We start from the raw sequence: 50,875 nt of genomic DNA on the forward strand, positions 1-50,875 counted from the left end.
AGATGTGTATAAGAGACAGCCCCAGGCTCGCCCGGCCCGCCAGCGCGAGCCGCCGCAGCAGCCGTCGGGCCTGCTCGCCCTGGTCCGTGTAGCGCAGCCACAGGGCCCGCTCCACCGGGTCCACGGGCCCGTACGCCCCCAAGTCCTCCGCCAGCGTGTGCCGACTGCGCGCCCCCAGCGCGGAACCGGCCACCCGCAGCGCCAGCGGCAGCCCGCCGCACAGCTCCACGACGGCGTCCGTGGACGGGTAGTCGTAGGGCCCGGACTCCTCTTCCCCGGCGACCTCGCGCAGCAGCTCCTCCGCGCCCGCCGCGTCCAGCGGGCCGACCGGCAGCTGGTGCACCCAGGCCGGCAGGTCCTCGGGCAGCTCCAGCGGCTCCCGGGCGGTGACGATCACCAGACTGTCCGAGCGCTCCGGCACCAGGGTGCGGACCTGCCCGGCGTCCGTGGCGTCGTCGAGGACGATCGTGACCGGCGTCCCCGTGAGGTGCTGGTGGTACAGCTCGCCGAGCCGCCGCACCTGCTGTTCGGCCGAAGCGCCTTCCCGGAACAGCAACTGCTCGCGCGGCGCGCCCAGCCGGTTCAGCAGGTGCAGCAGGGCGTCCCGGGTCGGCAGCGGGCTCTCCCCGGCCACCTGGCCGCGCAGATCGACCACGCACGCGCCCCGGAACTGGTCCTTGAGCGCATGGGCGGCCCGCACCGCGAGCGCCGTACGCCCCGCCCCCGGCTCACCGTGCAGCACGACGACCGTCGGCCGGGTCTGCGTGGAGGCGCGGGCCGCGTGCACCCACTGGGCGATCCGCGCCAGCTCGGCCCGCCGCCCGGTGAACGGCCCCTCCGCCTTCGGGAGATGCCCGAAGGACTGCTCCAGCACCATCCGGGTGCGGGCCGCCGCGCTGCGGTCCCCGCCACGCAACTGGCGCCCCACCGGGGCGGTCTGCTTCTTCGGGGTGCGCGTGGCGGGCGTCAGCATGCGCTGCTGGTCCAGGTACGGGCGGATGCCCCGTACCTCCAGGGCGGTCAGCCACTGGAGCCGCAACTGCTCGGCCCCGCCCGGCTGTCCGGCCGCTCCGGCGCGGCGGTGGGCGGCGGGCCAGTGGGAGGCGGTCGCCTTCGCCACGGTCGTCGCCGTGCCGGCCACCGCGACGGCCACACCCGCACCGAGCGCCAGGCCGGTGTTCGCGCCCAGCGCCAGATCCGCGCCGAACGCGGCGGCCGCGCCAACCCCCGTAACGAGCAGCGGAGTTCCGAGCGTCGCTCTGCTGAAGCGCTCCGAGAGCGGGCGCTCTCCCGCCGCCACCGCGTCCAGTGCCTGCGTGTACGCGGCGTACTCCTCGACCGCGCCGGCGGCCATGGTGTCGAGCGCGGCCCGCGCCCGCGACATCAGCGCACCGGCATCGGTCCGCCCGCCGGTGCGCCGCGTCTCCTCCTCCACGGCGCGCACCAACAGCCTCTCGGCTTCCGCCCGATGGCTGTCCCGCATATGGGTCCCCCTCCGAGTGCTGCTTCCCGAGCATCCGTCGCCGGGCGTCCGCGGCCCGGCTTCAGGATCAAGTGTCCTGCGTGCGGCGCTCCGGCGCGAGGGCCACCGGGCAAGGGGACGGTCAAGGAAGGGCGGGTGGCGACCGGCCCACGGTGTTCCGGCGCCGGTCCGGCGGCGTCGGGTCGCTCGCCCGCCGTATACGGTCACCCGTGCGCAGGGGCCCGGGCCGCGACGGCCGGGATCCTCGAGACGGGGCTCGGCATCGGCTGGTCCCGCTGGGTAGAGCGCCGACGGTGGTGTGCCCCGACACTCCGGAGTACGCACCGCTCGCAGGGCCGCCGTCCGGGCGGAGGGCAACTTTCAGCCACACAACGAAAGCTGAGTGCCCATCAGCTCCAGGGGCTGAGTCCGCCGGTCCTCGCGCTGCGGACGACGGCCGCACGGGGTGATCGCGCCGGCGCCGGCCTCGCTCCGTGCCTGTTCATCAGCGGGACGGCAGTGAACAAGCGCAGCGGCATGCCCCATCACCTGTCCTAGTAAATTACCCGTCGCGCGACATATCCCTCCGCAGGTAATTCGTTCACTACGCATACTGTGCGCCCTGATAGGCGCCCCTTGGTGAAATCGTCCGAAAATCGCGGCCACGCATCATGCGTCCCAACGACTGGGACGCATCATTGCGTCCGAACCGTTTGGCAGCGACGGCCGAACTGTCCCGAGTTAATCCATTGCTGACGAGCTGGCAACCCAATGGAGGTGGTGCCGACTGACTTGATCTGACACGATCGAAAATGGCCATCCGTTACGGTGGAGAGGTGTCGACGGATGGCAAGTCCGCTTCAGTTCCCTGCGTATTGCCGAGATTTATCGGCAGGAAAAGCGCAGAGGTGCTCTGAGGTGGTCAAACGGTCGGCGGGCGCCGGATTTTCGACTGTGAGCGGAGTCACAGCGTGATACGGGGGAAGATCGACATGAGTTTGACAGGCAGACGGGCCGAACGGTCGGATTCATACGTGATCACGGGGGAGTGCGACGAAGGCACCGCCGTCCGGCGACTGATCCGCAGGAGCCGACGCTCCCTGACCGTCACCCTCACCGGGCCCGGCCGGTTCACCGAAGCCGTTCTCCAGCACCTCGCTCTCACCCCGCACCCCGTCGCCGTCCAGATCCTGTCCGTCGCCGGCTTCGCCGACGACCTGGCCAAACGCTTCGGCGAGATCCCCGCCCCCTACCGCGATGTCCGCGTTTCCGACAGCGACCTGCGCGGCGTCCTGGTGGCCGACGGCGTCACCGCACTCGTCCCGGCGCCCACGGGTGCGGCGGCTTTGATCACGCCGGTGAACATCTCGCCGTCCCGGTAGGCCTTGGTGGCAGGGTCGAGGACGTGGGTGTAGACGATCGGGACACCCGTCGCGGCCTGCTCGATCCGCCAGTGGAAGGAGATGCCGGACGTGGCGTACAGGTCCCCGCCCCGTGGCGCGCGGGTGTCGCGGAGGCCGGTGCGCGAGGATTGGGCCCATGGCCAACCGACTTGCGCAGACCACCTCCCCGTACCTCCTCCAGCACGCCGACAATCCCGTCGACTGGTGGCCCTGGTCGCCCGAGGCGTTCGAGGAGGCGAGGAAGCGGGATGTGCCGGTGCTGCTCAGCGTCGGGTACTCCTCGTGCCACTGGTGTCATGTGATGGCCCACGAGTCGTTCGAGGACGAGACCGTCGCCGCCTACCTCAACGCGCACTTCGTGTCGGTGAAGGTCGACCGGGAGGAGCGGCCCGACGTCGACGCCGTGTACATGGAGGCCGTCCAGGCGGCCACCGGGCACGGCGGGTGGCCGATGACCGTCTTCCTCACGGCGGACGCCGAACCCTTCTACTTCGGGACCTACTTCCCGCCCGAGGCCCGGCACGGCTCGCCCTCCTTCCAGCAGGTTCTGGAAGGCGTGACGGCCGCGTGGACCGGTCGGCGCGAGGAGGTCGCCGAGGTCGCCGGGCGGATCGTCGCGGATCTTGCGGGGCGTTCGCTGGTGCACGGTGGCGACGGGGTGCCGGGGGAGCAGGAGACCGCGCAGGCGCTGCTCGGGCTGACCCGGGAGTACGACGAGCAGCACGGGGGATTCGGGGGCGCGCCCAAGTTCCCGCCGTCCATGGCGGTGGAGTTCCTGCTGCGTCATCACGCCCGTACGGGGTCGGAGGGGGCCCTCCAGATGGCCGCCGACACCTGTTCGGCCATGGCCCGGGGCGGGATCTACGACCAGCTCGGCGGGGGCTTCGCGCGGTACTCCGTGGACCGGGAGTGGGTGGTGCCGCACTTCGAGAAGATGCTCTACGACAACGCCCTGCTCTGCCGTGTGTACGCCCATCTGTGGCGTGCCACCGGGTCGGACGAGGCCCGTCGGATCGCTCTGGAGACCGCCGACTTCATGGTGCGGGAGCTGCGGACCGCCGAGGGCGGCTTCGCCTCCGCGCTGGACGCGGACAGCGAGGACGCCGACGGCAAGCACGTCGAGGGCGCCTTCTACGTGTGGACGCCCGGCCGGCTGCGTGAGGTGCTGGGCGAGGACGACGCCGTCTTCGCCGCCGCGTACTTCGGGGTGACGGAGGACGGGACGTTCGAGGAGGGGGCCTCCGTGCTCCGGCTGCCGGGGGACACGGGGCCCGTGGACGCCACCCGGGTCGCGGACGTACGAGCCCGGCTGCTGGCGGCCCGCGCGGAGCGGCCCCGCCCGGGGCGGGACGACAAGGTGGTCGCCGCCTGGAACGGGCTCGCCGTCGCCGCGCTCGCCGAGACCGGCGCGTACTTCGACCGGCCGGACCTGGTGGAGCGGGCCACCGAGGCCGCCGATCTGCTGGTCCGGGTGCATCTGGGCGAGGTGGCCCGGCTGACCCGTACCTCCAAGGACGGGCGCGCGGGCGACAACGCAGGGGTGCTGGAGGACTACGGCGACGTCGCCGAGGGCTTCCTCGCGCTGGCGGCGGTGACGGGGGAGGGGGCCTGGCTGGAGTTCGCCGGGTTCCTGCTGGACATCGTGCTGGAGCAGTTCACCGGCGAGGGCGGGCAGCTGTACGACACCGCTCATGACGCCGAGCAGCTGATCCGCCGGCCCCAGGATCCGACGGACAGCGCCACCCCGTCCGGCTGGACCGCCGCGGCCGGCGCGCTGCTCTCGTACGCCGCGTACACCGGGTCCGAGGCCCACCGGACCGCCGCCGAAGGGGCGCTCGGTGTGGTGAAGGCGCTGGGGCCGCGCGTGCCCCGGTTCGTCGGCTGGGGCCTCGCGGTGGCCGAGGCGCTGCTGGACGGGCCCCGTGAGGTCGCCGTCGCCGGGCCGGTCGGCGGGGAGCTGCACCGTACGGCGCTGCTGGGACGGGCCCCGGGCGCGGTGGTCGCGGCCGGGGAGGGCCCGGGGGCGGGGGCCGAGTTCCCGCTGCTGGTGGACCGGCCGCTGGTGGGCGGGGAGCCGACCGCGTACGTCTGCCGCCACTTCGTGTGCGACGCGCCGACGACCGACGCCGCCGAGCTGGCGGTGAAGCTCGGGGGCTGAGCGTCGTCGTGGAGAGCGGTGAGGGGCCGGTCGCTCGTGCGGCCGGCCCCTCCGTCGTACGCGTACCGACTATCCGTGCTGGTACGCCACCAGCGAGATGCCCACGTAGTGCGCGATGAACGCGGCCAGCGTCAGCGAGTGGAAGACCTCGTGGAAGCCGAACCAGCGCGGCGACGGGTTCGGCTTCTTGATCCCGTAGATCACACCGCCCGCGCTGTACAGCAGACCGCCGACCACGACGAGGACCAGGACCGCGATGCCGCCGGTCCGCATGAAGTCGGGCAGGAAGAAGACCGCCGCCCAGCCCATCGCGATGTAGCACGGGGTGTAGAGCCAGCGCGGCGCGCCGACCCAGAACACCCGGAAGGCGATGCCCGCCGCCGCGGCCGCCCAGACCGCCCACAGCAGGGGCCGGGCGGTGGACTCGGGGAGCAGGAGCAGCGTCAGCGGGGTGTAGGTGCCCGCGATGATCAGGAAGATGTTCGCGTGGTCCAGGCGGCGGAGCACCGCCTCGCCGCGCGGCCCCCAGGTGCCGCGGTGGTAGACCGCGCTGACACCGAACAGCAGACAGGCGCTGAGGATGTAGACGCCGCAGGCGATCCGGCCCATCGTGCTGTCGGTCAGGGCGATCAGGGTGATCCCGGCGATCACCACCGCCGGGAACATCCCGGCGTGCAGCCAGCCGCGCATCCGTGGTTTGACGGGGACGGGGTCGAGTACGACGGGGCCCGGGGGTGTGGAGCTAGCGGCGTCGTCAGTCATATCCGCATGCTACCTACGCCACCGTAAGTAGTGGATTTGGGGCGCAAATGAGTGGCGATGCTCACGTGTGAGCCCCCCTGGACATATGGGCGGAAGGGCCGGATGATCAAATGAGTGCAGTCGGCACCGGATGAGCGCCAGGGGAATTCGAAGGGTACGAAGCATCCGGGTCGCAGCCCCCACGGGGCCTTCAGACAACTGACACCCTCAACTAGGAGCGATCGTGGCGCGCGACATCGCGGCTCCCCTCACCGTCCCCACCCACCACCAGGAGCTGGTCTCCTGGGTCGACGAGATCGCAGCGATCACCCAGCCGGACCGGGTGGTCTGGTGCGACGGCTCCGAGGCCGAGTACGAGCGCCTGTGCGGGGAGCTCGTGGCCAGGGGCACGTTCACCAAGCTGGACGAGACCAAGCGGCCGAACTCGTACTACGCCGCGTCCGACCCGAGCGATGTCGCCCGCGTCGAGGACCGTACGTTCATCTGCTCCAAGGAGGAGAAGGACGCGGGTCCCACGAACCACTGGAAGGACCCCGCCGAGATGCGGGCCGTCTTCACCGGTGCCGATGGTGTCTTCCGCGGGTCCATGCGTGGACGCACCATGTACGTCGTGCCCTTCTGCATGGGGCCCGTCGGCTCGCCGCTCTCCGCGATCGGCGTCGAGATCACCGACTCCGCGTACGTCGCCGTTTCCATGCGCACCATGACCCGCATGGGCCAGGCCGTCCTGGACGAGCTGGGCACCGACGGGTTCTTCGTGAAGGCCGTCCACACGCTGGGAGCGCCGCTGGCCGAGGGCGAGCAGGACGTTCCGTGGCCCTGCAACACCACCAAGTACATCTCGCACTTCCCCGAGGACCGCGAGATCTGGTCGTACGGCTCCGGCTACGGCGGCAACGCCCTGCTCGGCAAGAAGTGCTACGCCCTGCGCATCGCGTCCGTCATGGCCCGCGACGAGGGCTGGCTCGCCGAGCACATGCTCATCCTGAAGCTCACGCCGCCGCGCGGGGAGAGCGAGGCCCCCAAGTACATTGCGGCCGCGTTCCCCTCGGCCTGCGGCAAGACCAACCTCGCCATGCTGGAGCCGACCATCCCCGGCTGGACCGTGGAGACCATCGGCGACGACATCGCCTGGATGCGGTTCGGCGAGGACGGCCGCCTCTACGCGATCAACCCCGAGGCCGGCTTCTTCGGTGTCGCGCCCGGCACCGGCGAGCACACCAACGCCAACGCCATGAAGACCATGTGGGGCAACTCCGTCTTCACCAACGTGGCGCTGACGGACGACGGCGACGTCTGGTGGGAGGGCATGACCGAGGAGGCGCCCGCGCACCTGACGGACTGGAAGGGCAACGACTGGACCCCCGAGTCCGGCACGCCCGCCGCCCACCCCAACGCCCGCTTCACCGTCCCCGCCGGACAGTGCCCGATCATCGCGCCCGAGTGGGAGGACCCCAAGGGCGTGCCGATCTCCGCGATCCTCTTCGGCGGCCGCCGCGCCTCCGCCGTCCCGCTGGTGACCGAGTCCTTCGACTGGCAGCACGGCGTCTTCCTCGGAGCCAACGTCGCCTCCGAGAAGACCGCCGCCGCCGAGGGCAAGGTCGGTGAGCTGCGCCGCGACCCGTTCGCCATGCTGCCGTTCTGCGGCTACAACATGGGCGACTACATGAACCACTGGGTCAAGGTGGGCGCCGACAAGGCCGACCAGTCGAAGCTCCCGAAGATCTACTACGTGAACTGGTTCCGCAAGAACGAGGCGGGCAAGTTCGTCTGGCCCGGCTTCGGCGAGAACAGCCGGGTCCTGAAGTGGATCGTGGAGCGCCTGGAGGGCAAGGGCGAGGGCGTCGAGACCCCGATCGGCATCCTGCCGGCCAAGGGCGCGCTCGACACCGAGGGCCTGGACCTCTCCGAGTCCGACCTCGACTTCCTCCTCACGGTCGACAAGGAGGTCTGGCGCGAGGAGGCCGCCCTGGTCCCCGAGCACCTCAACACCTTCGGTGACCACACGCCCAAGGAGCTGTGGGACGAGTACCACGCGCTGGTGAAGCGCCTGGGCTGAGCCCTGCGCTCCCGCTGAACCCCGCGGCCGGGTCCGTCGGACATCCGCCCTGACCTGTGGGGCCGAACGACCCGCCGCGGTACGGGGCCTGTCCTCGCCGACAGCCCCGGAGGGCCTGTCCCCGACCAAGGACACCCTCCCGGCCCCCGGAACCCCCTCACGGTTCCGGGGGCCGCTCCTTTTCCCCGGGAGCCGTGCGCCGCAGGGCGCCCCCGGCCCCGCCCCGGTCCTCCAGGTACTTCGTGTGGGACCGCTGGCGCAGCTCCTGCGCCTCCCGCAGACCGTCCACCAGCTCCTGCGCCTCCCCGTGCAGCAGCGCCACCTGCCGCTCCAGCTCCTCCTCCGGAGCCCGTGCGCCCGGCGCGAGCCGCGTCCACCACCGGGTCCGCAGATACGCGTCGACGGACTCCGGAACGTCCCGGCGCACCGCCCGCGCCACCACGTGCACGCCCTCCGGATTGTCCGCCAGCGCCTCGGAGACCCAGCCGGGGGCCAGCAGCCCGTCCAGCAGGCCGGTCAGCGCGGCGAGCCGTTCCGTCGCGGCGGCCGGCAGGTCCACCCGGTCCAGATACGCCCGCAGGGTCACGAGGTCGGCCCGCAGTTCGTCCAGCCGGGACGACGGGTCCTCGAACGCCGGGGCGGGCGGCCGGCTCGGCGGGGCGAGCAGCGCGCCCGCCCCGTACAGCCCGCCGACCACCACCGGCCAGTACGCACCGGCGAACCCGGCGAAGGTCAGGGCGAGACCGCCGAGGGCCGCGGCGCTGCCGGTCAGATTCCGGGCCGACTCCAGATAGCCGGCCGCCCGGGCTGCCACGGACCTCGCTCCGCCCCGGCCCCTCCCGGCTGCCACGGATCTGCCTCCGTCCTGGCTTCTCCTGGCAGCCACGGATCTGCCTCCGCCCTGCCTCCTACTGGTAGCCACGGATCTCCTCGAACGCCCCGTCCAGCGAACCGGGGCCCTCCTCCTTCGTCCCGTCGAAGAGCCGGCCGCCGGTCAGCGCCGCGATCGAGTCCAGCTCCGAGCGGTCGGAGTCGCCGAACACGATCGGGAACACCGGGGTGACCCGACGGGCGGCGGGCAGCGCCCGGTAGAACGCCGTGAACTCCGCCGCCGACCGGCCCGCGGTGTTCTCGCCGTCCGTCATCAGCACGATGGAGGTGAACACGGACTCGGTGTCCGGGCCGAGGTGGTCGTAGGCGGCGGCGAGCGACGAGTAGATCGCGGTGTCCCCCTCGGCCGTCAGCGCGGCGGCGTCCGCCCGGAGCGCCGCCGGGCCCGCCTTCGGGTCCGCCGGGTCGACGGTGTGCGTGCGGACCTGTTTGACGGTGGACCCGAACGGCAGCAGCGTGACCTGTTCGCGCTCCCGGAGGCCGCCGGTCAGCCCGTTCAGCGCGGACTTCAGCCGCGCGAGCCGCCCGCCCTCCATCGACCCGGAGGTGTCCAGCACGTACACGGTCCGCGACGGCCGCCTCAGCCGGTGCTCGTACGAGGCCAGCAGCCCGTCCGCCACCGACCGCGAACCGGGGAACGGCAGTTCGCGGCGCTGCTCGGGGGAGAGCGGATCGGCGGGGCGCGCGGCGGCGACGACCGGCCGGCGCAGGGTCCGCGCGGTGATCTCCCGCTGCGCCCCGGTGGACCGGAAGTGCTCGGCCAGGGCCTGTACGGCGTCCCGCGCGTCGGGCGTGGCCCCGGTGAGGGCGCTCAGCGGGTAGTCGGCGGTCACCACCCCGTCGCGGGGGCGGATCACCGTCAGCCCGGCACCGGTGTCCCGGTTCAGCGACAGCAGCACCGACTCGTAGTTGATCAGCGCGTCCACCGTGGAGCGCCGGGCGTACGCGGAGGCCAGCCAGCCCGAGGAGCCGGAGGTCAGCCGCTGCCCGGCGAAGAATTCCTTCAGCTTCGGTCCGGCCTCGCGGACGTCGGCTTCGGTGAGCGCCGCCTGCGCGCCGGAGAGCCCCGAGGCCACCGAGATCAGCGCGGCGAAACCGGAGTTGGAGCGGCTCGGGTCGGTCATCCCGTACGTCAGGTCCCCGGCCGCGACCGCCCGGTGCACCTGCGCCCAGCTGACCGCCCCGGCGTCCCAGCCGAGCCGCCGTACCGTCGCGGGCCGCACTCCGAGGGCGACCGGGGAGGCCATCAGCGGGGTCTCGGAGGCGATCCGGCGGGCGGCCTCCGGGTCGAGGCGCAGATAGTCGTTGGACGACAGCCACACCGCGTCGAACGCCCCGTCCGCCTTCCCGGACGCCAGGCGCTCCACGGCGTCCAGCGTGCCCGCCCAGGTGGGCCGCACGGTGATCCCGGTCGCCTCGCGTGCCTTCTCCAACAGGGGTTTCATGTCGGAGAGTTCGCTGGATGCCAGCACCCGGACGGTCCCCGTGCGAGGCCGTCCGTCGTCACCGCCGCCCCGGCCGGTGTCCCGTTCGGCGTCCCGGTCCGTCGTGCAGGCGGCGAGCGGGGCGATCAGGGCGACGGCCAGCAGCGGAAGGAAGGCGCGCCGGAGGCGGCGGCCCGGCGTGCGGGCGTCGGGCCGGGTGCGCTCGGTCGGGGCGCGTTCGGTCGGGGTGCGCTCGGCCCGGGCCTGCTCGGCCCGTGTCTGCTCGGTCGGGGTGCGCTCGGCCCGGGATGCGGGCTTCGGGCGGCGGCTTCTCATGAGCGGCCCCCGTCCAGCGCGGAGTCGGCGGCCCGGCTGCGTTCCAACCGGGTCCCGGCCTCCTGGAGTTCGGCGGTCAGCGACTCCACGGTGGCGGCCATGGTCTCGGTCGCCCGCGCCTTGTACGTGTCGATGGCGTCGAGCGTCGCGTAGATCTGCCCGAACGCGGTGCGCAGGGTCTCGACGCCGACCGCGGGGTCGGCCGCGATGCGCTGGATCTCCCCGCTCTGCGTGGCGAGCATCTCCGCGTTGCCCCGGATCAGGTCCTCGGTGGTCGAGCGCAGCACCTGTACCTGCTCGGTCACCCGGCGCTGGTTCTCCAGCGCCGAGGACAGCATCACCGCGATCCGCAGGGCGGACACGGTGGTGGTGGCCGCCCGGTCGACGCCCTTGATCAGCTCGTCGTTGTTGCGCCGCACGACGTCCATCGCCAGGTACCCCTGCGCGCAGACCGCGATCTGCGTCAGCAGGTCCTGGTGCTTCTGCCGCACGGGGAAGAGGACGTCGGCCCGCAGCGCGTCCGCCCGTACCGGATCGCCCGCCGCCTCGGCCTCCGCGATACGCCGCTCCACGACGCCGTCGAGGGCCTCGGTGAGCACCGCGTACTCCTGCAACGTGCCCATGGTGTCCCAGAGGCGGGTGCGTTCGGTGTGCAACGCGGCGTTGTCGCGGCGCAGTTCGTCCTGGCCGCCGCGGAGCGAGCCGACGATCCGGTCGAGAGTCCCCTTGGCGGAGGCGTACTTCGCGACGTGGTCGCGCAGCCGGCGCCCGCCCGGCAGCCGGGACAGCAGCCGGCGGGCCCCGCGCCCCGGGGTGTCGCGCGGATCGAGGTCCTCCACCGTGCGGCGCAGCTCGACCAGCGAGGACCCCACCCGGGCCGAGGCGTCCCCCTCGCCGGAGGCCAGCGCGCGGACGGTGCGGTCCAGCATCCGGTTGGACTGCTGGGCGGCGCCGCGGATGTCGCCCTGTCCGAGCGCGGCGATCTCGCCGACCCGGGCACCGAATTCGGGGGAGCGCGCGTCGAGCCCGGCGAGGCCCTCGACGTACTCCTCGGCACGCCGGAGCATGTCGGCGCGCACGGCCTCCGCGACCGGGACGAGCCCGGTGGCCTGCTCGGCGCGTACGGGAGCGACGGGCGCGGGCGGGGTGAGCACGAGCGGGGTGGTCGGCGGGTCGAACGGCCGTCGAGGGTCCTGGGGTCCGGAGTGCTGGGGTCCGTTCTGAGGCCCGGCGTTCCGGGCTCCGGCGTCCTGGGGCATGGTGGCGGTCTCCTGTGCTGCGAATGCGGGCCCGGAGCCGGGAACAGGCCCGGCTGCCGGGGCCGCGGGAACAGGGGCTGGGTGCGGGCGGCGGCGTCGTCAGCCGCGGGCCCGCCGTGCCATCGAGCGCAGCACCTCCGCGGTGGGCACGGGCGCCTGGCGGACGCCGGTCAGCCGCTGGTCGATGTAGGCGGTGTGGTCCGCGGTCGCGGCGATGAACTCGGCAGCCGCGCCCTGGGGCCGGAAGCCGTGCCGTACCGCCAGCTCCCGCAGCCCGGGGTCGGTGGAGAGCAGCTCGCCGAGTTCGCGGCCGTGGTCGGTCAGCGGTACGAGGGTGTGGTCGCTGGACACCGTGGTGTCCGGGTAGAGGACGACGAGGTCGCCGATCTCCTGGCGCTGACTGCTCATCAGGAGCGAGGCCACCTGCGACTCGTAGACCAGTACGAGGGGGTTGCCCACTCCGCTGATGAAGTCCCGGAACGGCGCGTCGCTGCTGGTCTGCTGCGCGCCCTGCACCTGGACGAGCTTGCGCATCAGGGGCCCGGTGCGCTCCACGGCCTTCGCGTCCGTGGCGACCCGGCCGTCGTCGGCGACGTACGAGGCGGCGGCGAGGTAGAGCGCGCCGGAGTTGGAGGTGACGGGGTCGGTGCTCGTGATGAACACCGTGCCGCTCAACTCGGCGTGCCCGGATGCGCCCTTGAGCTGCTGCCAGGTCCGGTCGTCCTCGGCCGCCGACAGGTAGGGGCCCATGAGCAGCGTCCCCTGCGTGGTGAACTTCGACCCGCCGGGCGCCCGCAGCCGGGCCAGCCCGTTGGCCGCGAGGACCTCGGCCGCGTTGCGATGGGCCACCACGACGAGCGGCGAGTAGAACGGCCGCAGCGGGCCGCCCTGGGCGTCGGCCCCCCGGCGCAGCTCATCGGCCGGGGCCTTGGAGCCGGGGAAGGCGAAGTCGTAGCCCTTCAGGGGCAGTCGGTCCATCGCCCAGGACCCGGAGGTCTCCGTCCGGACGGTGAACCCCTTGGCCGCGAGGGCCTTCACGGTGTCGGGGTCGGCGAAGAACTCGGCCTTCTCCGACCCGATCACTCCGCGCACGGTCTTCGCGGCCGTGCCGCTGTCCCCGCTGTCGCGGCCCAGGGCGACGGCCGCTGCCACACCGGCGATCAGTACGACGGCCAGGACGATTCCCACGATGCGTCTCACCCGCGCAGCGTGCTCGCGGAAACCCACATTCCGGGCCGAGTTGGGTGGACGGCAGATGAAGGGGCCATCCCAGAACGCAACGGCCCCGGCGGGGGAGGGTCGTGGCACCCGGTCCGCGCGCCTCGACGGCACGCGGACCGGGGCCGTCAGCGGGCGCCGACCAACTGCCCGGAGGGGGCGGGTCCGGCGGAGGCGGCGAGGGCCGCGGTGTGGGCGTCCATGCGTATCGCGGAGAGGATGGCGGCGGTCGTGTCCGCGCGGGACGCGGCCACCAGCAGGGCGCGGCCCGCGAGGGCGTGGGCGCGGCGGTGGAGGTCCGCGGGGGTGGCGTCGGTCAGGCCGGCGTGCCGGGCGGGCGGAGCGCCGCGCAGCCGGGCCACCTGCTCGGCGATACGGTCGCCCGCCGCGGTGAGGCCCAGCTCGTCGGTGACCGCGAGGAGGGCGGCCAGGTGCCCGGCGAGCTGGATGTCCAGCTCCTCCTCGCGGCTGCGGCGCGGAAAGTCCGCGTCGTCAGCCGGGGTGTGGACCGAGGGGCTGCGGATCGGCTCGTACATGGATGGCCTCCCGATGGTGCGTGGAACCATCCTACATTGGAACGAGTCTAAAGTTATGCGCGGTCCGGATGCGTGATGGCCCTAAGGCTGTCCGTAACCGTCCAGGAAGGTGCCGATGCGGGTCACGGCGTCGGTCAGGTCCTCGACCGTCGGCAGCGTGACGATCCGGAAGTGATCGGGCTCGGGCCAGTTGAAGCCGGTGCCCTGCACGACCATGATCTTCTCGGCCCGCAGCAGGTCCAGCACCATCTGCCGGTCGTCCTTGATCTTGTAGACCTTGGGGTCGAGCCGGGGGAAGAGGTACAGCGCCCCCTTCGGCTTCACGCAGGTCACCCCGGGGATCGAGGTCAGCAGGTCGTACGCCGTGTCCCGCTGCTCCAGGATCCGGCCGCCCGGCAGCACCAGGTCCTGGATCGACTGCCGCCCGCCGAGCGCGGTGGCCACCGCGTGCTGCGAGGGCATGTTGGCGCAGAGCCGCATGTTGGCGAGGATCGTCAGCCCCTCGATGTACGAGGTGGCGTGCGCCTTCGGCCCGCAGACGGCCATCCAGCCGGAGCGGTAGCCCGCCACCCGGTAGTTCTTGGAGAGCCCGTTGAAGGTCAGCACCATGAGGTCCGGGGCCAGCGCCGCCGTCGGGGTGTGGGTCGCGCCGTCGTAGAGGATCCGGTCGTAGATCTCGTCGGAACAGACGATCAGGTTGTGCCGCCGGGCGATCTCGGTGAGGCCGCGCAGCATCGCGTCGTCGTACACCGCACCGGTCGGATTGTTCGGGTTGATGATCACCAGGGCCTTGGTGCGGTCGGTGATCTTCCGCTCGATGTCCGCGAGGTCGGGCATCCAGTCGGCCTGCTCGTCGCACCGGTAGTGCACGGCCGTCCCGCCCGCCAGCGAGACCGAGGCGGTCCACAGCGGATAGTCGGGAGCCGGTACGAGCACCTCGTCGCCGTCGTCCAGCAGCGCCTGCATCGACATCTGGATCAGCTCGGAGACGCCGTTGCCCAGGTAGATGTCCTCGACGTCGAGGTCGATGCCCTTGGTCTGGTAGTGCTGCGTCACCGCACGGCGCGCGGACAGCAGGCCCTTCGCGTCGCCGTAACCGTGCGCGCCCGCGACGTTGCGCAGGATGTCCTCAAGGATCTCCGGCGGGCACTCGAACCCGAACGCGGCGGGGTTGCCCGTGTTCAGCTTGAGGATGCGCTGACCGGCCGCTTCCAGCCGCATCGCCTCCTCCAGCACGGGACCCCGGATCTCGTAACAGACGTTGGAGAGCTTCGTGGACTGGATGACCTGCATGTCCGCGAGCTTACGGCGGCGTTTCGCGAGGTGCGCGGGGATTGCTCCCGGCGTACTCCCTCCGGGGCGCCTCCCCGCCCCGCCCCGTCTTCCATCGCCATGCCCGCCGCCGCCCCGGACCGTGGGATCGCCCGGTCGGGGCGGCGTCGGGGCTTGGAAAGGCGGCGTGTGCGGCCGGAACGGGTGAGATGCGCCACGCGGGGTCCCCGCACGGGTGCCCGTCCGGGCCGGCGCACCCGCTGCGGGGGCCGGGGGCCATCACTCCGGCCGCCGTGCGGCGGTGAGCCCGTCCCGCCCTCCGGACGCCGTCACTCCGGCAGCCGGGCGCCCTCCGGGAGCCGGATGCCGAAGTCGTCCGCCAGGACGCGCAGCGCCTCGTCGCCGTCCTTCAGCCGCCGCTCCCGGATCGTGCCGTCATCGGCCGTCTCCACCAGGTCGAGCCCGGAGAGGGCGAGGTGGGAGCCGATCCGGGTGCGCTGCGCGTACACCGCCTGCCGGAACGGTGAGCGCGGATGCGTCGCGATGAACCAGTTGATCACTTCGTAGTCCGGCTTCTCGTACGGCTCCAGGGTGAACCCGTACTGCGGCTCCCACGACCCGCCCTTCTCAGCCTGGAGCTCCCACATGGGCAGCGGACCGCGGTGCGGTGCGTGGACCAGGCGGTGGTGGCGCGGCGCGTCGAACAGCTCGGCGCCCTCCACCAGCTCGATCGGCTCCAGCAGGGCTCCGACCGTCCCGAATCCGACGTCCGCCAGGTACGGGTGCGGCTCGCCCGCCACGTCCACCCGCATCAGCATGTGGGTACGGGGCCGGATGTCGCCCGGCGCGGCACCCACCACCACCCGGGCCGTCAGCGGCGTCACGGCGAAACCGATCTGCCTCAGCGCCGTGGAGAGGAGGGTGTTGTGCTCGTAGCAGTACCCGCCGCGCCCGCCGTGCACGAGCTTCGCCTCCAGGTCGTCGAGCGCCAGCGACGGGGCGGAGCCGAGGACGGCCTCCAGGTTCTCGAACGGGATGCCGGTCAGGTGGGCGCGGTGCAGGGACCGCAGCACTTCCAGCGTGGGGCGGGGTGTTCCGGTCCAGCCGATGCGGGCGAAGTACGCGTCGAGGTCGAGAGTCATACGCCGACCGTACGCAGCCGGGGCGCGGGCGCGCCTCCGGCCGCGGACCGACGTGCGTGACCGGACGGCCTCGGTCTCCGGACCGATGCCGGGACCGGCGCCCCGGGGACCCGGACCGGGCGGGACGGCTCAGATCTTGCTCAACTCGGGTGAGAGCCGGCCCGCCCCGGGTAGCGGTGCTCCCATGAGCATGTTCCGGAAGCCCCAGCCCCTCGCCGTACTCGTCCTCCGCGACGCCGCCGATCTCGTCGCCGGGCTCCGGCACGCGCTGGAGACCGCCACGGACGCCGAGCGCCCCGGCCTGGAGCGGGCCCTCGCCCTGGCCGAGGACTCCGCCGCGCGTCCGGACGCGGAGCTGCGCGGCCGGTGGGTGCGACAGCGGCTCGCCGCCGCCGGACACGAGGGGCCGGCGGACTCCGTGGCGGCCGTCAAGGTCCTGCGCCGGGCCGAACCCGGTCTGACGCTGCTCCAGGCGGTGACGTACGCGAAGGAGGCCGAGGCGGCGGAAGCGTGAGGCGGGCGGGGCCGGAAGGCCGGGGCGGGCGGGGTCCGGTGCGCGGGACAGGGCCGGGCCGTCACATTCCGTTCACCGATCCCGCCGACGCGATCAGCAGGGCCGTGTCGACGCCCTGCTCCTGTGCCGTGCGGAGCAGCGCCGCGTCCCCCGCCGCCGCCACGGCCGGGCTCGTGGGGTCCTCGGCCACGGGCCCGCCCGCGTACGCCGCCGTCGCCGGGGCCATCGCCGTGAGCCAGCCGGCCAGCAGCGCGCCGAACTCCTTCCGGTCGATGCCCGCGTTCTGGACCAGTGCGGCCGCGTGCCGGGCTCCGGCGAACATGGCGGTCATCGCGCTGAGCAGGGCCACGTCGTGGAGTGCGGCGAAACCGGGGTCGGCGCCGACGTACCGGGTGGCGGCGGGCACGGCCAGCACCTCGCGGTGGGCGTCGAAGACATCCCGGGAACCGCTGTAGAAGACATAGCCCCCGGCTTCCGGCACACCGATCATCGGCGGTACGGCCATGATCCCGCCGTCCAGGAAGCGGGCGCCGCGCTCGTTCGCCCAGGCCGCCCGGGTGCGCGACTCGGCCGGGGTGGAGGTGGTGAGGTCGACCAGGTCCTTGCCCGTGAGATCGGCATCCGCCAGCGCCTCGCGCACCGAGGCGTCGTCCAGGAGGCAGGCGACGACGAGCGGGCTCGCGGCCACCGCCTCCGCCGCCGTGGCGGCCACCCGCGCGCCGGCGGCGGCGAGTTCGGCGGTCCGGCCGGGGCTGCGGTTCCAAACGGTCAGGGGGTGCCCGGCGGCGAGCCAGGTACGGGCGAGAGCGACGCCCATGGCGCCGAGGCCGAGCAGGGTGAGAGGGGTGGGCGGGACGGAGGCTGCGTTGTTGTCGGACATGACGCATAGGCTGGTCGGAGGCGCCGGGGGTAACAAGTACGCACTGTGGAGTGGGTGGTTACCTCGCGGTCAGCGACCAGGTGAGGGAGGGGCGGACGATGCGGATCGTACGGAGGCCGGGGGCTTTCGTCTGCGGGATCGACGCGGCGATGGACGTGATCGGCGGCAAGTGGAAGGTGCTCATCCTGTGGGCGTTGAACGAGCGGACCTGCCGCTTCGGTGAGCTGCGCCGGAGCCTGCCCGGGGTGACCGAGAAGGTGCTCAGCTCCCACCTCAAGGAGCTGGAGGACGACGGCATCGTGCACCGCGAGGTGTATGCCGAAGTGCCGCCGCGCGTGGAGTATTCGCTCACCCCCCTGGGCCTCTCACTGAACGCCGCGCTGGAACCGCTGGGGCGGTGGGGGCGTGAGCACATCGGTCGCGGTACGGACGGGGCCGAGGCCGGAATCGGTGTCGGTGCCGGAGCGGGAGCCGGAATCGGTGCCGGTGCCGGTGCTGGAGTCGGCGTCGGAGTCGGGGTCGGGGCCGATGGCGAGGCCGCTCCCGAGGCCGTGGTGGGGCTGGGGCGCGGGCAGTCCTAGCCGCGGCCGGAACTGACCTCTTGTGATGGCCTGACATCTGCGCCAACATGCGCATGTCAAAAGCCGGAAGATCTCCGGCCTCTGGCGTCACTGGAGGGGACCCCCCACATGAACAAGCCTCTCGTCGGTGCGTTTCTTGCTGCCCTGCTCCTGGGAACGGGTGCGGCGCCCGTCGTGGCGGCCGAGCCCGCCGGAAGCGCGAGCGAGGTCTCGGCCGAAGCCGCACCGCAGACGAAGTACGCCGCACCGCAGGCGAAATACGCCGCACCGGACACCGTGCCCGCCGCGAAGGCCGTGACCTTCGCCGGGACCGTCGCACTCAGCAACTGTTCGGGCTCCGTGGTCCGTACCCCCGACTCCGCCCCCACCGACCCCGCCCTCGTGCTCTCCAACGGGCACTGCATGGAGACCGGCTTCCCCGGCCCCGGCGAGGTCATCGTCGACCGGCCGTCCTCCCGGACGTTCACCCTGCTCAACGCCCAGGGCAGGGGTGTCGGCACGCTGAAGGCGAGCAAGATCGCGTACGGCACCATGACCGACACCGATCTCTCGCTCTACGAACTCACCAGCACCTACCAGCAGATCGAGGACAGGCACGGCATCCGGGCGCTGGAGCTGGAGACCGCCCACCCGACGGCGGGCACCGCCATCACGGTCGCCTCCGGCTACTGGAAGCGCACCTACAGCTGCGACATCGACGGCTTCGTCCACCGGCTCAAGGAGGGCCGGTGGACCTGGAAGGACTCGGTCCGCTACACCCCGGAGTGCCGGACCATCGGCGGTACGTCCGGCTCGCCGGTGATCGACGACGCCACCGGCAAGGTGGTCGCCGTCAACAACACCGGTAACGAGAGCGGTCAGGAGTGCACGGACAACAATCCGTGCGAGGTCGACGAGAACGGCGAGGTGACCGTCCGCGAGGGCATCAACTACGCCCAGCAGACGTACAACATGGTCCCGTGCGTCGGGGCCGGCAGCAAGATCGACCTGACCCGTGAGGGTTGCGCGCTGCCCAAGCCGTAGCCGAAGCTCCGGCGCGTGCCGGGCGGTCCTGATCGCTATCGGGCCCGCCGGGCGCGCGCCGCCTCGATTCCGTCCAGCACCACCCCGAGCCCTGCCCGGAACGTCTCACGGGCCTCCCGCTCCGGATACGACATCGCCTCCGCACCCTCCTCCGCGCACGCTCCCGCGCCCGGGTACGGCTCCACCGGCCCGTCCGCCTCCAGCCGGCTCACGGCCGGGAAGCGCTCCGCGAAGTCGGGGACCAGCTCCATCAGGGCCGCCGAGCGCGCCGCCCACCACTCCTCGTCGGAACTCCCGGTCGCCGCCGCGGCCAGCCGGGCGTCGGCCACCGTCTGCGCCGAGCCCCGCAGATACGCGAACAGGGTTCCCGCCAGCCGCCGCACCGACCCCGCATCGAGACCGGTCGCCCGCAGCAGGACGACCAGCGTGTCCAGGCCCGCGTACTCGTGCGGCCCCAGTACCGGCCGAGCCTGCGAGACCTGGAGCACCCAGGGGTGCCGGACGTAGAACTCCAGGATCCCTTCGGCCCAGGCGGTGAGTGCCGCCCGCCAGTCGGCCGGCTCCGGTGGCCCGGCGGGAAGTTCGGCGTGCACGGCGTCGTACATCAGGTCCAGCAGCTCGCTCTTGCCGGGGACGTAGGTGTAGAGCGCCATCGCCGTGCGCCCGAGCCGGTCGCCGACCGCGCGCATCGACAGGGCCCCCATCCCCTCCTCGTCCGCGAGCGCCACGGCGGCCGCCACGATCGCGTCGACGCTCAGCCGGGGCTTGGGGCCCGGGCCGCCGCGCGTGGGGGGCGGGGTGTCCGCGCGCCACAGGAGAGAGAGGGTGCGGCGCGGGTCGCCCTGCCCGGCGAAGACCACCACGTGCGACTCCTTACGGCGTAAAGTAACATCCGGCGGGTAATTCATTACACCGTAAGCTATCAACGTGGGAGAGAGGTCGGGCACCATGAGCCAGGCACTGCCGGTCACCTATGTGCGGGTCACGGACGTCGAGCGGATCACCCCCGGGACGGCCAGGATCGGCTTCACCGCCGACGCACTGCCCGGCCTGCTGGAGGACCGCCCCGACCAGCAGCTGAAGCTCTGCCTGCCGCGCGCCGGGCAGACCGTGCCCCGGCTGCCGGAGCAGGACGCGGACGACCCGTACGGCATGCGCTGGTACGAGGCGTTCCTCGCGATTCCGGAGGGGGAGCGGCCCTGGATGCGCAGCTTCACCGTCCGCTCCTACGATCGCGAACGCAACGTGATGACCGTGGACTTCGTGCTCCACGGCGACGGCGGCCCCGCGTCCCGCTGGGGTGCGGCGGCCCGGGCCGGCGACGTCCTCGGCATGGTCGGCCCGTCCTCCCTCTACGCCCGGCCGCTGCCCGCCGCCCGGCGAATGCTCCTCGCCGGGGACGAGACGGCGCTCCCGGCGATCGCCACGGTGCTGGAGGCGCTGCCCGCCGATACCGGGGCCGTGGTGTTCGCCGAGGTCGCGGACGCGGCGGAGGAGCGGGGGCTGCCCTCCGCCGCCGGTGGGTCCGAGGTCCGTTGGGTGCACCGGGACCGGGGCGGCTCGCTGGTGGCGGCCGTACGGGAGGCCGGGCCGGACCTCGACGGGGTGGACGCGGCCTGGGTGGCGGGCGAGGCCTCCGCCGTCCGGGCACTCCGCCGCCACCTGGTCGGGGAGCGGCAACTGCCCAAGAACGCCGTCGAGTTCAGCGGCTACTGGCGGCACTCCCTCACCCAGGACGACGCCCCCACCGAGGAGGACCTCGCCTGGGCGGCGGAGCGCGCGGCGGACGCTTCGTAGAGCCGCGCGGACGGACGCTGCGTGGAGCGGTTCAGGAGCCCTCAGGCGGCCCCGGCGCCCGCTCCCCGGACCGCCCGGCCCGCCAGTACGGAGGTCCGCCTGCCGTCCTCGATGACGAACCGGCCGTCGATCAGCACATGCGGGATGCCGACCGGAAGGGCGCGCGGCTCCGCGAACGTGGAGCCCGCCGCCACCGTCTCCGGGTCGAACAGCACCAGGTCAGCGCGGTACCCCTCGCGCACCAGGCCCCGGTCCGCGAGCCGCAGCCGGGCGGCCGGGCGCGAGGTCAGATGGGCCACGCACTCCTCCAGTGAGAGGATGCCCAACTCCCGTGCGTACCGGCCCAGATACTGCGGGAACGTGCCGTACGCCCTCGGGTGCGGCTTGTCGCCCTGGAGGATGCCGTCACTGCCGCCCGTGTGCACGGGGTGGCGCATGATCCGCTGGACGTTCTCCTCGTGGCCCACGTGCTGGAGGATCGTCGTCCCGAGCCGGTCCTCGGTGAGCAGCCGCCACGCGGTCACCCAGGGCTCCTCGCCCCGCAGCGCCGCCGACTCCGCCACCGTACGGCCCACGTACTCGGCCAGGTGCGGTGCGCCGACGCCGGAGATCTCGATGGTGTCCCACTCGATCGGGACCCCGTGGCAGCCGTCCGAGCCCAGCACCTCCAGGTGGTGCCGGATCCGCTCCGCGCTCTCCGCGTCCGCGAGCCGGGTGAGGATCGACTCCGGTCCGCCCTCGCTCGCCCAACTCGGCAGCATGGCCGCCAGGGTGGTGCAGCCGGGGGTGTACGGGTAGGTGTCGAGCGAGATGTCGGCCCCGGCGGCGAGCGCTCCGTCGAGCAGGGCCAGCAGGTCGGGCGCCCTGCCCTTGTTCACGCCGAAGTTCATCGTGGCGTGGGCGAGATGGAGGGCGCAGCCGGCGTTCCGGGTGAGCCGCACCATCTCCTCGTAGGCTTCGAGCGCTCCGGCCCCGTAACTGCGGTGGTGCGGGCAGTAGTAGCCGCCGTGGCGGGCCACCACCCGGCACAGTTCGGTGAGTTCGGCGTCGTCCGCGTACATCCCGGGTGTGTAGGTGAGACCCGAGGACATGCCGACCGCGCCCTCGCGCATGCCCTGGTCCACCAGCTCCTTCATCCGGGTCAGCTCGGCGGCGGTGGCGGGCCGGTCGTCCCAGCCCACCGCGTACATCCTGACCGTGCCCTGCGGGATGAGGTAGGCGGCGTTGACCGCGATGCCCCGGCCGCCGAAGTTCCGGTCGAGGCGGTCCAGATACCCGCCCACGGTGCGCCAGTCGAAGTCGATGTCGCTCCCGTCGCCGTTCCAGCCGGTGATGGAGCGCCGGACCTCGGCGAGGGTGCGGTCGTCGGCCGGGGCGTACGACAGCCCGTCCTGGCCCAGCACTTCGAGGGTGACGCCCTGCGCCGCCTTCGCGCTGTGGTCGGGGTCGCGCAGCAGCGCCAGGTCGCTGTGGGCGTGCATGTCGATGAAGCCGGGGGAGAGGGCGAGTCCATCGGCGTCGAGCGTCCGGGTGGCGGTGGGGCGGGGGCCGGAGGATCCCTCGGGGTGGATCTCGGCTATGCGGCCGCCGCCGAGGGCCACATCGGCGCGGTAGGAGGGCGCGCCGGTGCCGTCGACGACGAGCGCGTCACGCAGGACCAGGTCCATGGGTCACCTTTCCGATCGGGAGGGGCCAGGTGTCGCGGGCCCATGGCTCTAGAAGAACGTGCGGATGTAGTCGGTGACCGTGCCGTCCGCCGTGACCAGCGGGATCAGCTGCCACTTGTCGAAGCTGGTGCAGGGGTGCGAGAGGCCCATGCCGACCCAGTCGCCCACCTCCAGCTCCGTGCCCGCCTCCGTACGCACCCAGGTGTGCTGGTCGGAGAGGCCGGTGACCGTGACCCCGGTGGCGGACCGGACCGAGCCGTCCCGGCCGGAGCGGACCACCTGCGCCTCGGGCAGATCGAGGTCGTACGCCGCGTCCCGCTTGCCCGCGTTCAGGAACGCCTGCTCGCCGGAGGGGCGGGAGACGACCTGCGCCCAGAGGCGGAAGGCGGGCTCCAGCGCGCCTTCCGCGGGCACGCGGTTGAACGGGGTGAGGTGCTTGTAGTGCCCGTCGTCGTGCGAGACGTACGCGCCGGAGCGCAGCAACTTCAGCACCGGGGCGCTCAGTTCGGGGATCTCCGCGAAGACGTCCGCGACCGCGTCGAACCAGGCGCTGCCGCCCGCGCTGACGATGATCCCGTCGGCCGCGGTGAACCGCTGCTCGGCGTCGAAGGAGGCCGCGAGCCGGACGAGCCGCCGCAGCCACGCCCGTACCCGCTCGGGGTCGGCGTCCGGCACCTCGCCCTCGTACCCGGCGACGCCCACCAGCCGCAGCGAACCGGCCGCCGCCACCGCGTCGGCCACCGCCGCGCAGTCGGCCTCCGTGCGGGCCCCGGTGCGCGCGCCCTCGCCCTGTCTNAGACAGACGCCCACCAGCCGCAGCGAACCGGCCGCCGCCACCGCGTCGGCCACCGCCGCGCAGTCGGCCTCCGTGCGGGCCCCGGTGCGCGCGCCCTCGCCCGCGCCCAGCTCCACGACCACGTCGACCGGGCGGGTGGCGCCCGCGGCGCCGAGGGCCTCGTCCATCAGCTCGACCCCGCGCACGGAGTCGACGTAACAGACGAAGCGGAACTCCGGGTCGGCGGTCAGCTCGCCGGCCAGCCAGCGCAGGGCGACGGCGTCGACCAGCTCGTTGGCGAGGAAGATCCGCCCGATCCCGTACGCCCGGTAGACCCGCGCCTGGTGCGGCACGGCGGCCGTGATGCCCCACGCCCCGCGCTTCAGCTGGTCGACGAAGAGCTGCGGGGACATGGACGTCTTGCCGTGCGGGGCGAACGCGAGGCCGTGGCGCTCGGCGTACGTCTCCAGGAGGTCGAGGTTGTGCGCGACCGACTCGGCGGAGAGCGCGAGCACGGGGGTGGTGAACCCGCCGGTGAAGAGGTTCCGCCGCTCGGCGGCCAGGGCCCCGACGGTCAGGCCCTCGGCGTCCGGCGGCAGGGCCTTGAAGCGGTGGTCGACGCGTTCGTCGGCGAGGCCGGACGCCAGGGACGCGGGGGACGCGCCGGGGGCGGAAGGCGCGGGAACGACGGTGTGGCCGGTGGGGCGTTCGGCTGCCAAGGGGAGCTCCTCGAAGTTCGTTGCAACATATGCAACACCCATTGCGTATATCGCTCAACGCTGTCTAACATCCGAGCCGATGCCCGGTCAATGGTGACCACCGGCCCGCACGCCGATCAGTGAGGAGCCCTCCAGTGCCCGGACCCGCAGCAGGGACGGCCGACGCCGCCACGACCACCGATGTCGTCTGTCTCGGTGAGTCCATGGTGACGTTCCTGCCCTCGCAGCCCGGCCGCCTCGCCGACGTGCCCTCCTTCGGGCGCGGGATCGGTGGCGCCGAGTCCAACGTGGCCTGCGCGCTCGCCGCCGCCGGGCACCGGGCGGCCTGGGTCGGCCGGGTCGGCGCGGACGGCTTCGGCGACCACCTGGTCGAGACGATCGCGTCGTACGGGGTCGACACCTCGGCCGTCCGCCGCGACCCCGCCCGCCCCACCGGCATCTACTTCCGCACGGCCACGGACCGGGGCGCCGGCACCCACGAGGTCGCCTACTACCGGGCCGGGTCCGCCGCCTCCGCGATGTCCCCGGACAACGTGCCGTACGAGGACCTCCTCGCGGGCCGCGTCCTGCACCTGTCCGGGATCACGGCCGCGCTGTCCGCCGACTGCCTGGCGCTGCTGCGGGACCTGACGGCTCCGCGTCCCGGCCGGCCGCTCGTCTCCTTCGACGTGAACCACCGGCCGCATCTGTGGCGGGGCGGGGACGCCGACGCCTCCGTGCTGCTGGAGCTGGCCCGGCGGGCCGATCTGGTGTTCGTGGGCGAGGACGAGGCGGAGGAGGCGTGGGGGATCGTCGGCGCGGAGGCGATCCGGGCGGCGCTGCCGGAGCCGGCCGTGGTGGTCGTGAAGCGGGGGAGCGCGGGAGCCACGGTGTTCTCGGGGCTCCGCCCCGGACCCCGCTCCTCGAACGCCGGAGGGGCTGAAGACGCCGACACCGTCACTCTCGTCCCCGCCCTCCGCGTCGACGTCGTGGCCGCCGTCGGGGCCGGGGACGCGTTCGCCGCCGGGTTCCTCTCCGCCACCCTGCGCGGGCTGCCCGTGCGCGACCGGGTCCGGCACGGGCACCTCATGGCCGCCGCCGTCCTCACCGTCCCCGGAGACCTCACCGACCCGCCCGCCCGCGACCGCGCCGACCGCCTCGCGGCCCTCGACGACGACGCCTGGGGGAGACTTCGTCTCGGCCCCGGCTGGACCGCAGCCGACCGGGCCGCAGAGGAGGTACGCACACCATGAGCCAGACCGTCGACCGGGCACTGAGCATCCTGCCGCTGCTCGCCCAGGGACCCGCCGACCTCGGCCAGGTCGCCGAGCGGCTCGGCGTCCACAAATCCACGGCGCTGCGTCTGCTGCGTACGCTCCACGAGCACGGCCTCGTCTACCGCCAGGAGGACCAGCGCTACCGCCTCGGCGCCCGGCTCTTCGCGCTCGCGCAGGAGGCCGTCGAGAACCTCGACGTACGCGAGATCGCCCACTCCCACCTGATCGCGCTGAACGACCGGTGCGGGCACACCGTCCACCTCGCCGTGTACGAGGAGCAGGAAGTCCTCTACATCGACAAGGTCGAGAGCCGCTACCCGGTCCGGATGTACTCACGGATCGGCAAGCCCGTGGCGATCACCGTCGCGGCCGTGGCCAAGCTGCTGCTGGCCGACCTCACCGAGCCCGAGCGGCGCGTCATCGCCGAGAAGCTCGACTACCCCATGTACACATCCCGTTCGACGCCCAACGCCGTCGCGTTCCTCAAGGAGCTCGCCGTCGTCCGCGAACAGGGATGGGCCACCGACCTCGGTGGCCACGAGGAGTCCATCAACTGCATCGGCGCCCCCATTCGCGGCGCGGACGGGCGGGTCGTCGCGGCCATGTCGGTGTCCGCGCCCAATGTGGTCGTCACGGCCGAGGAACTCCTCACCCTGCTCCCGCTGGTCCGGCGCACCGCCGAGACCATCAGCCGGGAGTACTCCGGCACCACCCGACCCAAGAAAGCCTGATCAGCCATGACCGAGAAGACCGCCCTCACCCCCTCCACCCACACCACGCCGCCCGCGAAGTTCTCGCACGGCGTGAAGAAGGGGAACATCCTCCAGGTCGCCGGCCAGGTCGGTTTCCTCCCCGCCGTGGAGGGCCAGGCCCCGACGCCCGCCGGTCCCACGCTCCGCGAGCAGACCCTCCAGACCTTCGCCAACGTCAAGGCGATCCTGGAGGAGGGCGGCGCGAGCTGGGACGACGTGATGATGATGCGCGTCTACCTCACGGACGTGGACCACTTCGCGGAGATGAACGAGATCTACAACACGTACTTCGCCGAGCAGAACCTCAAGGAGGCCCCCTCGGCCCGGACGACGGTCTACGTCGGCCTGCCCAAGGGGCTGCTCATCGAGATCGACGCCCTCGCGGTGACCGGCTGACCTCCTCCGGCCGGCTCTGACCCTCTCCGGCCCGCCGACCCTCTTCGGCGGCCGGCTTCGCCCCACTTCGGCCCGCTGACCACCTGGGTCAGCCGACCACCAGGCCCGCCGCACCCCGGCCCGCCGCCCCCCGTCCCCCGATCGCAGGCCCCCGCTGATCGCTTCACCTCACCCGCAGGACCGCTCCAGCACGCCGTACGGCACGGCGCCCCGCTCCCCGGGGGCGCCGTGCCGCGCTCCCCCCTGCCCTCCAGCGCCACCGGAGTCCCCATGCTGCTCGCCGCCACCCCGCCGCCGGTCGAAGCGCCACCGCACACCGGTGGTCTGCTCCTCCTGATCGACGGCACCGCCGGTCTGCTGACCATCGCCGCCCTCGGCATCGCCCTCCTGCTCTTCCTGATCATCAAGGTCAGGCTCCAGCCGTTCGTCGCCCTGCTCGCGGTCTCCATAGCCGTCGGTCTCGGCGCCGGTCTCTCGGTCACCGAACTCTTCGGCACCGTGCAGAAATCCGCCGCCGTCTCGGTCATCGAGTCCGGCATGGGCGGCATCCTCGGCCATGTCGCGATCATCATCGGGCTCGGCACCATGCTCGGAGCGATCCTCGAAGTGTCCGGCGGGGCAGAGGTGTTGAGCGCCCGCCTGCTGAACGCCTTCGGTGAGAAGCGCGCCCCGCTCGCCATGGGCATGACGGGCCTCGTCTTCGGCGTCCCGGTCTTCTTCGACGTCGGCATCTTCGTCCTCGCGCCGATCGTGTACGCCGCCGCCAAACGCTCCGGCAAATCGATCCTGCTCTACGCGATGCCGCTGCTGGCGGGCCTGTCGATGACCCACGCGTTCCTGCCGCCGCACCCGGGACCGGTGGCCGCCGCCGGACTCTTCAACGTCTCGCTCGGCTGGGTCATCCTGATGGGCATCGTCGTCGGCATCCCGTCGGTCATCGCCGCCTGGGCGTACGCCGCCTGGATCGGCAAGCGGATCTTCGTCGACGTCCCGCAGGACATGGTGGAGGCCGCCGAGGAGGCCAAGGCCGCCGTCGCCGCCGAACAGCGCGCCGCAGGGGTCACCCCGCACGAGAAGCCGGTCCCGCTCGGTACGGTCCTCGCGATCATCGGCACCCCGCTGATCCTGATCCTCGCCGCGACGTTCTCCTCCATCGCCCTGGACCCCTCCACGCTCCGCTCGGTGATCGAGTTCTTCGGCAACCCGTTCGTCGCCCTGACGATCGCCCTGTTCCTCGCGTACTACCTGCTGGGCATCCGGCGCGGCTGGTCCCGCAAGTCCCTGGAATCGGTCTCCACGTCCTCGCTCAAGCCCGTCGGCAACATCCTGCTGGTGGTCGGCGCGGGCGGCATCTTCGGCGCCGTCCTCAAGGGCAGCGGCATCGCCGACGCGCTGGCCGACACCTTCAACGACGTGGGCCTGCCGATCATCCTGCTCGCCTGGCTGATCTCGGTCGTCCTGCGCGTCGCCCAGGGCTCGGCCACCGTCGCGATCGTCACGACGGCCGGCATCGTGGTCCCGCTGGTCGAGGGCCAGGACCTGTCCCAGGCCCACCTCGCGCTGATCATCATGGCGATCTCGGCGGGCTCGATCTTCGCCTCGCACGTGAACGACGGCGGCTTCTGGATGGTGTCGAAGTACTTCGGCATCAGCGAGCGCGACACCCTGAAGTCCTGGACCGTCCTGGAGACGGTGCTCTCGGTCGCGGGCTTCGTCGTCGCGGCGCTGCTCAGCCTGATCATCTAAGGGCTCTCCCGCCGGGAACCGCGGGAGCCCTCGGCGCCTCCGGTCTGCGTACCCGCACACACAGGGATGTTCCCCGTCCCGCGCCCGCCGATTCCGCGCGTACCCCTTGTGCTGCCCCGCCGATTGCGCTTCCTTGATCGGCATGGCGGAGACAAGCGCAACCACAGGGACAGGGGAGCCGGCCTCCCGACCACGTCAGTCCAGCTGGAAGTACATCGGCCCCGGCATCGTCGTCGCGGCGACCGGGGTCGGTGCCGGCGACCTGGTCGCGACGCTGATCGCGGGCAGCAAGTTCGGATACACCCTGATGTGGGCGGCGGTGATCGGCTGCGTCGTCAAGATCTCGCTCGCCGAGGCGGCCGGCCGCTGGCATCTGGCGACCGGCCGCACGCTCTTCGACGGCTGGCGCAGTCTGGGCCCCTGGACCACGGTGTACTTCGCGGTCTACGTCGTCCTCTGGGGCTTCATCTACGGGGCGACGGCCATGTCCTCCAGCGCCCTGCCCATCGTCGCGCTGTTCCCCGACGGCCCCGGGCTGAAGTTCTGGGCGATCGTCACCGGGCTGATCGGACTGGCGTTCGTCTGGTTCAACCGGTACGCCGTGTTCGAGAAGGTCATGACGGTCCTGATCGGCATCATGTTCGTGGTGGTCGTGTACGTGGCAGCCCGCGTCGTGCCGGACGTCGGGGCCTCGTTCGCCGGGCTGCTGCCCGTGCTCCCGGACGGCTCGCTCCTCTACACCCTCGGGCTGATCGGCGGCGTCGGCGGCACGATCACCATGGCCGCGTACGGGTACTGGGTCAACGCCAAGGGCTGGAGCAACTCCTCCTGGATGAAGGTGATGCGGCTCGACAACCGGGTCGCCTACATCACCACCGGGGTCTTCGTCGTGGCGATGCTCATCGTCGGCGCCGAGCTGCTGCACGCCTCCCAGGTCGCCCTCACCTCCGGCGACCGCGGGCTGATCGACCTGGGCAGGGTGCTGGAGGACCGCTTCGGCGCGGGCACCGCCAAGCTCTTCCTGGTGGGCTTCTTCGCCACGTCGTTCTCGTCCCTGATCGGCGTCTGGCACGGGGTCAGCCTGATGTTCGCCGACTTCGTGGAGCGGTTCCGGGCCCCGGCGGCCGGCGCGGCGAAGGCCGACGAGCACGAGGGGCCGGACGTCGCCGAGCGCCGGCAGCGGTCGCTGCCGTTCCGCGCGTACCTCCTGTGGCTGACCTTCCCGCCGATGACCCTGCTCTGGCTGGACGAGCCCTTCGGTCTGGTCATCGCGTACGGGGTGCTCGGCGCGTTCTTCATGCCGTTCCTCTCCCTGACCCTGCTCTGGCTGCTCAACTCCTCCCGTACGCCCGGGGAGTGGCGCAACGGATGGCTCAGCAACGGGATGCTCTCCCTGGCCGGGCTGCTGTTCGTCGTGCTGTGCGTCCAGCAGGTGCGCGAACTGCCCTGGTGACACGGGGGTCCGAGGACCGGCCCGAACGCGGCAGCGCCGCCGGGGGAGCGGCGGCGCTACTGGTCCGGGGACCGCTGTGCGGTACCGGGCGTACCCCGGCAGGCTGTCTGCCGGGGCAGCGGCGTGCTACGGCAGGCTGCGGACGTGTGGGCCGACCGCCTTCGACCAGGCGAACCCGGCCGTCGCGTCCCAGTTCGTCGACCAGGTCATCGCGCCGCGCAGCGACGGGTAGGTCTTGGACGGCTTGAACGAGCCGCAGCTGGTGCCCTTGGCGAGGCAGTCCAGCGCCGCGTTCACGATCGACGGGGAGATGTAGCCGCTGCCCGCGCCGCGGGTGGAGGCGGGGACGCCGAGGCCGACCTGGGACGGGTCGAGGCCGCCCTCCAGCTGGATGCAGGCGAGCGCGGTGAGGAAGTCCACCGAGCCCTGCGAGTAGACCTTGCCGTCGCAGCCGAGCATCGAACCGCTGTTGTAGTACTGCGTGTTGACGACGGTCAGGATGTCCTTGACGTTGAGCGCCGTCTTGAAGTACTCGCCCGACGTCGACTGCATGTCGATGGTCTGCGGGGCCATCGTGATGACCAGTCCGCTGCCGGCCTTCGCCGACAGCTGGCGCAGCGCCTTCGTCATGTAGGTGGAGTTGAGACCGTTCTCCAGGTCGATGTCGACCCCGGTGAAGCCGTAGTCCTGCATCAGCGCGTACACCGAGTTGGCGAACGCGGTGGCGGAGGCGTCGCTGTCGACCCGGACCGTGCCCAGCTCGCCGCCGATCGAGATGATGACGTTCTTGCCGGCCGCCTTCTTGGCCTTGATGTCCGACCGGAACTGGGCGTCGGTGTAGCCGTTCAGCCCGGCGGTGTCCAGGTTGAAGGTGACCGCGCCCTGGGTCGCCGTGGCGTCCGCGAAGGAGACCGCGATGATGTCGTAGTCGGCCGGGACGTCGCTGAGCTTCTGGACGGCCGCGCCGTTGTTGAAGTTCTGCCAGTAGCCGGTCACCGCGTGCTTGGGCACCGTGGTCCCCGGGCCGGTGCCGTTCTTGGCCGTACGGGCGCTGACGGCCGCCGACTTGGCGGACTCACCGGCGGCGTTGGTGGCGCTCACCGAGAACTCGTAGGCGGTGTCCGCGGTGAGGCCCGTGACGGTCGCCGAGGTGCCGGTGGACGTGGTGGCCTTCGCGCCGTCCCGGTACACGGTGTACCCGGTGGCGCCGGAGACCGCGTTCCAGGACAGGGCGACGGAGGACGTGGTCGTGGCACCCGCCGCGAGGCCCCCGGGAGCCGCCGGGATGACCGGGCCGGGCTCCTCGCCGCCACCGCCGTCGGGGCCGGTCACCTCGAAGTCGTCGGCGAGATAGGCGGCCTGCCCGTACCAGCCGTGGGTGTAGACGGTCACCGAGGTGGTGTTCGCGCCGGTCTTGAAGCTGGTGGACAGCTTGGTCCAGGTGGAGGAGCCCGGCGTCCAGGTGGAGACGTCGGTGGTTCCGGTGCCGCTCACGCCGAGGTAGGCGTAGCCGCCCTGCACCCAGGAGCTGAGCGCGTACGTCGAGTTGGCCTTCACCTTGACGACCTGGGAACACTTGGCGTTGTCCTGGCCGGCCGGGGTGGCCTTCAGCGCGGACGTACCGCCGTGCACGGGGGAGGAGACGACGGTGCCGCTGCCCCCGGCGCAGGTCCAGCCGGCGAGGCCCGCCTCGAACCCCGGGTTCTTGGCGTTGTTGACGTCGGCGGCCTGGGCGGTGCTGACGAGTCCGGTGACGGTCAGGGCCGCGGCCGCGATGACGGCCAAGGTGCCGCCGAGCACGGGACGGGAGTGACGACGCCTTCTGCGACTGCTGCCTGCGGAGCGTTCCACTGCTTCCTCCGTGGGGAGTTGGTGGCCTGGCGGGGGTCGTGCAGAAGTGCCGGACGGACGACGGGCCGGGGCTGCACGGGGTGGGCCGGGCGGAGCGGGGATCCATGACGATCAATCACGGGAGCGGTGGCCACCGCTTGGCGCACAAAGCTGGTCCAGACCAATCGAGTTGTCAAGACCTCTGGCAGGGGAAAGGCTTCCGCGAGGGTGCGCGCGAGGTCGCGAGGCGGACCCGGCGGTGGGGTGTCCAAGGGCCTGCTGAGGGTGCCGGATCGGGGTTCTTCCCGTCGGGAACGGCGCTGTGGCCCTGCATCGCACCCCGCACGGGTGATCTTGCGGGAGATCTTCGGGCAGTCACGGAAACGCCCTTACGAAAAGGGGGTCGACGGCCCGGAATCCAGCCTGACGTGCGTGAATGGATGGATGATTGAAAACCGGACACAGTCTTCGGTAACGCTCCGCAGTGATAGCCGAGTTGGGCGGAATCGATTTCGTCCCGTTTAGCACCCGAGTCCCGTAGGAACGGTGTTCGCATGGCGTCGTACTGGTCTCCGATAACTGTTCTCTGCCTGGTGAGACGTGGCTAAAGTGCTGGGTCAGGAGCACGGAGCAGGAGCGATTGCGGCCGACGTCCCCACGTCGACCGGAGCCGAAACGGGGAAGAGCGTGCCGACCGCAATAGCAGTGACGAGCGCAGACCTGGTACTGCCGCCCACCGACCAGCAGACACCGACCGCCGCTCTGCTCCAGGCCCCCGAGGCCCAGGTGCTGGAGCTGGCGATCGGCGACATGCACCTGCTGCTGGAACAGCACGGGTACGTGATCGCCCTCTATCCCTCGGGCATCCGTCCCGAGCACGAGCGTCGCCTCCACTCCATCCGATCGGTGCTGGAGAGCGACCGGATCGCCCTGGTCAAGGTGGATCTCCCGCCGCTCGGCCTCGCCGTACTGGTGCGCCAGCTCCGGCAGTTGTCCATCTGCGACTTCAGCCCCGGGGTGGTCGCCTCCGCCGCGCGGCTGCTCTCGCACTACATCTACGCGGGCGCCCTCCTCAACTCCGTCGCCCGGCTCGACCGGGTGCCGGTCAGTCTCAAGAGCCACGCCAGGTCCTGGGTCCCCGGCTCCCAGTTCGCGGTGCTCGCCGGACCCGAGTCGCAACTGGTGAAGGTGGGCCCGACCGCCGAACCGCCGACGGGGCCGGATTTCGGTACGCATCTTCTGGTCGCGAAAGGGAATCTGCAGTCGGACTGGGTACAGGAGACCCTCGCGCCCGCCTGGAAGGTCCAGGCCATCCACGACACCACGGTCCCGTCCGACTCGCCGCGCTGGTGGGGCACGGGAAAACTGGTGGAGTTCGCCGCCCACCTCCCGGACCTCTCCGTGCTGTACCAGCTGGTCTCCTCCGTACGCCGGGAAAAGTGCCACTGGTGCTCCATGGAACTCATCGGCGACCGCTGCGCATTCTGTTCCGCTCCTCTCGCGGCTCCGGAGAACCGCACGCTCCCCACCGGTGTCCTCCACCGCGGGGCCGGCGAGTCGCCGGGCCCCTAGCGAGACCGCCCTTCCCGCGGGACCCGCTCCTCCCGGTTCCCGCACGCACGCCCCGCACCCCCCACACCGAGACTTCCCCGCATGAGACCTTCCCGCCCGGCCGGCCCCGCGGCAGCGCGCCGCCGCAGATGTAAGCGCGTAACCGCCCCACCCCAGATGTAAGCGCGTAACCGCTCCACCGCATCGCACAGCACCGCTCCACCGCACCGCTCTCTCTGTCCGCTGTCCGTCCCACGCATCCGATTCGAACGAGGTTGTCCGGACCATGAACTCCCGCCAGCGCCGCGGCGTGATACTCCTGCTCCTGTCGGTCCTGTGTGCCTTCGCGGCCTTCGCCGGCGTGCTCTCGGTGATCAGCGACGTCAACTCGAAGGTCGGACCCGAGGTGACGGCGTACCAGCTGAAGACCAACGTGGCTCCGTACACAGCTTTGAGCAGCGGCCAGTTCGAGAAGATCAAGATGCCTGAACGCTGGCTCTCGGAGAACGCCGTGACCGACCTGCGGGAGGTCGAGTCGAAGATCGCGGTCACCGAGCTCCGCAAAGGCTCGCTGCTCCAGTCGGACATGATGGTCCGCAAGCCCGAACTCCGCGCCGGTGAGCAGGAGATCGCCATCATGATCGACGCCTCCACCGGCGTCGCGGGCAAGATCACACCGGGCGCGTCGGTCAACATCTACGCCACGTTCGCCGGTGAGCAGCAGGGCGCCGCGGCCCAGTCCAAGGTCATCGTCTCCAACGCCAAGGTGCTCGACGTCGGCGAGCTGACCGCCCTGGATCCCAGCGCGGACGACCGGGGCACCCGGGCGACCGAGGCCGTGCCGATCACCTTCGCCCTGAACACGCTGGACACCCAGCGCGTCGCCTACGCCGAGTCGTTCGCGGAGCACGTGCGTCTCGCGCTCGTCGCCCCGGGCAGCGACGGCACCATCCGCCCGGGGGACCGCACCTACACGCTCGACAAGGACAAGTGAGGATGGGATGACCACCAGAATCCTCCCCGCCGTCGGTGACCTCGACGCGGCCCGCTCCGTCACCACCCTGCTCAGCCAGCTGCCCGACGCCGAACCCGCGACCCCGGCCGGCGACTCCACCCAGCTCATCGACACCCTGGCCCGCCTCGCGGCCGAGGCGATCGACGAGCTGCCCGAGGTGGTGCTGGTCCACGAGCGGATCGGCCCGGTGCCGGCCCTGGAGCTGATCCGGGAGGTGTCGATGAGGTTCCCGTCCGTCGGCGTCGTCATGATCACCGCGGACGCCAGTCCGAACCTCTTCGCCGACGCGATGGACTCCGGGGCGCGCGGCCTGGTCACTCTGCCGCTGAGCTACGAGGAACTGGCCAACCGTGTCCAGGCGGCCGCCCAGTGGTCCACCGGCGTGCGCCGCCACCTCACCTCCGGGAACGACGTCTTCACCGGCCCCGGCGGCACGGTGGTCACGGTCACCGGCGCCAAGGGCGGCGTCGGCGCGACCGTCACCGCCATCCAGCTCGCCCTGGCCGCGCAGGCGTCCGGCAACACGGTGGCGCTGGTGGACATGGACCTCCAGACCGGGGACATCGCCTCGTTCCTGGACGTCCAGTTCCGCCGCTCCCTGGTCGACCTCGCCCTGATCACCGACATCTCGCCCCGGGTGCTGTCGGACGCGGTGTTCTCCCACTCCACCGGACTCGCCCTGCTCCTCGCCCCCGGCGAGGGCGAACGCGGCGAGGAGGTCAGCGACCGCTCGGCCCGCCAGATCGTCAGCGCGCTCCGCACCCGCTACGAGATCGTCGTCATCGACTGCGGCGGTCAGATGAACGGGGCCAACGCGGCGGCCATCGAGATGGCGGACGTGGCCCTGCTGGTCACGACCCCGGACGTGATCGCGGTGCGCGGCGCGAAACGCATCGTACGGATGTGGGAACGGCTCCAGATCCGCAAGGCCGAGGAGACGATCACCCTCGTCAACCGCTTCACCCGCAACACGGAGATCCAGCCGCCGCTGATCCAGAAGATCACCGGCACCCGGGTCGCCTCGGCGGCGGTCCCCGCGAACTTCAAGGAGCTCCAGGCGTCCATCGACTCCGGACGCCTGCACGAACTGGACGCCAAGAGCACGGTCAAGCAGGCGCTCTGGGGCCTGGCCGGAGAGCTGGGCATCGTCAAGGAGAGCGCAACGGCGAAGAAGAGCGGCAGCGCCCTGGCCAAGAGGAACAGTGGCGTCTTCAAGAACGACCGGGGCTCGATCGGACGCGCGCGCCGCCGGCGCGACGGCTCCGGCATCGGGCCCGGAGACTCCGAGGGGACACGTTGAGCGATGACCACCACAAGGACGGCACGAAGCGGCATACGGGGGCGGATCACCGCCCTACGTGAGCGCCGGGTCCGGGACCGGGGGCAGACCGCGATCGAGTTCCTGGGAATGACCCCCTTCATCATCCTGATCATGCTCGTGCTCTGGGAGTGCGCCCTGATCGGATACACCTTCAGTCTCGCGGGCAACGCGGCCGACGTGGGCGCGCGCAAGGGCAGCGGCGCGGAGTACGGGGCGCGCGCGGCCTGCCGGGCGGGGGCGGTGAAGGACCTCCCCGCCGCCTGGGAGGACGGAGCCCGGATCCGCTGCAACGGCGGCGGCCGCCTGTACGAGGCGACGGTGAGGCTGAAGGTCCCGGTGCTGGTGCCGGGCCTGTTCGACCTCGACACCGAGATCACCGGCCGAGCGGGATCGCCGAGGGAGGACCAGCGATGACGACCCACCCGTACGGCGGGTACGACCGGGACCGAGGCCGGGACCGGGACCGGGACCGGGACCGGGACCGGGGCCAGGTCGCCATGGAGTATCTCGGCTTCCTCCCCCTGCTGCTCCTCGTCGCGATGGCGGCCATCCAGCTCGGCCTGGCCGCGTACGCCGCCAACCAGGCGGGCACCGCGGCCCGCGCCGGAGCCCGTACGGAAGCCAGCGTGGACGCCCGGGGCAGCGGTCGGGCCAACGCCCGTGACGCCGTGAGCGACTGGGTGGAGGACGGCGGGTTCCGCTATCGCAGGAGCGGTGGCCAGGACATCACGGTCACGGTCCGCGTCAAGGTGCCCTCCGTCGTGCCGGGACTGGACGACTGGTGGGCCGAGCGGAGCACGACGATGCCCAACGAGAGGTCCGCGGTCGGCTTCTGACCCCGACCTTCCGCGAGAGAGCCGCACCGACCGGCCGGGCGCCACCGTCCGCCGAGACCGAGGAGAGCTACGCCGATGAGCCTGCGGGCACGCATGACCGCCCCTGAGGAACAGGGCGGGGCACGGGAGGACGGCCACCTGGTGGCCACCTACCGGGCCAAGCTGCTGGAGGAGATCGACCTCGCGGAGATGTCCTCGCTGGCCGCCGCCGACCGGCGAGCCCGGCTGGAGCGCGTCCTCGGCCACATCATCAGCCGCGAGGGCCCGGTCCTCTCCACCGTGGAGCGCTCGCAGCTGATCCGCCGCGTCGTCGACGAGGCGCTCGGACTCGGCATCCTGGAACCGCTCCTGGAGGACGCGTCCATCACCGAGATCATGGTCAACGGCCCCGACCAGATCTTCGTCGAGCGCAACGGCAGGGTCGAACAGCTCCCGATGCGCTTCGGCTCCCACGAACAGCTGATGCAGACCATCGAGCGGATCGTGTCGACCGTCAACCGCCGCGTCGACGAGTCCAACCCGATGGTCGACGCCCGCCTGCCCAGCGGTGAACGTGTCAACGTGATCATCCCGCCGCTCTCGCTGACCGGCGCGACGCTCACCATCCGGCGGTTCCCGCGCTCCTTCACGCTCCAGGAGATGATCGGTTTCGGTTCACTGGACGAACAGATGCTGGTCCTGCTCGCCGGACTGGTGCAGGCCAAGCTCAACATCATCGTCTCGGGGGCCACCGGCACCGGCAAGACGACCCTGCTCAACGCGCTGTCCGGACTGATCCCGAACACCGAACGCATCGTCACCATCGAGGACTCCGCCGAGCTCCAGCTCCAGCAGAGCCATGTCATCCGGCTGGAGTCCCGTCCGGCGAACGTCGAGGGCAAGGGCCAGATCACCATCCGTGACCTGGTCCGCAACTCGCTGCGTATGCGCCCCGACCGCATCGTCGTCGGTGAGGTCCGAGGCGGTGAGTCCCTCGACATGCTCCAGGCGATGTCCACCGGTCACGACGGTTCGCTGGCCACCGTCCACGCCAACAGCGCCGAGGACGCGCTGATGCGTCTGCAGACCCTCGCCTCGATGTCGGAGGTCGAGATCCCGTTCGAGGCGCTGCACGACCAGATCAACAGCGCCGTCGACGTGATCGTCCAGCTCACCCGGCACGCCGACGGCGCCAGGAAGATCACCGAGATCGCCGTCCTGGACTCGCACGGTCGCGACCCGTACCGCATCGTCACGGTCGCGCGGTTCAACGCGCAGCCGATGGCCCCCGACGGCCGCATCCACGGCGACTTCCAGTACCTCCCGCTGCCCAGGAGGCTCGCCGAGCGCCTCTATCTGGCCAGTCAGCCCATCCCGCAGGCGTTCGGCGTCGCCCAGTCCGCCGAACAGCTCGCCACCCGAGAGGCCAACTAGGTACCGAGCCATGGACAACGTCAACCTCCCCCTGGTCACCGTCGGCGTCACGCTGCTGGCGTGCGTGCTGGGCGTGATGGGCCTGTACGCCTACACCGGCGGCAAGGCCGACCGGGACGCCCTCGTCGACCGGCTCTCCCACGTCGGGCAGATCCCCGAGAAGGGCCGCCCCCGCCGCTTCAAGGGCCTCGACCGCAGGCTGCGCGCCACCGCGCTCGGCCGGAAGCTGGAGCTGAAGCTCGCGGCGACCGGCATGGACATCACACCCGGCGAGTTCTTCGTGTACGCGCTCGTCGCCATGGCGGGGCTCTGGATGATCGCCTCCTCCATGCTCGCCGCGTTCTTCGGCCCGGTCGCCGCCCTGATCGGCCTCTGGGGCACCAACGCGTTCCTCAACTGGCAGCGGGTCAAGCGCACCGAGCGCTTCATCAACCAGCTCCCCGAGCTCTCCCGGATCCTCGCCAACGCCACCCAGGCGGGCCTGGCCCTGCGCACCTCGCTGTCGATGGCCGCCGAGGAACTGGAGGACCCGGCCGGCGAGGAGCTGGCCCGGGTCGCCAGGCGGCTGGCCGTCGGCGAGCCGCTGGAGGACGCGCTCAGCGAGCTGACCGACCGCCTCCCGTCCCGCGAACTGGTGGTCCTGGTGACGACGCTGGTCCTCTCCAACCGGGCCGGCGGTACGGTCGTCAGCTCGCTGCGCAACCTCACCGAGACCCTGGAGGAGCGCAAGGAGACCCGTCGCGAGGTCAAGACCCAGCTCTCGCAGGTCACCGTGACCGCGTACGCGGTGCCCATCTTCGGACTCGGCGCGATGCTGCTGATGAACGCGGTCATGCCGGGCGCGCTGGACCGGATGACGGGGGCGTTCCTCGGCCAGGTGGCGGTGGTCGTCGCCATCGCCCTGTACGCGATCGGGTTCATGGTGATCCGTCGCCTGTCCCGGATCGACGTCTGACACCACGAACCAGGAAGGGATCGGGACGGACATGGACCTGCTGCTAGCCCTGGTCGTCGGCCTCGCCGTCTACGGGGCCATCCACGGCATCCGGATGTACCGGGCCGACGCCAAACTCCCCGGCGACCTGGCCGTGGCCCTGGAGTCCGGGGCCTCGCGCACCAGCGCGGTCGGCTCCGGCATCGACCGCCTCGGCATCCGCTGGGCCCCCATGGTGCTGCGGATGATGGGCCCCAAAGCCGTCAACAAGAAGCGCCGTCAGATCGACCTGGCGGGCAACCCCGGCGGCCTCACCCTCGACCGTTACGCCGCCCGCCGCGCGGTCTACGGCGCGCTGGGCCTCCTCGGCGCGTTCTCGATGCTCATGCGCGGCCAGCTGTTCCTGGCCCTGCTGATGGTCGCCTTCGGTCTGTTCTGGGTGGAGGCCGGCATCTGGTCGGCGATCCGGGTGCGCCGCGAGCACATCGAGCGGACGCTGCCGGACTTCCTCGACGTCCTGGCCGTCGTCGTCTCGGCCGGGCTCGGTTTCCGGCAGGCGCTGGACCGGGTAGCGGAGAAGTACGAGGGCCCCTGGTCGGACGAGCTGCGCATCACGCTGCGGCAGATGGACATGGGTGTCAGCCGTCGCCAAGCCTTCGAGGAACTGCGCAGACGCAACGACTCCGAACAGGTCGCCATGTTCGTCACAACGCTCCAGCAGGGCGAGGAGCTGGGCGCGCCGATCGTCGAGACGCTCATCCAGATCGCCAACGACATGCGCCGCACCGACGCCCAGAATGCCCGCCGCAAGGCGGCCAGGGCAGTCCCGAAGGCCACGTTCGCGGTGACCACGTTCCTCCTCCCGGGCACGCTCCTCCTCCTCACGGTCGGGTTCGTCTACGGAGCCAATGTCGACTTCTCGTTCCTCACAGGGGGCTGACATGAAGGACAGGCGAGATGGGGACGGAACTCCTACGTTCCGGAACGCCTGCTGAAGCCAGTGACCGGACGTACGGAGCATGAGTGACTCGGGGCACGAGACGGAGGTGACAGGCGCATGGCATACCAACTCAGCGGCGCCCAGCCCGGACTGGCCGCCGAACTGGCCCGCGCCCACACCGGCACCCCGGCCCGCCCGGCCTTCGCCATCCAGGTCAACGCGCTCCAGGCGATGTGCCGCCAGGTCTTCGGCTTCCGCCTGGCGATGATCGCGATAGCGACCCCGTACGCCATCAACCGCACCGCCCCGGGCCTGCCCACCTGGTTCATCGGTTCGGCGATCCTGGTCACCTTCATGGGTTCCTACCTGCTGTTCCGGGACTGGGAGCGGTTCGGCCCGGTGCTCCTGCGCCACCCCTGGATCCTGGCCGTCGACGTGTGCTTCGGCGCGCTGCTGCTGATCACTGCGACCCCCGAGTCGACCCTCGCGTACGTCACCGTCTGCACCCCGCTGCTGGCGGGCCTGATCCAGGGCTGGCGCGGCGCGGCGGTCTTCGCGGCGCTCCAGGTGGTCATCGTCTTCGGCGTGTACGCGAGTGTCCCGAAGCTGGAGCCGGGCGGGGCGCCGGCCCTGCTCCTGCCCGGATTCTGCGTGATCGCCGGGGCGGTCGGTGTCACCCTGCGCAATCTCCTCCTGCGCTTCGGGACGGCCACCCAGGCGCTCACCGAGACCCGGGCGCGGCTGGCGGTGAACGAGGCGGTGGAGGGTGAGCGCACCCGTCTGGCCCGGGAGATGCACGACTCGGTCGCCAAGACCCTGCACGGTCTGGCGCTGGCCGCCGACGGACTGGCGGGCTCGGCCGGCCGCATGGACCCGCCCACCGTGAAACTCCAGGCGGAACTGGTCGCCCGCGCCGCCCGCCGGGCCGCCGCCGAATCCCGGGAACTGCTCACCGACCTGCGCCGGGAGCAGGGCCTGGAGGGCGGCGTCGACCTGGTCGCGGAACTGGCGGCCCAGGCACGGGACTTCACCGACCGCCATCCGGTCACGGCCACCTTCCGCCGCCTCGCCGAGGAGACCCCCGTCCCGGCCGTGCCGCAGGCGGTCGCCCGGCAACTCCTCACCGTCGCCTCGGAGGCCCTGGAGAACGCCCACCGCCACGCCGGCCCGTCGTACCTGATCGTCCTCGCGGGCGTGAAGGGCGACATGCTCCGTATCAGCGTGTACGACGACGGGCGCGGACTCCCCGCCGGAACGACGCTCGACACCCTCCGCCGGGCCGGCCACTTCGGCCTCGTCGGCATGGTGGAGCGGGCCGCCTCCATCGGGGCCCGCATCCGGATCGGCCGGGGGAACGCGGAGAAGGGCACGGAGGTGCGGGTGGAGCTCCCCCTGGCGGCGCTGGGGAGCCCGGCCGCCGAGGAGAACACCCCGTCGGCCACCCTGCCCGCGCCGCAGCTTCCGCCTCACCCTTTCCCCGCGTCGTCGCAGCCGCAATCGGTTCCGGTGCCGCCCGCGCCCGAGAATGCCAGCACCCCCACCCGTAACCCCCGACCCTGAGAGGAGGTCGCAGCATGCCGGACGATGTCTCCCCTGCGCCGAACCGCAGCGGGGCGGCGGCTCAGCGCCCCGCCCCCCAGCGCACGTCGTCGCACATCCCGCTCACCCCGGCCCCCGGCCCCGCCGGACAACCCGGACACCAGCACTCTGCGATCCAGCACCCGGCCGCGCCGACGCCGTATCCCGCGTTCGGAGAGCCCACCGCGTCCCCCTTCCCGCCGGCTCCCGCAGCTCCCGAACCGGCCCGGCTCCGGGTGGTCGTCGCGGACGACAACCCGGTGGTCCGGGCGGGCCTGGGCGCCCTGCTGTCGGGCCGGGCCGACATCCAGGTCGCGGCAGAGGCGGCGGACGGCCGCGAGGCCTACGAGAAGACGCTCCAGCACCGCCCCGACGTGGTCCTGCTCGACGTCCGGATGCCCGGCGTGGACGGCATCTCGGCCCTGCCGCACCTGGTCGGCATCGCGCCCGTGCTGATGCTGACGTACAGCCGCGAGAGCGAGATCGTCCACGAGGCGCTGCGCCTGGGCGCGGGTGGCTACCTGGTGCACGGCGAGTTCACCGCGGACCAATTGGTCCGGGCGGTGCGCGACACGAAGGACGGCCGCGCGAACTTCACCGCCACGGCGGCCGACGCCCTGCTGGCCCACATGCGCCTGGGGTCGCCGCCGGCCCGGGGCCCCCTGCCCGAGGGGCTCGGATCGGCGCTGACGCCAGCGCCCGTACCCGCGCACGCACCGCCACGCGCCCTCGAAAATTCGGAAAGTCTTTCGCAACTGCAACCTTCTGTGGGACAGTCTTCTGTGTCCGGGGGGTCGGCGTCTGCCGCCAACAGGCAGCAGTACAGGCTGAGTTCGAGGGAGGTGGAGGTCATGGACCTGATTGCGTCCGGAATGAGTAATCAGCAGATCGCCGCCACCTGTTTCATCAGTGAGAAGACGGTCAAGAACCACATCAACCGCATCTTCACGAAGCTCCACAGCGCCACCCGCAGCGAGGCGATCGCCCACTGGCTCGGCACCGCGCCCCGGAACTCCGGGCGGCAGCCATGACCGAGCGATCGCGCAACGGGGTTGACCAGAAAGCCTTTTGGGCCCGGGAATGGGCCCACGGACCCTCTGGGCGAGTGATAATTCCCCTCTATGTTTCTCACGTCGTCAACGGCACCGGCCAGGAGGAAGCCGGTACCGAGGACGGCACCGCAGGAACGTGCGAGTCGGCCGGCAACCGGTCGGCCGAACCCGGAAGGGAACACCATGTCGGACATCACCCTGAAGACCGTCATCCGCGTCAACGGCTGGGCCAACACCGCCGTCAGCAGCATCCAGAAGCGCTACGCGGCGAAGGACCGGGGACAGACGGCGTTCGAGTACCTGGGCATCGTTCTGGTGGTCGTGGCGATCATCGGGGCGATCGTGGCGACGGGCATCGGCGGTGCGATCTCGGCGCGTATCCGTGGACTGGTGGATTCCATCACCGCCCAGTGATGACCGGTCGTTCCCGCAGCGACGGAGGGCAGGCCTTCCCCATCTACATCATGATGGTGGGGGTCCTGCTCTTCCTTGCGTTGGCCTTCTTCGCCGTCGGCAAGGCCTCCGCTCTGCGCAACGGTTCCCAGGGAGCGGCCGACGCCGCCGCGCTGGCCGCCGCCCAGAAGGCGCGGGACAATTTCGGGACGGGGTTCTACGCCTCGCTCCCCGGCAACACCCTGGACATCTTCCTGGGTGCGCCCTTTGTTCCGCCCTGCGCCGCGGCAGAGCGGCTGGCCGCCGCCAATGAGGCCGACACGACCCTCTGTGAGCCGGCGTACGGCTACCTGCGCGACCTGATCAAGGTCGAGGTCGAGGGCCGCAAGCCGGTGGACTCGTCGGTGCTCCCCGGTTCGGAGAACACGTTCGCCAAAGCCGAGGCCACCGCGCTCATCGAGTTCCGCTGCCCCAACCCGAAGGCCATCGACGCCAACAGCGACGGCGTCCAGGACCTCTTCATCTTCACGTGCCGAAACGGCGAGGTCGTCGAGATCCCGCCCGCCAGCCCTCCGCCGTGGGAGAGCGTGAGCAGGACTCTCTTCGACGTGCGTTTGGTCGACCAGTGACAGCGAACGATGAGTAGAGGAAACCGATCATGAGCATGCGGCACACCACGACGGGCCGGAGAGCGCTGGCGGCTGCCGCCCTGACGGCCGTCTTCAGCCTGGCCCTCGCCGGCTGCGGCGACGACGGTGGCAGCGATGAGGCCAAGCAGGGTGGTAAGAACTCCGCGGCGCCATCCGCACCGGTCTCCCCTTCCGAGGATGAGGATGGCGACCAGTCACCGGACACGGCTGCCGGCGAGAACGTGGACCCGAATGCCAAACTGGCGGAGGTACGCGGCGACGGCCTTGTCATGACGATTCATCAGGCGAAGCGCGATTCGGGTGGCTTCGTCACGCTGCAGGCCTCGATCAGGAACGACGGTACGGAGTCCAGGAACACGACTGCGTGGGCCGGCACGGAGTCGGCGCTTCTCGCGAAGAACCCGAACTCGGTCGCCGGAGCCACGCTCGTCGACAAGGTGGGCAAGAAGCGCTATTACATCCTGCGTGACACCGAGAGCCGTTGCCTGTGCACGACCGGCATTCCGCCTCTTCTGGCTGGGAAGACCACGTCCGTCTTCATGCAGTTCCCGGCGCCGCCGAGTACGACAACCGAGGTCGACTTCACTCTGCCGACGTTCGCCACCACGTCGGTAAGGATCTCCGGGTGACGGCGGGCATGACGCACACACGCACCCGCGTGAGGCCGGCCGGGCTGACGGCTGCCTCGTTTCTCGTCGCTGCGAGTCTCACGCTGTTCGGGGGCGTCCCCGCCCTGGCCGACGACGGTCCCAGCGTCCCTCCCGGCACGGAGGCCCAGTCCGTCCCACCAGTCCAGGTGGATCCCCATGACCCCGACCTGAAGATGCCCGACGGGGGCACGCTCGGACCGTCGAAGGTCCTCGACATCGTCCAGGTCGTGGAGGACCTCGGAGGCGAGGAACGCCGCGAGGACAGCAACGCCGACATCAAGTTCGCGCTCCAGGCCGAAGTCCTCTTCGGCAAGGACAGCGCGAAGCTCGGCTCGGCGGCCAACGCCCGGATCGCCGCGATCGCCGACGAGATCAAGAAGCAGAACGCGACCAAGGTCCGCGTCTTCGGCTTCACCGACGACCTCGGCTCCTCGGCCCACGGCGACGTCCTGTCCAAGCAGCGCGCCGACGCCGTGCACAGGGTTCTGTCGAAGGAGCTCGGCCCCACGATCACGTACGAGATCCGGGGTTACGGCGAGCAGTACCCGATCGCCAGCAACAGCAACGAAGAGGGCCGCAAGAAGAACCGCCGCGTGGAGGTCTCCTTCCCGCGCGGCGCGGGGTCCTGAGCTCCTCCGTACCCACGGGAGACGGCCCGGCCCGGCACGCGACGATCTCGCGTGCCGGGCCGTTCGTCGTCACGGCGGCCGGCCCGCCCGGCGCCCGCCAGGGCCGTAAACCGGCCACATACTCTCCAAACCCGTCACCCGAACGGCGGACCGTCGTTTGCGTTGTGGATCAAACGCATCTCATACGGATAAGAGCACGGTGGGTCCGTCGTGCGGCCGGGCTGGAATCCGGACCGGCCGGCCGGCGCGGCTGGATGCAACACGCCGTGTGCCCCGGGCACATACCTCAGCGGGGGTGCCGGGGTGCACGTACGAACAGGCGTCGAGGAGGGTGTGATGGGTGTGGAGGCCCACGCGACGAACGAGCGGGTGACGGGACGCACATGGACGGTGCGGCTGGACCCTGTCGGCCGCGGCCGTGCGGACGTACGCGTCTCGTGCAGCCGCCCGGCCTGCGCCGCGCAGGTGCTGCCCTCCGCGGCCGTCGGCCGTACGGCGGCGGTCGAGCATCTCAAGGCCCATCTGCGCGCGGGCCCGGCCCCCCGCCCGTCGGCGTACTGCGCCTGCCGGGCCGAGGAATGCCATACCCACATCCGCCCCGCCGGACCTCGTGAGAGCCCCGCGCCCTGGAGGTGCGGGGGCGCGGTCGTCCTGGCCGTCGTCACGGACCGGGAAGGGCGCTGGTGGCAGGTGATGGAGTGCTGCTCGCGCTGCGCGGCCGCCCACCCCACCGCGAAGATCGCCGCCACCGCCCCGGCCCCCGACAGGACGGCTCCGGCCGACCCCTTCCGGGCCGCGGCGCGCCCCGCGCCGGAGGTGTCGGCCGTCGGCCCCCACTTCTCGCACACCGATTCCGGGGCCGCCGCCCCGCACGAGGTGCCGGCCCCCCGGGCCCCGAGGCCGAAGCGGCCACGCGCCCGGCGCGGGAGGATCGCACAGCGATTCGTCCCGCACCACCTGCGGCCCGTCGCGCTGCGGGACGAACTCACCGAACTCGGCGAACTGTTCCGCGCCTACCAGCAGCGCCCCGAACCCGACCTCGCGATGCTCGCCGACCTCCACGCCCGCAAGGCGAAGGCCTTCTCCGCCTGGGCCGAAGCCACCGGTGACACGGAGCTGCGCCTCGACGCCGAGCGTGCCGAACAGGCTGCCGCCACCGTCCGGCTCCAGCATCTGCACCGCATCGGAGAGGCTCCGGAAGGCGAAGAGCCCGCTGTGGCACGGCTGCTGACCGCGCCCGCGCAGTGGGAACACGCACGGGCCGTCCTCACCCACGTGGCCGACCACGCACCCCTGCCGGGGCCGGAGGCCCGCCTGCTGGTGGTGATGCTGACGCTGCGCACCGCGCATTCCGGAGTCGGCAACCTCGTCGGGCAGGACCTCAAGGGGCTGCCCGTGCCGGATCCCGAGCACCTGGTGGGGCAACTGATGGAGTGCGGCTGGCTGGACATCGCCGGGACCGTCGACGAGCTGATCGCCTCCCGCCCGGAGAACGCCACCCGCATCAGCGTGCCGTCCCTGACGCCCGGTGAGAACGACCCGGGACCGTTCACCTTCGGCAGGAAGATGCGCCCCAAGCTCAGCGGATGGGCCCAGCGAGTCGTCGGGGAGAAGAAGCTCCGCAAGGCCAAGACCGCTGCCGACGCCCGTCTGCTCGCCCTGGCCCTGGCCACCGGTGTCACCGCCGACGGACAACTGGGGGCCGAGGGCGAGGGCCTCGGCCTGGAAGCCCTCTCCTCCTGGTGCGCCGTCGCCCCCGACGGCCTGCGGGAGCTGGTGGACCGGCTGACCGCGGCGGACTGGCTGACGGAGGCGGTCGTCACCGACACCGTCCTCACCGGCCGGCTGACCGAACGCGTCCTCCCTCTCAGCTGCCCGCTGGCCTGAGAGCGGAGCAGGCCGGGGCCCGCCCTCTCCGCCGGCGCGTACGCCGCGAGGCCCCGCCGGGCCCTCCGGCCCCGGGGCGTCTTCCCGGGCGGCGTTCCGCGCTCCGCTGAACCACCGTCGGCGCCACGTTCGCCCGGAGATCATCCAGGCATGACATCAGAGACGATCACCGCCGCCGCCTCGGGTACCTGGACCCTGGGCGACCTCGTGGTCAACCGGATCGGGTTCGGGACGATGCGGTTGCCGCAGCAGGGCGAAGCATTCGACGTCGACGCGGTGCCGGGTGACCGGAACCGTGCGATACGGGTGCTGCGCCGAGCCCGCGAACTCGGCGTGAACCACATCGACACCGCCGCGTTCTACTTCTCGCGACTCCGCTCGGCCAACGAGCTGATCAACAGCGCGCTCGCCCCGTACCCCGACGACCTGGTCATCACCACCAAGGTCGGACCGTGCCGCGACTCCTCGGGCGCGTGGCAGGACCACGCCACGCCGGGACAGCTGCGCGGGCAGGTGGAGGAGAACCTTCGGCAGCTCGGCCGCGACCACCTCGACGTGGTGAACCTGCGCGTCGTGGGGACCGATTCGGTCGCCGAACGGTTCGGTGCGCTGGCCGAACTGCGCGAGGCCGGGCTGATCCGTCACCTCGGCCTCTCCAACGTCGGCCCCGCGCAGCTCGCCGAAGCCCGTGCCATCGCACCGGTGGTCTGCGTGCAGAACAAGTACGGGCTCGGATCCCCGCCGGACCAGGACGCGTTCCTACGGGCCTGCGGTGAGCAGGGGATCGCCTTCGTGCCCTTCTACTCCATCGCGGGCGCCGGGCGCGAGGCGGGCGCCTCTGCGGACGCCGACGGCGACGCGCTGCTCCCCGTCGCCCGCGCGCACGGCGCGAGCACGGCGCAGATCCGGCTGGCCTGGACGCTCCACCGCGGGCCCCACGTGCTCGCCATCCCCGGCACCGGCAACCCGGACCACCTGGCCGCCAACGTGGCCGCCGGAGCCCTGCGGCTGTCCGACGACGAACTGACCGCCCTGGAAGCCCTCCACCGCGACGGAGGCACCGGCTGACCGACCCTGATCAACGGGCTCCGCACCCCCGGCGACGCCCCTACGACACCCCCAGTCGCCCCGCCAGATCGGCCAGACCCTCCGCGTACAGGTCGAACCGGTCCGAGGAGGTGGGCGGGTCGCCGACCGGGCGGGCCACGTAGGCCGTGCGCAGGCCGAGCGCCTGCGCGCCGCGCAGGTCCCAGGCGTGGGCGGCGACCATCAGCACGCGTTCCGGCGGCACCCCGGCTGCGGTGACGGCCAGCCGGTAGACCGCCGGGTCCGGCTTGTAGGTGCGGGCGTCCTCGGCGGACAGGGCCTGGTGCCAGCGCAGTCCGGCGTGGGCGTTCAGACCCAGCAGCGCCGTCCGGCTCGCGTTGGAGAGGCCGATCAGGGGGAAGCGCCCGGCGATCCGATCGAGCCCCGCCACGGTGTCGGGCCACGGCGGGAGGCGGCGGGCCGACCGGGCCAGCGCCTCCACCGCCGCCGGGTCCTCGACCCCGGCGGCCTCCGCGACGACCCCGGCGGCCTCCTGGTCGAGGAGGTCGCCGGGGAGGTAGGGCCGGTCGCCGTCGAGGACGCGGCGCTGCTCCCGCTCGATGTGCCGCTGCCACAGCAGCAGGAGCCGCTCGGTCCCGGCGGCGTCGGGGGGCGGGGTGAGCGCGCGGATGCCGGCGCGGAGTCCGGCGGGTTCGTCGACGAGGGTGCCGAGTACGTCGAACACGACGGCGTCGATCTTCAGCTCTGCCATGGCGGGGTCTCCTCCGAAGTGGGCGGCAGACCGAACAACACCGCACGACCCGCACCACATGCCCTGCTCGACCGTGTCCGGTCAGCAGGAGGGCCGCTCCCGTGACGGACACTCCCTAAGCCGGGCCCGGGCGCGGGCGCGGGGTGCGGTTGCCGTTTGCGCCGGGCCGGGCCGCACCGCGCCCCCCGTTCCGCTGGGGCCGCCGGTGGGCCCCTGGGCCCACGCCGCCCCGGCCGCGGCTCAGTACGCTCGGATGTGCCGGTGGTCGCCGACCACGACGCCGCGAAGAACAGCGATGGGGGTGGGGCGTCGATGGATGCCGGATTCTTCTACTCGTACCACCTGGGCTGGACCCGGCTGGACGCCCGGACACTGCTGGGCGACCTGGAGTCCGAAGGGCTCCGCCCGGCGCACCCGGTGACCGGCCGCACGGTGCTCGTCAGCCTCGACTCCGCCTCCCTGGGCGCCCGTTCGCCCGTGACCCGCGAGCAGTTGCTGTCCATCGCCGGCCTCCAGCGGCTGCGCGAGGTCGGATTCCGGTTGTGGACCGACGGGGGATTCGACCTCCTGGTGCGCATCCGGCAGGCCCGGACCGGGGTCGTCGCCGTGGAGTTCTCCGTCGGGGAGCTGCCCGAGCCGGAGCGGGAGCACGCGGTGAGCGCCATCCGGCGGACCGTCGGACGGGCCTCCGTGCTCTGCATAGGCTTCGTCGTCGACCGGAGCGGAGCGACGGCCGCCACCGACTGGGACGGTGTCGTCATCGAGGGCGACGCGCACCTCCACGCGTGGCCGGACACCGTCGCCGTACGGGACGAGACGGCCGCCCGCCACCCGCAGCTGGCCGTCATGGACGGGGTGGAGATGTCGCCGTGGAAGGTGTACGGGAACGAGGTGCTCGGCGTCTGAGCCGGGCCTCCGCGAAGGCCCGGACGGTGCCCGGGCCCCGGCCCCCGGTGCGGGGGGATGCCCGCCACCGCGGTCATAATCGGCCGTATGTCCGATCACCAGCTCCGCACCAGGCCGCCCGCCGGTCCGGCCCCGGGACCCCGCACCCCGGGGTCCCGGGCCGCCGCCGCGTTCCGGGCCGCCGCGCCCGCGCTCGCGGTCTACGCCGGCGCCCGGGCCCTGGGGCTCCTGGCCTTCTGGGCGGCCGTCTCGGCCGCCGGGAAGGACCCCCTGGGGCCGCTCAGCGGACGCTGGGACTCCGTCTGGTACCAGCGCATCGCCGAGAACGGCTACCGCTACACCGCCATCCTCCCGGACGGCTCCGTCCACTCCGACCTGGCGTTCTTCCCCCTGCTCCCGGCCCTGGAACGCTCCGTCTCCGAGGTGACCCCGCTCACCCTCGGCGGCGCCGGACTCCTGGTCGCCTGGACGGCCGGGCTGCTCGCCGCCTGGGGCATCTTCGCCGTCGGCGCCCAGCTGCGCGGACGGCGTACGGGCGTGGTGCTGGCCGCCCTGTGGGGGGTGTACCCGACGGCGTTCGTCCAGTCGATGGCGTACACCGAGACCCTGTTCACCGCGCTCGCCGCCTGGGCGCTGTACGCCGTCCTCAGGGGCCGCTGGATCGTGGCGGGCGCACTCTGCGTCCTGGCGGGGCTCACCCGGCCCACGGCGGCGGCGCTCATCGCGGCCCTGGCGATCACCGCGGCCGTCACGCTCGTACGGGAGTACCGCGACGAGCGCCGCGCCGGCCCGGTGCTGCGCCGCAACGCCCGGATGATCGCGGGCGTGGCGCTCGCACCGCTGGGCTGGCTGGCGTACGTGGTGTTCGTGGCCGTCCGCGAGGGCAGCCCGTTCGCCTACTTCGACGTCCAGGCACAGTGGGGCAACAACATCGACGGCGGGCGTGCGCTCGCCGCCTTCATCGCTGAACTCCCGTGGCCCGCCGCCCTCGGCCTGTGTGCGGCGCTCGGGCTGCTCGGCGGCCTGGTGGTCCTCTGCGTACGGCAGCGGCAGCCGCTCCCGGTCCTCGTCTACGCCCTCACGATCGTCGTCATCTCGCTGATCGGCGCCGGATACTTCGGCTCCCGGCCGCGCCTGATGATGCCCGCGTTCCCCCTGTTGCTCCCGCCCGCCGTCGCCCTGCTGCGGCTGCGCACGACCGGGCGCACGGCCACCGTCCTCGCCGTCCTGGCCTGCGCGTCCGCCGCGTACGGGGCCTGGACCCTGCTGGGCCCGGGACCGCCGTAGCCCAGTCCCCGCGGCGTCGCGTCGCGCCCCGCGTTCTCAGGCTCCAGAACCTGACGCCCCTGACGCCCCGGAGGCAGGGGCCGTCGCCCTCAGTTCCACCCGTACGCCCGGCCGCACCCCCCACCGCTCCATCGCCCCGGCCTCCGCCTCCACCACGTGCCGGGCCCGTGGCCGGGGCAGCCCGAGGCGGCCGGGCTTCATCGTGCGGACGGCCAGGACCGTGAACTTCCGGTCCAGGTACGCCACATCGATGGGGAAGCGCATCCGGAAGGTGTGCACGCTGCCGCACGGGGTGAGCATCATCGCCCCCTCGATCCCGTCCCGCCCGAGCAGCCCCTTGGTGCGGGCCCGGTACGAGGCCGCTATCCGCAACGGCACCTCCCGGACCCCGGAGACCGTGCCGACCGTGAGCGTCCCGTCGCCATCGCGCCATGTCCTCATGGGCACCGACCGTAGCTCTCGTCGGACGTGCCCGGGTCCGATACGGCCGCGCTTGGGCCCCCGGGCCCAAGACCCCTGTTCGCGCGGCCCATTAGGGTCGTCCCGTGGACGCCGCGCTGCTCGCACTCGCCGCGGTCTGGGGTGCCGTCACCGGACTGCTGATCCCGCGTGCCGCGTACCGGTTCGCCGTCGAGCCGGAGGAGCCCTGGCGTACGGCGTGCCCCGCCGGGCACCCGCTCACCGGCCCGGTCCGCGGCTGGCTCGGCCCGGCCCGGTGCGCGCC

45 protein-coding genes and 2 pseudogenes are annotated in these 50,875 nt (G+C 72.0%); 30 read left to right on the top strand and 17 right to left on the bottom strand.

Annotated features, from left to right (window positions below):
• Window positions 1-1,483, bottom strand: a 1,483-nt coding sequence (locus CR470_RS06395) for an AAA family ATPase (RefSeq protein WP_179892166.1), incomplete at its 3' end; no start/stop codon positions are given.
• A gap of 1,228 nt (window positions 1,484-2,711) precedes the next feature.
• Window positions 2,712-2,948 (bottom strand): annotated as a pseudogene (locus CR470_RS40355) (hypothetical protein); the annotation flags it as partial.
• 53 nt (window positions 2,949-3,001) lie between these two features.
• Here CR470_RS40355 and CR470_RS06400 point away from each other — a divergent pair.
• Window positions 3,002-5,023: a thioredoxin domain-containing protein gene (locus tag CR470_RS06400; RefSeq protein WP_097866607.1), complete on the top strand. Its 2,022-nt coding sequence runs from the start codon at window positions 3,002-3,004 to the stop codon at window positions 5,021-5,023.
• Between the two features lie 69 nt (window positions 5,024-5,092).
• On the opposite strand, the gene trhA is transcribed toward CR470_RS06400, so the two are convergent.
• Entirely contained in the window at window positions 5,093-5,785 is a 693-nt protein-coding gene (trhA, locus tag CR470_RS06405; RefSeq protein WP_097866608.1) for a PAQR family membrane homeostasis protein TrhA, read from the bottom strand.
• A 223-nt stretch (window positions 5,786-6,008) separates the two neighbouring features.
• Here trhA and CR470_RS06410 point away from each other — a divergent pair, with 223 nt between their 5' ends.
• Window positions 6,009-7,844, top strand: a complete 1,836-nt coding sequence (locus tag CR470_RS06410) for a phosphoenolpyruvate carboxykinase (GTP) (protein ID WP_097866609.1) — start codon at window positions 6,009-6,011, stop codon at window positions 7,842-7,844.
• Window positions 7,845-8,001: 157 nt separating this feature from the next.
• Here CR470_RS06410 and CR470_RS06415 read toward each other — a convergent pair whose 3' ends face one another.
• The 7 genes from CR470_RS06415 to CR470_RS06445 form a co-directional block, all read right to left on the bottom strand.
• Window positions 8,002-8,658: a hypothetical protein gene (locus CR470_RS06415; protein WP_097866610.1), complete on the bottom strand. Its 657-nt coding sequence runs from the start codon at window positions 8,656-8,658 to the stop codon at window positions 8,002-8,004.
• Window positions 8,659-8,752: 94 nt separating this feature from the next.
• Window positions 8,753-10,495: a VWA domain-containing protein gene (locus tag CR470_RS06420; protein WP_257138466.1), complete on the bottom strand. Its 1,743-nt coding sequence runs from the start codon at window positions 10,493-10,495 to the stop codon at window positions 8,753-8,755.
• Window positions 10,492-11,754: a toxic anion resistance protein gene (locus CR470_RS06425; RefSeq protein ID WP_097866611.1), complete on the bottom strand. Its 1,263-nt coding sequence runs from the start codon at window positions 11,752-11,754 to the stop codon at window positions 10,492-10,494. The genes CR470_RS06420 and CR470_RS06425 overlap by 4 nt, the downstream gene beginning before the upstream one ends.
• Window positions 11,755-11,853: 99 nt before the next feature.
• On the bottom strand, window positions 11,854-12,942 hold the full coding sequence (locus CR470_RS06430) for a hypothetical protein (protein WP_097866612.1): 1,089 nt from the start codon (window positions 12,940-12,942) through the stop codon (window positions 11,854-11,856).
• Between the two features lie 158 nt (window positions 12,943-13,100).
• The gene (locus CR470_RS06435; protein WP_097866613.1) at window positions 13,101-13,508 is read right to left on the bottom strand and encodes an SCO4983 family protein; all 408 of its coding nucleotides are present in this window, start codon (window positions 13,506-13,508) and stop codon (window positions 13,101-13,103) included.
• An 81-nt stretch (window positions 13,509-13,589) separates the two neighbouring features.
• The gene (locus CR470_RS06440) at window positions 13,590-14,801 is read right to left on the bottom strand and encodes a pyridoxal phosphate-dependent aminotransferase (RefSeq protein WP_097866614.1); all 1,212 of its coding nucleotides are present in this window, start codon (window positions 14,799-14,801) and stop codon (window positions 13,590-13,592) included.
• A gap of 308 nt (window positions 14,802-15,109) precedes the next feature.
• Entirely contained in the window at window positions 15,110-15,922 is an 813-nt protein-coding gene (locus CR470_RS06445) for an arylamine N-acetyltransferase family protein (protein WP_097866615.1), read from the bottom strand.
• Between the two features lie 184 nt (window positions 15,923-16,106).
• Here CR470_RS06445 and CR470_RS06450 point away from each other — a divergent pair, with 184 nt between their 5' ends.
• Window positions 16,107-16,436, top strand: a complete 330-nt coding sequence (locus CR470_RS06450; RefSeq protein ID WP_097866616.1) for a hypothetical protein — start codon at window positions 16,107-16,109, stop codon at window positions 16,434-16,436.
• Between the two features lie 61 nt (window positions 16,437-16,497).
• Here CR470_RS06450 and CR470_RS06455 read toward each other — a convergent pair whose 3' ends face one another.
• Window positions 16,498-17,316, bottom strand: a complete 819-nt coding sequence (locus tag CR470_RS06455; protein WP_097866617.1) for an NAD(P)-dependent oxidoreductase — start codon at window positions 17,314-17,316, stop codon at window positions 16,498-16,500.
• Between the two features lie 98 nt (window positions 17,317-17,414).
• Here CR470_RS06455 and CR470_RS06460 point away from each other — a divergent pair, with 98 nt between their 5' ends.
• Window positions 17,415-17,897 (top strand): winged helix-turn-helix transcriptional regulator, encoded by a 483-nt coding sequence (locus CR470_RS06460; protein ID WP_097866618.1) that lies wholly within the window; start codon window positions 17,415-17,417, stop codon window positions 17,895-17,897.
• A gap of 108 nt (window positions 17,898-18,005) precedes the next feature.
• The gene (locus CR470_RS06465) at window positions 18,006-18,920 is read left to right on the top strand and encodes a S1 family peptidase (protein WP_097866619.1); all 915 of its coding nucleotides are present in this window, start codon (window positions 18,006-18,008) and stop codon (window positions 18,918-18,920) included.
• Between the two features lie 35 nt (window positions 18,921-18,955).
• Here CR470_RS06465 and CR470_RS06470 read toward each other — a convergent pair whose 3' ends face one another.
• On the bottom strand, window positions 18,956-19,783 hold the full coding sequence (locus CR470_RS06470) for a TetR/AcrR family transcriptional regulator (protein ID WP_097866620.1): 828 nt from the start codon (window positions 19,781-19,783) through the stop codon (window positions 18,956-18,958).
• A gap of 85 nt (window positions 19,784-19,868) precedes the next feature.
• On the opposite strand from CR470_RS06470, the gene CR470_RS06475 reads away from it, so the two are divergent.
• On the top strand, window positions 19,869-20,717 hold the full coding sequence (locus tag CR470_RS06475) for a siderophore-interacting protein (RefSeq protein ID WP_097866621.1): 849 nt from the start codon (window positions 19,869-19,871) through the stop codon (window positions 20,715-20,717).
• A gap of 41 nt (window positions 20,718-20,758) precedes the next feature.
• Here the strand turns inward: CR470_RS06475 and CR470_RS06480 are convergent, their stop codons facing one another.
• Complete coding sequence (locus tag CR470_RS06480) at window positions 20,759-22,384, bottom strand: N-acyl-D-amino-acid deacylase family protein (RefSeq protein ID WP_097866622.1); 1,626 nt, start codon at window positions 22,382-22,384, stop codon at window positions 20,759-20,761.
• Between the two features lie 48 nt (window positions 22,385-22,432).
• On the bottom strand, window positions 22,433-23,920 hold the full coding sequence (locus CR470_RS06485) for an amino acid deaminase (RefSeq protein ID WP_441350775.1): 1,488 nt from the start codon (window positions 23,918-23,920) through the stop codon (window positions 22,433-22,435).
• A 92-nt stretch (window positions 23,921-24,012) separates the two neighbouring features.
• Between CR470_RS06485 and CR470_RS06490 the strand changes: the two genes are divergently transcribed.
• The 5 genes from CR470_RS06490 (at window position 24,013) to CR470_RS06510 (ending at window position 29,481) form a co-directional block, all read left to right on the top strand.
• Complete coding sequence (locus CR470_RS06490) at window positions 24,013-25,110, top strand: sugar kinase (RefSeq protein WP_097866623.1); 1,098 nt, start codon at window positions 24,013-24,015, stop codon at window positions 25,108-25,110.
• On the top strand, window positions 25,107-25,865 hold the full coding sequence (locus CR470_RS06495; protein ID WP_097866624.1) for an IclR family transcriptional regulator: 759 nt from the start codon (window positions 25,107-25,109) through the stop codon (window positions 25,863-25,865). Before CR470_RS06490 ends, CR470_RS06495 begins: the two co-directional genes overlap by 4 nt.
• A 6-nt stretch (window positions 25,866-25,871) precedes the next feature.
• A complete protein-coding gene (locus tag CR470_RS06500) occupies window positions 25,872-26,282 on the top strand; it encodes a RidA family protein (RefSeq protein WP_097866625.1) in 411 nt (136 codons plus the stop codon).
• A 270-nt stretch (window positions 26,283-26,552) separates the two neighbouring features.
• Window positions 26,553-28,028 (top strand): GntP family permease, encoded by a 1,476-nt coding sequence (locus CR470_RS06505; protein ID WP_097866626.1) that lies wholly within the window; start codon window positions 26,553-26,555, stop codon window positions 28,026-28,028.
• A gap of 142 nt (window positions 28,029-28,170) precedes the next feature.
• Complete coding sequence (locus CR470_RS06510; RefSeq protein WP_097866627.1) at window positions 28,171-29,481, top strand: Nramp family divalent metal transporter; 1,311 nt, start codon at window positions 28,171-28,173, stop codon at window positions 29,479-29,481.
• A gap of 126 nt (window positions 29,482-29,607) precedes the next feature.
• On the opposite strand, the gene CR470_RS06515 is transcribed toward CR470_RS06510, so the two are convergent.
• Entirely contained in the window at window positions 29,608-31,332 is a 1,725-nt protein-coding gene (locus CR470_RS06515) for a chitinase (RefSeq protein ID WP_306667788.1), read from the bottom strand.
• Window positions 31,333-32,016: 684 nt separating this feature from the next.
• On the opposite strand from CR470_RS06515, the gene CR470_RS06520 reads away from it, so the two are divergent.
• From CR470_RS06520 to CR470_RS06595, 16 genes are all read left to right on the top strand, one after another.
• Window positions 32,017-32,883, top strand: coding sequence for a hypothetical protein (locus CR470_RS06520; protein ID WP_097866629.1), 867 nt, complete (start codon window positions 32,017-32,019; stop codon window positions 32,881-32,883).
• A gap of 265 nt (window positions 32,884-33,148) precedes the next feature.
• Entirely contained in the window at window positions 33,149-33,856 is a 708-nt protein-coding gene (cpaB, locus tag CR470_RS06525; RefSeq protein WP_097866630.1) for a Flp pilus assembly protein CpaB, read from the top strand.
• A gap of 7 nt (window positions 33,857-33,863) precedes the next feature.
• On the top strand, window positions 33,864-35,177 hold the full coding sequence (locus tag CR470_RS06530; RefSeq protein ID WP_097866631.1) for an AAA family ATPase: 1,314 nt from the start codon (window positions 33,864-33,866) through the stop codon (window positions 35,175-35,177).
• 3 nt (window positions 35,178-35,180) lie between these two features.
• The gene (locus tag CR470_RS06535; protein ID WP_097866632.1) at window positions 35,181-35,612 is read left to right on the top strand and encodes a TadE family protein; all 432 of its coding nucleotides are present in this window, start codon (window positions 35,181-35,183) and stop codon (window positions 35,610-35,612) included.
• A complete protein-coding gene (locus tag CR470_RS06540) occupies window positions 35,609-36,034 on the top strand; it encodes a TadE/TadG family type IV pilus assembly protein (RefSeq protein WP_097866633.1) in 426 nt (141 codons plus the stop codon). The genes CR470_RS06535 and CR470_RS06540 overlap by 4 nt, the downstream gene beginning before the upstream one ends.
• 75 nt (window positions 36,035-36,109) lie before the next feature.
• Window positions 36,110-37,447, top strand: a complete 1,338-nt coding sequence (locus CR470_RS06545; protein ID WP_097866634.1) for a CpaF family protein — start codon at window positions 36,110-36,112, stop codon at window positions 37,445-37,447.
• 10 nt (window positions 37,448-37,457) lie between these two features.
• Entirely contained in the window at window positions 37,458-38,402 is a 945-nt protein-coding gene (locus CR470_RS06550; RefSeq protein ID WP_097866635.1) for a type II secretion system F family protein, read from the top strand.
• Between the two features lie 31 nt (window positions 38,403-38,433).
• The gene (locus CR470_RS06555) at window positions 38,434-39,321 is read left to right on the top strand and encodes a DUF5936 domain-containing protein (RefSeq protein ID WP_097866636.1); all 888 of its coding nucleotides are present in this window, start codon (window positions 38,434-38,436) and stop codon (window positions 39,319-39,321) included.
• Window positions 39,322-39,438: 117 nt separating this feature from the next.
• Window positions 39,439-40,881: a sensor histidine kinase gene (locus CR470_RS06560; protein ID WP_097866637.1), complete on the top strand. Its 1,443-nt coding sequence runs from the start codon at window positions 39,439-39,441 to the stop codon at window positions 40,879-40,881.
• A gap of 14 nt (window positions 40,882-40,895) precedes the next feature.
• Entirely contained in the window at window positions 40,896-41,930 is a 1,035-nt protein-coding gene (locus tag CR470_RS06565) for a response regulator transcription factor (protein ID WP_097866638.1), read from the top strand.
• A gap of 204 nt (window positions 41,931-42,134) precedes the next feature.
• Window positions 42,135-42,365, top strand: coding sequence for a hypothetical protein (locus CR470_RS06570; RefSeq protein ID WP_097866639.1), 231 nt, complete (start codon window positions 42,135-42,137; stop codon window positions 42,363-42,365).
• Entirely contained in the window at window positions 42,365-42,973 is a 609-nt protein-coding gene (locus CR470_RS06575; protein ID WP_097866640.1) for a pilus assembly protein TadG-related protein, read from the top strand. The genes CR470_RS06570 and CR470_RS06575 overlap by 1 nt, the downstream gene beginning before the upstream one ends.
• A 29-nt stretch (window positions 42,974-43,002) precedes the next feature.
• On the top strand, window positions 43,003-43,623 hold the full coding sequence (locus CR470_RS06580) for a hypothetical protein (RefSeq protein WP_097866641.1): 621 nt from the start codon (window positions 43,003-43,005) through the stop codon (window positions 43,621-43,623).
• Window positions 43,624-43,631: 8 nt separating this feature from the next.
• Window positions 43,632-44,273 (top strand): OmpA family protein, encoded by a 642-nt coding sequence (locus CR470_RS06585; RefSeq protein WP_097866647.1) that lies wholly within the window; start codon window positions 43,632-43,634, stop codon window positions 44,271-44,273.
• Window positions 44,274-44,609: 336 nt separating this feature from the next.
• Window positions 44,610-46,160 carry a hypothetical protein gene (locus CR470_RS06590; RefSeq protein ID WP_097866642.1) on the top strand — a complete coding sequence of 517 codons (1,551 nt, stop codon included), beginning with the start codon at window positions 44,610-44,612 and terminating at the stop codon, window positions 46,158-46,160.
• Window positions 46,161-46,310: 150 nt separating this feature from the next.
• The gene (locus CR470_RS06595) at window positions 46,311-47,228 is read left to right on the top strand and encodes an aldo/keto reductase (protein WP_097866643.1); all 918 of its coding nucleotides are present in this window, start codon (window positions 46,311-46,313) and stop codon (window positions 47,226-47,228) included.
• A gap of 40 nt (window positions 47,229-47,268) precedes the next feature.
• On the opposite strand, the gene CR470_RS06600 is transcribed toward CR470_RS06595, so the two are convergent.
• Window positions 47,269-47,958, bottom strand: coding sequence for a haloacid dehalogenase type II (locus CR470_RS06600; protein WP_097866644.1), 690 nt, complete (start codon window positions 47,956-47,958; stop codon window positions 47,269-47,271).
• A gap of 312 nt (window positions 47,959-48,270) precedes the next feature.
• On the opposite strand from CR470_RS06600, the gene CR470_RS06605 reads away from it, so the two are divergent.
• Window positions 48,271-48,864 (top strand): hypothetical protein, encoded by a 594-nt coding sequence (locus CR470_RS06605; protein ID WP_097866649.1) that lies wholly within the window; start codon window positions 48,271-48,273, stop codon window positions 48,862-48,864.
• Between the two features lie 87 nt (window positions 48,865-48,951).
• Window positions 48,952-50,151 (top strand): glycosyltransferase family 39 protein, encoded by a 1,200-nt coding sequence (locus CR470_RS06610; RefSeq protein WP_097866648.1) that lies wholly within the window; start codon window positions 48,952-48,954, stop codon window positions 50,149-50,151.
• 36 nt (window positions 50,152-50,187) lie between these two features.
• On the opposite strand, the gene CR470_RS06615 is transcribed toward CR470_RS06610, so the two are convergent.
• Window positions 50,188-50,592, bottom strand: a complete 405-nt coding sequence (locus CR470_RS06615) for a DUF192 domain-containing protein (RefSeq protein ID WP_097866650.1) — start codon at window positions 50,590-50,592, stop codon at window positions 50,188-50,190.
• Window positions 50,593-50,696: 104 nt separating this feature from the next.
• Between CR470_RS06615 and CR470_RS40360 the strand changes: the two are divergent.
• Window positions 50,697-50,875: pseudogene (locus CR470_RS40360) on the top strand (prepilin peptidase); the annotation flags it as partial.

The organism is Streptomyces sp. rh34 (assembly GCF_002551245.1).
In the GTDB taxonomy this organism is placed as follows: domain Bacteria; phylum Actinomycetota; class Actinomycetes; order Streptomycetales; family Streptomycetaceae; genus Streptomyces.

What these genes read in the sequence shown, in the direction of transcription:
- CR470_RS06400 (WP_097866607.1), top strand. Translation starts at nt 3,002, where the DNA reads ATGGCCAACCGACTTGCGCAGACCACCTCCCCGTACCTCCTCCAGCAC.
- trhA (WP_097866608.1), bottom strand. Translation starts at nt 5,785, where the DNA reads ATGACTGACGACGCCGCTAGCTCCACACCCCCGGGCCCCGTCGTACTC.
- CR470_RS06420 (WP_257138466.1), bottom strand. Translation starts at nt 10,495, where the DNA reads ATGAGAAGCCGCCGCCCGAAGCCCGCATCCCGGGCCGAGCGCACCCCG.
- CR470_RS06425 (WP_097866611.1), bottom strand. Translation starts at nt 11,754, where the DNA reads ATGCCCCAGGACGCCGGAGCCCGGAACGCCGGGCCTCAGAACGGACCC.
- CR470_RS06435 (WP_097866613.1), bottom strand. Translation starts at nt 13,508, where the DNA reads ATGTACGAGCCGATCCGCAGCCCCTCGGTCCACACCCCGGCTGACGAC.
- CR470_RS06440 (WP_097866614.1), bottom strand. Translation starts at nt 14,801, where the DNA reads ATGCAGGTCATCCAGTCCACGAAGCTCTCCAACGTCTGTTACGAGATC.
- CR470_RS06445 (WP_097866615.1), bottom strand. Translation starts at nt 15,922, where the DNA reads ATGACTCTCGACCTCGACGCGTACTTCGCCCGCATCGGCTGGACCGGA.
- CR470_RS06450 (WP_097866616.1), top strand. Translation starts at nt 16,107, where the DNA reads ATGAGCATGTTCCGGAAGCCCCAGCCCCTCGCCGTACTCGTCCTCCGC.
- CR470_RS06455 (WP_097866617.1), bottom strand. Translation starts at nt 17,316, where the DNA reads ATGTCCGACAACAACGCAGCCTCCGTCCCGCCCACCCCTCTCACCCTG.
- CR470_RS06460 (WP_097866618.1), top strand. Translation starts at nt 17,415, where the DNA reads ATGCGGATCGTACGGAGGCCGGGGGCTTTCGTCTGCGGGATCGACGCG.
- CR470_RS06465 (WP_097866619.1), top strand. Translation starts at nt 18,006, where the DNA reads ATGAACAAGCCTCTCGTCGGTGCGTTTCTTGCTGCCCTGCTCCTGGGA.
- CR470_RS06475 (WP_097866621.1), top strand. Translation starts at nt 19,869, where the DNA reads ATGAGCCAGGCACTGCCGGTCACCTATGTGCGGGTCACGGACGTCGAG.
- CR470_RS06480 (WP_097866622.1), bottom strand. Translation starts at nt 22,384, where the DNA reads ATGGACCTGGTCCTGCGTGACGCGCTCGTCGTCGACGGCACCGGCGCG.
- CR470_RS06495 (WP_097866624.1), top strand. Translation starts at nt 25,107, where the DNA reads ATGAGCCAGACCGTCGACCGGGCACTGAGCATCCTGCCGCTGCTCGCC.
- CR470_RS06500 (WP_097866625.1), top strand. Translation starts at nt 25,872, where the DNA reads ATGACCGAGAAGACCGCCCTCACCCCCTCCACCCACACCACGCCGCCC.
- CR470_RS06505 (WP_097866626.1), top strand. Translation starts at nt 26,553, where the DNA reads ATGCTGCTCGCCGCCACCCCGCCGCCGGTCGAAGCGCCACCGCACACC.
- CR470_RS06510 (WP_097866627.1), top strand. Translation starts at nt 28,171, where the DNA reads ATGGCGGAGACAAGCGCAACCACAGGGACAGGGGAGCCGGCCTCCCGA.
- cpaB (WP_097866630.1), top strand. Translation starts at nt 33,149, where the DNA reads ATGAACTCCCGCCAGCGCCGCGGCGTGATACTCCTGCTCCTGTCGGTC.
- CR470_RS06530 (WP_097866631.1), top strand. Translation starts at nt 33,864, where the DNA reads ATGACCACCAGAATCCTCCCCGCCGTCGGTGACCTCGACGCGGCCCGC.
- CR470_RS06535 (WP_097866632.1), top strand. Translation starts at nt 35,181, where the DNA reads ATGACCACCACAAGGACGGCACGAAGCGGCATACGGGGGCGGATCACC.
- CR470_RS06540 (WP_097866633.1), top strand. Translation starts at nt 35,609, where the DNA reads ATGACGACCCACCCGTACGGCGGGTACGACCGGGACCGAGGCCGGGAC.
- CR470_RS06545 (WP_097866634.1), top strand. Translation starts at nt 36,110, where the DNA reads ATGAGCCTGCGGGCACGCATGACCGCCCCTGAGGAACAGGGCGGGGCA.
- CR470_RS06550 (WP_097866635.1), top strand. Translation starts at nt 37,458, where the DNA reads ATGGACAACGTCAACCTCCCCCTGGTCACCGTCGGCGTCACGCTGCTG.
- CR470_RS06555 (WP_097866636.1), top strand. Translation starts at nt 38,434, where the DNA reads ATGGACCTGCTGCTAGCCCTGGTCGTCGGCCTCGCCGTCTACGGGGCC.
- CR470_RS06560 (WP_097866637.1), top strand. Translation starts at nt 39,439, where the DNA reads ATGGCATACCAACTCAGCGGCGCCCAGCCCGGACTGGCCGCCGAACTG.
- CR470_RS06565 (WP_097866638.1), top strand. Translation starts at nt 40,896, where the DNA reads ATGCCGGACGATGTCTCCCCTGCGCCGAACCGCAGCGGGGCGGCGGCT.
- CR470_RS06570 (WP_097866639.1), top strand. Translation starts at nt 42,135, where the DNA reads ATGTCGGACATCACCCTGAAGACCGTCATCCGCGTCAACGGCTGGGCC.
- CR470_RS06575 (WP_097866640.1), top strand. Translation starts at nt 42,365, where the DNA reads ATGACCGGTCGTTCCCGCAGCGACGGAGGGCAGGCCTTCCCCATCTAC.
- CR470_RS06580 (WP_097866641.1), top strand. Translation starts at nt 43,003, where the DNA reads ATGAGCATGCGGCACACCACGACGGGCCGGAGAGCGCTGGCGGCTGCC.
- CR470_RS06585 (WP_097866647.1), top strand. Translation starts at nt 43,632, where the DNA reads ATGACGCACACACGCACCCGCGTGAGGCCGGCCGGGCTGACGGCTGCC.
- CR470_RS06590 (WP_097866642.1), top strand. Translation starts at nt 44,610, where the DNA reads ATGGGTGTGGAGGCCCACGCGACGAACGAGCGGGTGACGGGACGCACA.
- CR470_RS06595 (WP_097866643.1), top strand. Translation starts at nt 46,311, where the DNA reads ATGACATCAGAGACGATCACCGCCGCCGCCTCGGGTACCTGGACCCTG.
- CR470_RS06600 (WP_097866644.1), bottom strand. Translation starts at nt 47,958, where the DNA reads ATGGCAGAGCTGAAGATCGACGCCGTCGTGTTCGACGTACTCGGCACC.
- CR470_RS06605 (WP_097866649.1), top strand. Translation starts at nt 48,271, where the DNA reads ATGGATGCCGGATTCTTCTACTCGTACCACCTGGGCTGGACCCGGCTG.
- CR470_RS06610 (WP_097866648.1), top strand. Translation starts at nt 48,952, where the DNA reads ATGTCCGATCACCAGCTCCGCACCAGGCCGCCCGCCGGTCCGGCCCCG.
- CR470_RS06615 (WP_097866650.1), bottom strand. Translation starts at nt 50,592, where the DNA reads ATGAGGACATGGCGCGATGGCGACGGGACGCTCACGGTCGGCACGGTC.